A 57,671-nucleotide genomic window follows, 5' to 3' on the forward strand; every position below is an offset into this window, starting at 1 on the left:
GCGTTCATGGCTAATCCAATGCCCGTATTTCCACTTGTGGGTTCTATTATAGTAGCTCCGGGTTTCAACCTGCCTGACGCTTCCGCCTCAGAGATCATAAAGGAGGCAGCACGGTCTTTAACACTTCCGCTTGGATTGAAGTATTCGAGCTTGACGTAAACTTCCGCATCCTGTCCCCCAAGTAGACGATTTAACTTGACGACAGGTGTCTCACCGACTAGATCCGTGATGTTATTTACCACTTTGCAGTCCAAAGTAATCCCACCTTTCCCCGTTTTCTTATATATATTATCGGTTAAATGAGCCTCTTTCAAGCAAGGAGAGGGACGTGCTGATTCTCAATGAATCGAAAGTATGTTAAAATATCCCTAACTTACCATGAATAATTTGGTAATTGTCATCTTGAAGTCAGTAGTGAATTAATTCACATTATTCTTATTTTAAGAAGGGGGTTGTTACATAATGGCTGTTGCAGCAAAACGCACATTTGCAGGTTGGTTGTTAATTGTACTTCAGGCTCTACTTGGAGTAGGTGCCGTGGCTGGTGGTTCATTTCTGGTTATAGATCCAAGTGGAGGAATGATGGGGATGCCTTCGGACATGATGAAGGTAACGCTATTTCCTGATTATCTGATCCCAGGGATCATTTTACTGCTAGGTCTCGGTGTATTTCCGCTCATCGTTATGTCGGCTCTCATTAACAAGTGGGACTGGGGGTTGGGGGAGAAGCTGAACGTATTCAAGCATCTTCACTGGTCGTGGACCTTTTCGCTATACATCGGATTCATGCTCATTATTTGGATAACGGTTCAAGCTTATATTCTTGAAGTCATGGCGATCATTCATGTTGTTTATATAGCCCTCGGTTTGGCTATTCAAGTTGTAACGTTGTTGCCATCCGTTAGTAGTTATTACATGAGAGCGACTTCGGATTCCAACCGCGGAGGAGAGCGTATTGCAAGTTAAAAGAAACGGTTGGTTATAATGAGATAAATAGAGAAGTGCCTGAAATGTTGTCGTAACATTTACTCGGTACTTTTCTATTTTTTTGTTAAATAGTTGTGTCAGGTGTAAACGAATTTGTCAAGATGTGTACAAAGTTATCCACAGATTGTCGATAGAATTCATGAAAGAAAGATGAAAGCTTGCGTACCAAGAGGTTGAAGATTTTGATGGAAAACGGTCATTTTTTTCAGAAAACTGTGGATAGTGTGAATAAGTCAGTGGATAAGATTAGAAAATCATGGATAATCCCGGTTTGAAGGTAAAAAAAACGACCTAAGAGGTCGTTTTCATCAAGGATCATTATTTTACTGATGTGTATAACCATGTTAATAAAAGATGAGTTTGTTAAGATGGTGTAAAAAAATATTTTTTTAAGATTCAGCAGCAAGTGTCTCCCATTCGTCATAAGCAGCAGTTAATTGTTCTTTATTCTTATCAATAACGGCTTGACGTTCTTGAATTTTGACATAGTCCTGATAAATCTCTGGAAGTGTTAATTCGATCTCTATTGCGGTAATGTCGTTCTCCAGTTTTGCAATCAATTGTTCAAGTTGCTCTATGCGGCGCAGACGGTTTCGTTCTTCGCGTTTGGCCTGCTTGTCTGCTTCAAAAGAAGCGGCACCTGATTTGGCGACTGATGGATCAGGTTGAGTTGCTGCGCGAGAGGAGGATGCTTTTTTTGCGGCTTCTTCCGCTGCCCGCTCGGCAGCAAGCTCTGAAAGTTCCTGCTTTTTCGCTAAATAATCGTCATAATTCCCCAGGAAATGATCTGCTCCACCAGGATGAAGCTCAACTATACGCTCCGCCATTTTATTAAGGAAATATCGGTCATGAGAGATAAACAAGAGAGTTCCATCGTATTCGAGCAGTGCTGATTCCAACACTTCTTTACTGTACAAATCCAAATGGTTTGTAGGTTCATCGAGAATGAGAACATTGGCTTTCAGAAGCATTAATTTAGTCAGTGCAACTCGAGCTTTCTCGCCACCACTTAGTGCTGATACTTTCTTAAGTACATCATCGCCACTGAATAGGAAATTACCGAGCACACTGCGAATACGTGCTTCTTCTAAATGGGGAAATGTGCCCCAGACTTCTTCTAATACTGTATTTTGCAGATTTAGATGAGTTTGCTCTTGGTCATAATAACCTAGTTTTACTTTAGCTCCCCATGTAAGTGTCCCAGTGGAGGGTTCAAGGTCACCAATCAACATTTTCAGTAATGTTGATTTACCAATCCCATTAGGGCCAATTAGTGCAATGGTCTCTCCACGTTTCATGTCGAACGAGACATTCTTGAACAACGGGGCCATACCATGTTCAAAAGAGTAAGAAAGATTGCTAGCCTGTAGAACGTCCTTGCCCGTCATAATCTCAGCTTCAAAGGAAAAATTGGCTTTCTTAAGATCTCCAAGCGGACGATCCATGACATCCATCTTTTCAAGTGCTTTGCGTCTGCTTTGGGCACGTTTAGTAGTAGAAGCTCGAACGATATTGCGCTGAATGAAGGTTTCCATTCGCTCGATTTCATCTTGCTGCTTCTCGTACTGCTTCATTTGGCTCTCAAATTCAGCGGCCTTAAGCTCGATAAAACGACTGTAATTTCCCGTATATCTGCGGGACTGATTACGTTCGATTTCGACGATTGCGGTCACGAGTCGATCAAGGAAATAACGGTCATGTGAAACGACAAGAAGAGCACCCGAATAGTTCCGAAGATAGTCTTCCAACCAAGTTAAGGTTTCAATGTCCAAATGGTTTGTTGGCTCATCGAGCATAAGTAAATCCGGGGCTTGAAGCAATATTCGAGCTAACGCAAGTCGAGTCTTCTGACCGCCACTTAGTGTAGAAATTAGTGTGTCCGGAGCAAAGCTCCCGAAACCCATCCCGTGAAGAATGCTACGAATTCGTGTCTCTATCTCATATCCACCGTTATCTTTGAACCAGTCGGATTTCGTGGCATAGCGTTCTAGCAAGCTTTGGTAGGCTTTTTCGTTAGCGGCTTGGTCAGGATCAGCGATTTGTAACTCCATCTGCCGCAGTTCACGTTCGGTATCGAGTAATGGAGCAAATACGTTCAGCATTTCCTCCCAAATGGTACGTTCTGATTGTAAGCCACTATTTTGGGCGAGGTAGCCGATCGTTGTTTCCTTGGCTTTGAAAATTTGTCCTCCATCATAGGACATTTCATTAGCTAAAATTTGTAGCAATGTTGATTTACCCGCTCCGTTGACACCGACAAGACCGATACGGTCCCGTTCTAATATTTGCAGGCTGATTCCATTTAACACACTTGTGACACCATATAATTTAGTAATGTCCGTTGCTTGAAGCAGCATATCTATATTGATCCTCCATATCATTAGTAACCTTACTTCGTTTAGGTTAGCAGTTAAGATTTATCTTCTAATAGTGTACATGAAAAGAGATCGTAATGCACCGCCCATTGACAGCAAATAACATTGAAGTTATGCGGGCCCCGGGTTCAGTTTTCATTTTGTGCTAACAATGATACACTAAGGAAAGAAGTGAATGGTGGAAGGGTAATCATAACGAGGTAACTCTAATTTTCTAAGGCAGTAAGGTGAAGTGAATTGGATATCACAGATTTGAAAAGAACACTGCGTCTTCAGATGGAGGATATTCGGTCAAGTATAACTGAAAACTCCCGGAGGGAGCAATCAGAATCAGCCTGTCTGTGGGCGGAACAAGAGGTGTTAGGTCCTCTTCGCGCAGCTAAAAGTGGAAGTTTAACGGTGTTCAGTTACGTGTCGTTTCGGGATGAGCCTGATACGCGTTATCTCATTCAGAATTGTATGGCCCGAGGTGATCGGGTGCTGATACCGAAGATAGGGGCTAATTCCTCGTTACAACTGCATGAATTCATTGATGAAGAAAGTTTAGTCCCTGGAATATGGGGGATTTCCGAACCAAAGGAGGATGCAGCCATTTGGCCGGTTTCTCATTGGAATAAAATCGATCTTGTGCTTATCCCAGGGCTCGCATACGATGCCGAAGGTGGACGGATCGGTTTTGGAGGAGGATATTACGACCGTTTCATTGCGAAGCTTCATTCATTAAATAACGGACAGAGTCATGCCGTGCTCGCTGCCTTGGCACTGAAGGAACAGTTGATAGCAAGCAATATCCCGATGGAAGATCATGATTTTAGACTGGACATGCTGTTTACAGCGTCCGGCATCATATATATGTAGGGAAGTAGTGAGAAACTCTAGGAGCTACAGATTCTCATGTGTCATCCGCTTCCGCTAGCAGGCATAATATTGTTTTTACCGTTAATTGACTAGATGAACTTTACATAGAATCTTCGGTGAAGACGAAAGGTAAGACTGGCGTAGAAATGGAGGCGCTCACAGCGATATCCGCAGCAGCGCTTACTGTCTATGATATATGCAAAACTTTACAAAATGACATGGTGATTGGACCGAGATTACTTCGATCCAATACAGGTAGCAAGAGCGGAAACTATAGTCGCTCTTAACAGAGAGATGATGTATAAGTGGAATGGGAGATTCTAATTGGATGAGGGGGGTAACTTCTTGATTTGGAAGACTGCAATCCTTACAGCAAGCGACAAAGGTGCTAGAGGCGAACGTGAAGATACGAGCGCTCAAGTAATCCGTGAACTGGTCGAGGAAGAATTAGGCGGCGAAATCATCGAATATCGTATCGTTCCCGATGAACCGGACGAGATTATTGCCGCATTGATTGAAATGACTGATTATTTCCATGCTGATCTTGTGTTTACTACAGGCGGTACTGAACTAGCTATCCGTGATGTAACTCCGGAAGCTACAAGACGTGTCATTGAACGTGAGGTACCCGGCATGGCGGAAGCCATGCGGTTTACAGCGATGCAGAAGAATCCAGCAGCGATGCTGTTCCGCGGGATTGTTGGCATACGCGGACGCACGTTGATTGTTAACCTACCAGGAACACCAAAGGGTGTACACGAAAATCTAGCCGCAATTATGGACCAACTTCCTGAAGCATTATTAATGGTCACTGGGCAATTCCGTTTGTAATGACATTAGAGGTGCACTTACTATAACCATAAATCAATCTACCTCACCATCGTGAAAAATGCGATTTCCTTGTGGGTTTATTAGAAATGTCGAATAATCAGGCTATAACTGTGACATTAGTTATGGTATGATGTGGGCGTATGAGGAATTGTGATGATGAATTACCTTATCTATTATTGTTTCGGAAGGGGAAACTATCATGGGTGCTGGTGGATTTCTATTAATCGTTATTGCAGCATTGCTACTATTTGGACCTAATAAGCTACCGGAATTAGGGCGAGCTGTGGGCCGCACATATCGTGAATTTAAAGAGGCAACCCGGGATATTGTGGATGACCGTCCTGAGGTAAAGAAACCAGAAGCACCGGTGACTGCAGCGAGCGAAGCACCGAAACCGGATGATCGGCGTTTGCCCGAATAAATAGTTCGCATAGTGCAGCATTTTAGGAGGGCGAAGCATGGCTCACGACCAGGAACAATTGAGCATTGTCGATCATTTGTCGGAACTTCGCCGACGCTTATTTTTTACGTTACTCGTATTTACTGTCGTTCTCGTAGCAGCCTTTTTTGTTGTCGATCCGATTTATCATTACTTGACGATTAATGTGCTCTCTGGAGTACAGATTTCGCTCAATGCCTTCTCTTTCTGGGATGGCGTCGGTGTCTATATGAAAATTGCCATGATGGTCGCGCTTGGCATTACCTTACCGTTCACTTTATTTCAAATATGGGCGTTCGTCAGTCCAGGTCTGAAACCGAAGGAACGTAAAGCGACGCTTAAGTACATACCTTTCGTATTTATCTGTTTTCTTGTGGGTGTTGCATTTGGTTATTTTGTAGTTTTTCCGCTTGCTATGACCTTTACAGGTTCTTTAAACAAGGGATTAGGTTTAATTGAGACGTATGGCATGGCTGATTATTTCAAGTTTTTGACTAATATTGTATTGCCGATATCCTTACTATTTGAGCTTCCGGTTGTTATTCTATTCCTAACTCATTTACGAATTCTGAACCCACTCAGGTTACGGAAAATGAGACGGGTAGCCTATTTCGCATTGGTCGTTGTATCGGTCATGATTACTCCAGCCGACTTTTTCTCGGCATTTCTCGTTCTGATCCCACTAATTCTGCTATATGAGTTCAGTGTATTTCTGTCCACTCGGGTTCATCGTCGGCAACTTGCTGCTGATGAAGAACGTAAAGAGAAATATAAATAGATTCAAGACGCGCATCGTTGTGATTGTGCGTCTTTTTTTATAGGTATTATGCGAATGAGAGAAGTTAGTTAGATGACATGATGATTATTTTTCAAAAAGTAGGCAAAAAATATTCAAAGAAACTTGAAATTTTGGCTCAAGTTGAGTATCATAAAAATTGGTTGTTAGCACTGAGACATGTCGAGTGCTAACACAGGGATTACAATATTAAATTAACAACAACATATTCAAAGGAGGACATTATTCATGATCAAACCTTTAGGTGAACGCGTATTGGTAGAAGCAATTGAGCAAGAGCAAACAACAGCTTTCGGTATCGTGCTTCCGGACACAGCTAAGGAAAAGCCGCAAGAAGGCAAAATCGTTGCTGTTGGTAGCGGTGCGTTGAAGGACGGGGTTCGAGTTCCTCTGGAAGTTAAAGAAGGTGACCGCGTGTTGTTCTCTAAATACGCTGGAACAGAAGTGAAATACGAAGGTAAAGAATATCTGATTATGAAAGAAAGCGACATTCACGCGATCATCGGTTAAGACAAATTGACTTGAACATCGCTCAAACTATATAGGGAGGTAATTAATAATGGCAAAAGATATTAAATTCAGTGAAGACGCGCGCCGCGCGATGCTTCGTGGTGTAGATGCTTTGGCTAACGCTGTAAAAGTAACATTGGGACCAAAAGGTCGCAACGTAGTACTAGAGAAGAAATATGGTAGCCCGTTGATTACAAATGACGGTGTAACGATTGCCAAAGAAATCGAATTGGAAGATGCGTTTGAGAACATGGGCGCTCAACTGGTTAAAGAAGTAGCTACAAAAACTAACGATGTTGCCGGTGACGGTACAACTACTGCGACGGTTCTTGCTCAAGCATTGATTCGTGAAGGTTTGAAGAACGTAACTGCTGGTGCAAGCCCGATCGGTCTTCGTAAAGGTATCGATAAAGCGGTTAAAGCTGCGGTGACTGAATTGCAAAAGATCTCCAAAACGATTGAAGACAAGCAATCGATCGCACAAGTGGCTGCAATTTCCGCTGGTGACGAAGAAGTGGGCGAATTGATCGCTGAAGCAATGGAGAAAGTCGGTAAAGACGGCGTTATTACCGTTGAAGAATCCCGTGGATTCGCTACTGAGCTTGAAGTTGTAGAAGGTATGCAATTCGATCGTGGATACATTTCCCCATACATGATTACAGATACAGATAAAATGGAAGCTGTCCTAGATAATCCATATATCTTGATCACGGATAAGAAAATCAGCAGCACGCAAGAAATTTTGCCTTTGCTAGAAAAAATCGTTCAACAAGCTCGTCCGCTATTGATCATTGCTGAAGATATCGAAGGCGAAGCACAAGCGATGTTGATCGTAAACAAACTACGTGGTACGTTCAACGCTGTAGCTGTAAAAGCTCCAGGCTTCGGCGACCGTCGTGAAGCAATGCTGCAAGATATCGCAGCTCTAACTGGTGGTCAAGTGATCACTGAGAAACTCGGACTAGATCTGAAGAGCACAGATATCAGCCAATTGGGTACAACTCGTCAAGTGCGTGTAACCAAAGAAAACACAACAATCGTAGACGGCAGTGGCGACAAGGGCGACATTACAGCTCGCGTGAACCAAATCCGTGCTCAACTGGAAGAAACAACTTCCGAATTCGACAAGGAAAAACTGCAAGAGCGTTTGGCTAAATTGGCTGGCGGCGTAGCCGTAATCAAAGTCGGTGCTGCAACTGAAACAGAACTTAAAGAACGCAAACTTCGCATTGAAGATGCTCTGAACGCAACGCGCGCAGCGGTTGAAGAAGGTATCGTATCTGGTGGTGGTGTTGCACTAGTGAATGTATACAATGCTGTAGCAGCAATCGAACTTAGTGGGGATGAAAAGACAGGCGTAAGCATCGTGCTTCGCGCATTGGAAGAACCAATCCGCACTATCGCAGCAAATGCTGGTGAAGAAGGTTCCGTTATCGTGGATCGTCTGAAAAAAGAACAACCAGGTATCGGCTTCAACGCTGCTACTGGCGAATGGGTGAACATGATCGAAGCGGGTATCGTTGACCCAGCTAAGGTTACTCGTTCCGCATTGCAACACGCAGCTTCCGTAGCAGGTCTATTCTTGACTACTGAAGCAGTAATTGCTGACAAACCAGAACCAGAAAAAGCAGCTATGCCTGACATGGGCGGCATGGGTGGAATGGGCGGCATGATGTAATAAGGATGACGAATCCTTATGCATCAAGGGATTCCACGAGCGGAATCCCCGTTTGACCACATTGAAAATACAAGAGGCTTCTCACGAGTTCGAATATGAACTGAGTGAGAAGCCTTTTTCTATTGCGTAGTAAGGTTTTTTTATGCGTATATAAGGGCAGCGCTAGCGAGTGTACATACTTTGACAAATTTTTCGCGGTCTACTACTTTCGTATGATTCGTTTTTATCATAGAAGAACTATACTATAGGCTACGTTGGCGAGTCGGTTTAGGAGGGAATGTAAAATGAGATCAAACGATAGGAGAAGGTTGCGAATGAATCAGATATGGAATGGATATATCAGGAGGGGGATAATAGCAGTCCCCGTTATTGTATTGTTACTCAGTCTGTATCCGGTTGCTTGGGCTGATGAAGGGGACAGATTTAAGACGTTAATCCCGCAGAATCAAGTTTTTTCTGACACTCCTGCAGATATAGCAATGGATAGTAGCGGTAATGTCTATGTAGCTGATGTTGGGGGTGTCGTTAATTTATGAGAAAGAAAGTTAGTATTCATATTGGTTTAGCGCTTGTTCTAATTTTTTCTTTATTTTCAGTATATCCGCTGCGTGTAGCTGCTGCTCCTGTAGTGATAAGTCCGATTGATGGAAGAAATGATCTTGATGTTTCTTCTCCCGAGTATGGTCTTATTAACGGATTATATTCGAAATCGGTTTTTAAATTTGGAGGAATTGATACAAATAGTTGGATAAGTTCAGCATACTTAATTTTCGAAGGAATTACAGAAGAGTGGCAACTGGATATTAAGAACTTAAAAATTGCTGTTGCTGTTGATAACTGGCCAGCAACGCAAGTGCCAGCGGCAGTTACTCCAGAAAAATCGATTAATTCTAGTGTGCCGGGTATATTCTCTAGTATTCAGCCCTCGGGTACCGACACATCTACATATCGAATAAATGTAAGCAGCTTGTTGACACCTAGCAATATTGGTACTGATGGTGTTCTTTCGTTACTAATGTCTACGACTTCAGAATACGATGGAAACATTATAACCCCTAGACTTGAAATTAATTATGCTGCTGCGCCAGTAAACACAGCACCTAGTTTGAGTGGAATTGGTAATAAAGTGGTAATAGAAAAAGACGTGTTCACGTTTACAGCAACAGCATCAGACGCGGAGGGAGATCCACTAACGTACAGTTTGGATAGTGCTCCGACAGGAGCAAGTATTAATTCAATGACGGGTGTATTCACATGGACGCCAACAGAAGCGCAGGGTCCAGGAACCTATACGTTCATAGTCCGTGTAAGCGATGGGGCATTAACTGCTGAAGAACAAATCACGGTTACGGTTCTTGAGGTAAATGAGGCACCAGTACTAGCTGCCATTGGCGATAAAACGATAAATGAAGAAACACTGCTAACCTTTACAGTAATCGCAACAGATGCAGACCTGCCAGCGAATATGCTGACGTACAGCCTAGTAGGAGCGCCGGCAGGAGCCAGCATTAACCCAGTAACAGGTGTGTTTACATGGACACCAACGGAAGCGCAGGGTCCAGGAAGCTATACGTTTACAGTCCGCGTAAGTGATGGCATGCTAATTGACAGCGAGCAAATCACGGTTACGGTTAACGACGTAAATGCGGCTCCTGAGCTTGCTGCAATCGGCAATAAGACGATAAATGAAGGAGCGCTTTTAACCTTTACGGCAACAGCAACCGACTTGGATTCTGCTATCTTGACGTACAGCCTAGTTAATGCGCCGACGGGAGCAAGTATCAACGCTATGACGGGTGTGTTCACATGGACTCCAACAGAAGCGCAGGGTCCAGGTAGCTTTACATTTGAAGTAGTCGTTAGTGATGGAGCGTTAACGGACGAAGAGGAAATCACAGTTACGGTCAACGAGGTGAACATTGCACCTATACTTGCAGCGATTGGGGATAAAACAGTAGATGAAGAAACGCTGCTCACGTTTACGGTAGTAGGAACAGATACAGATCTGCCAGCTAATACATTGACGTACAGTCTAGTTAATGCACCGACAGGGGCAAGTATTAATGCTACAACTGGTGTGTTCACATGGACACCAACGGAAGCCCAAGGACCCGGAAGCTACACCTTTGAAGTAGGTGTTAGCGATGGAGTGCTTATTGATAGCGAGGAAATAACGGTTACGGTTAACGAAGTGAATGTGGCACCAGTGCTTGCTGTCATTGGTAATAAGACTGTGAACGAAGGAAGTCAGCTAAAGTTTACGGCAATAGCGACAGACTCGGATTCTGCTATCTTGACGTACAGCATAGATGGCGCGCCGACAGGAGCAAGCATCCATGCGACGACGGGTGTATTTACATGGACGCCAACGGGAGCACAGAGTCCCGGTAGCTATACGTTTACGGTTCGCGTAAGTGATGGTATGTTGACGGATGAGGAAGTAATTAAAGTCGATGTTAATGAGATATACACTGGTGGCGGTATATCCGCACCTCAGTCTTCAGCGAATAATACGCAAGGCGGCATATCTGTACCTAAGCCTCCAGCAAATACAGTTAAAGTGTTAGTTAATGGGAAGTTAGTGGATACAAGGACTGTTACAAATAACGAGATAAACGGACAAACGGTAATTATAGTTACAGTGGATGAACAGAAGTTGATGCAACAGTTAAAACAGGAAGGTAAGTATGCTGTCATTACGATTCCAGTAGATACAGATAGTAACGTTGTTATTGGTGAGTTTAATGGGCGTATACTTGAAAACTTGGAAAAGCAGCAAGCGATTATTGTTCTACAAACGAACAAGTCTACATACACGATACCAGCAGAACAAATTGATATTACAACAATTTCTTCTCAGCTTGGAGCAAATGTGGCATTAGAGGATGTGAAATTAAAAATCGAAATCGCTGAGCTGCTCAAGAATAGGTTGCAAATTGCCGAAGATGCAGTTAATCGTGAAGGATTAACACAAGTTGCTTCACCGCTTAATTTCAAGGTTAGCGTGGAGTATGACGGGCGTACAGTAGAGATATTGCGATTCAACGCCTATGTTGAGCGTAGGATAGCTATTCCAGAAGGGACCGATCCGAACCAAATAACTACGGGTGTAGTTGTAGAACCAGATGGCTCAGTTAGACATGTACCGACTCAAGTTACTAAAGTCGGTGACAGATATTATGCGGTCATTCATAGCTTGACCAATAGTACATACACTGTTGTCTGGAATCCGTTACAATTTATTGATGTCGAGAATCATTGGGCGAAGGCAGCAGTCAATAATATTGGATCTAAGATGGTTGTAAACGGAATAGAAAATGGAATGTATCATCCTGATCAGGACATTACTCGAGCTGAGTTCGCTGCTATTATTGTTCGTGGGTTAGGACTGAGTTTATCACAAGGAAATAGTTTATTCACAGACGTAGGTACAACAGCTTGGTACCGCAGTACAGTTCAGACTGCATATGAATATGGTCTAATTAATGGATTTGAAGATGGAACTTTCCGTCCGAATGATAAAATTACGCGTGAGCAAGCTATGTTAATTGTGTCTAAAGCGATGATAATTACAGGACTAAAAGAAAGTGCAACAAATCATTCCAATGTCGATGTAATTCGTGCATTTTCTGATGCTAGCACTGTATCTGAATGGGCCCTGGATGGCGTTGCAGACAGCGTAAGCTCAGGTATCATTTCAGGTAGAAATCATAACTTGTTAGTACCTAAAGCTAACATTACTAGAGCAGAAGTAGCAATGATTATTCAGAGGCTACTTCAAACTTCAGATCTGATTAACGAGTAAAGTCGATATTCTTGACTACAGAGGCCGTTTTCGCTGACAAACTAGTTATGTCTGATAAGGCGGCATGATGTAAGAGGCTGAAAAGCCTGTAGCATTGTGGGTTTCCTAAGTTGAAAATGCTAAATGCTCATAAATTGCTCATATGAAGGAGCCTCGCATAAGTTCATTGAACTTATGCGAGGCTCCTTTTTCATATTGATTTTATTATATCTATATTGCTGTTGTTCAAAGATGGCTTTCATCTGCTATTAAGCTGCGACTTTCTTTTGATGAGAGGAACTGACCTCATCATGCCCTATGCTTCTACTAATAAGGAATTGAGCGGTGTAATAGGTTAACATAATGATTGGACCTGAATAGGCGACATCTGAAACAAACATATTCCACGATAAAATGGAGTCTGAAGTGATAAACAATATGCTACCTAACATAGCCCATTTATTTCCTGTCATAATAGAGAACCAACCCATCAAGGAAATAGCAATGAGATAAATAAATACAGGAATGACTAATCCTCCATCACCTGTATCTATTAGAGCATGATATAGCTGGTATCCCATAAACCCACCAAATATAAGAACTGGAATGATCATCAGGAATCTTAACCAAGAGAATCGCCATCTTGTGATGAATGCTGCGGTATAGAATAGATGACCCATTAGAAATGCAGATAGTCCAATCATAAACCATTGAAGAAGACCGTCACCAAGCATACAGAAGAATAAACCGACAATTGTAATTAAAGAGTATCGATCTTTTACACTTGGTTTCTGTAAATAAGCATATATCAGAATTAGCCACATCGGAATTAATTTGAAAATAAGTGCAGAGCTCCCAAAAATATAAACAAGCCCCATTACCAGAATTGCTGCAGGTAGCCACCGTTTCATTATTCATACCCCCGTCCTACTCGATTTAAAATAAGAACTGTTAGTAAAACCTGTTTTTTCAGCGATATCAACAATGTTGTATTCAGAAGCCTTTAGCAACTCCTTAGCTGTATTCAACCGTATTTCGTTAATCATATCAGATAGTTCTTTTGTGGTTAATTATTTTTTAACGAAATCAACAATCCTAAGAAAATAACCCCAGAGAGAAGGGGGATCTGTTTGGTACATAAACAAAATGAAGAGGATCTCAATAATGGAATGAGGTCCTCTTCATTTTGTTATGCGTCCAGTATAAATGTTAAGTGCAAAATATAGTAAGTATTACCAGATTACCTTCCAATTCGGTACGCAAGTGGCTTGTATTACAGGGAATTCAGCGAAGTAATCAGCTATAATTTCTGTCATATCGGTCTGAATATCTTTTACGACGGGACAGTCTGCAAAATATGGGAAATTTCCAGCACCGGTGGCTCGATAATTATTCATAGCTACTTCGTATGTTCCATCCATATCTAAAGGTTTCCCTTGATAGTCGATGTTTATTATCCGATGACCAACGGGCTGCCTTACATCTATCGTATACTCGATTCCTTCCCACATATCGTAGTTATATGGCTGTGCTTTTGGATGAACGAACGAGGGATCAATCGTTAACTGACCATCTTCAATGGTGAAATAGGATGCACATTGTTCAAGGGCGTCACGGATATGCTGCCCCGTAACTTGCAATACTTTTAATGTGTTGGGATAGATATAATTCGTGACGATATCACGCATCGTTACTTGTTCATTAAATCCGCCTGGCTGGTCATGAAAGAGCGAGGTACAGGAAATAGGTGCATTCGTCACATGCATTTGTACTCGTTGTAGAAATTCGATATAAGGATGTTTGTGTACCCTTGCCTCAAAAGCATTGTCATATCGCAGGTTTCCGTGAATATGGCCAATCGGTTCATCTAACCATTGTTCGGTTAGATCATGCATCTCTTGAACTTCACGTACTACACGCTCATCAAGCGGTGTCTGATCATCTACATAATATAATTTAGGTTCATGCTGAATCGAAGATATGGTACCGTTGACCTTCTCCACATCGATGGTAATACCTGCTATGCAGACTGCTTTGGTTCCTGGTTGTATGATTGATTTTCCGAATGCTTGGGTGCAGATTTCGCGGTGTTGGTGTCCTGTAATCAGAATATCGAAATCTAGCTCTTTACACATTTGATAACCTTCATTTTCCCCTGTATCTGGTTCAATCAAGCTACCTGTTGTTAGGTCATGCGCAAAACCACCGTGATAGCATATTACAGTAATATCAACGTTTTCCTTTTCTTTCATGATACCCAACCACTTTTTAGCACTTTCGAAGCAATCCTCGAATACCAGGCCCTCAATATGGCTAGGATCCTCCCATAAGGTTACCAGTTGAGTAGTCAGGCCAATAATGCCAATTCGAATACCTCCAACCTCTTGAATAACATAGGGCTGCATCCAAGTTGATCCGTCTTTGGTATATATATTGGCGGATAGCCAAGGGAATTGTGAAGCTTGGATCGTGTTCTCTAATACAGGTAACCCATAATTAAATTCGTGATTGCCAAATATAGCCAAATCATAGCGCAGTGCATTCGCAGCATTAATGATAGGGCTGGGCAGTTCAGGATGGAATCTTTGATGGTAATAAGTTAATGGGCTTCCTTGAATAAGGTCTCCATTCTCAATCAATAGGGTCGGATGTTGTTGGCGTAAATTTTCAATCAGGCTTGCTGCTTTAGCAAGACCAACGGGTTCGGTTACGCCACGGTAAGTTGTAGGCATGAGATATCCATGGACATCGCTCGTTACAAGTATTTGAATTTGTTCTGTAGACACAAGTTACACCTCTTAATTTTTAATAGTAATTCATTATAAGGTCAATAGAGTATGTGATGTCAATTTATCAAATCGATAACAATATCTTAACAATAAATTATTTTAAGTTTGATATTATCTTTACAATTCTCCTATATACTTGTTAAGCTATAGATAATGTACAGGAGGGGAAAAAATGAAAAAAATAGGTTTGTTAAGTGTATCGTTAATGCTTTTATTTGCATTAGCAGCATGTGGTAATGGGGATTCCACCAATAATTCTAAAGGTGCGGAAAATGCCTCACAAGGAGAAACATCTAATAAAGAAATTAAGAAGCTTTCTGTAGGATTTGTACCTTCACGTGATCCAGCAGAAATTGTTACAGCAACGGAGCCTCTAAAAGCGTTGCTAACGAAGGAACTTGCAGGACTTGGTTATAATGTAGGAGAAGTTGATATTACGGTTGGTACAAGCTATGAAGCAGTTGGTGAAGGTTTATCTGCTGGTACAGTTGATGTTGGATTGATACCAGGCGGTACTTATGTTCTGTATGATGATGGAGCAGAGGTTATTCTAACTGCAACTCGTGATGGGTTGAGTAATGATTCTGATAACCCTGTGGATTGGAATAAGAACGAGCCAACAAAACCAACAACCGATCAAGCGACTTCTTATCGCGCAATCCTTGTTGCTGGTCCTTCTGAGAAGGGTAAAGCATTAGCTGCAAAAGTAAATAATGGTGAAGCTTTGACTTTCGAGGATTTGGATAATGTTTCTTGGAATGTTATGTCATCCTCATCTCCAGCTGGTTATATTTACCCGGCATTATGGCTGAAAGAGAATTTCGGTAAAACAATTACTGATCTATCTAAAGTCGTACAGGCGGATTCCTACGCAAGTGCGTTTGGTCGTCTTGCTGCAGGTCAAACAGATGTACTTGTTACCTATGCTGATGCACGTCGTGATTATGAAGAAAAATGGACAACTGAATTTAATCGCGAAGCTTCCATTTGGGATGAGACAGATCTACTTGGTGTAATGCCAGCCATCTTTAACGATACAGTAAGTGTAAGTAAAAACTCGAAAATTATGGATGATGGCTTAAAAGCAGCATTACAACAAGCCTTTATCAATATTGGTAATACAGAAGAAGGTAAACAGGTTATCGCTATTTATAGCCATGGTGGTTATAAAGTAGCTAACGATGCTGATTATGATAATGAGCGTAAAGCACAAGAGCTAGTACAACAATTAAAGTAATCCTTCTAACAAATTAATTTTACAAAAAATGAGAACATACTGCTATGTTCTCATTTTTCCTGATTGGAGTATGGATATGATTGAATTTAAACAGGTACAGAAAAAATATCCAAATGGATTAGTAGCATTAAAAGATATCAATCTGAACATCGAGCAAGGTGAGTATGTTGCGATTATTGGCCTATCAGGCGCTGGTAAGTCAACGTTATTACGTTGTATTAACCGGATGCATGATATCTCGGAAGGTACTTTGACGGTTGAAGGTGTTGAACTTAGTAAGCTCCATGGAAAAGGTATCCGTCAGTTACGTCGTAAGATTGGAATGATCTTTCAATCCTTTAACTTAGTGACAAGAATATCTGTTATTAAAAATGTACTCGTAGCCTTCGTGCCTGAGATGCCATTCTGGCGTAAAATATTAGGGATATTTACAGAAGATGAAAAGAAAAGAGCACTGATGTCGCTAGATAAAGTCGGTATTCTAGATAAGGCGTATGTACGTGTAGACCAATTGTCTGGAGGACAACAGCAACGTGTTGCTTTAGCAAGAACACTAGCACAGAACCCGGGGATTATTCTAGCGGATGAGCCAGTTGCTTCCTTAGATCCGGTTACTGCCAATCAAGTCATGGAAGATTTCAGACGGATTAATCAAGAGATGAATATGACCGTGATTATTAATATCCATCATGTTGAATTAGCTCTTACTTATGCTACTCGTGTCATCGGAATACGGGCTGGTGAAATTGTATATGATGGTCCTTCTAAGGATGTCAACGATCAAGTGCTACAACTTATTTACAATGGTCAAGTAGATAAAGGAGGCAGCGATAGCCATGCTAACGAAGCTGTTTCCACCTAAAACTATTGAACTACCGAATGGTAAAATAGTAATCCAAAAGCGATCGATGACGCCGCTCACCATATTAGTTACGATTGTACTGACCTATATTTCTGTTAGAATTACGGATTTTGATTTGCAGATATTAGTTGAACGAATCAAAGAGTTCTTTGTCATTTTAAATAAAATGGTTCCTCCAACATGGGACTATATGCCAAAACTTTGGGAACCACTAGTTGCAACCATAAAAATGTCTCTATTCGGCTCTGTGCTAGGTGCCATTTTTGCTTTACCGATAGCGATGTTAGCAGCAAGTAATATTAATCGCACTCGTTGGATTCCTGCTGTTACGAAATTTATTCTGAGTATACTGCGTACCTTGCCGACTTTAGTTGTAGCATTGATCGCTACCTTTATTTTTGGGTTAGGAACGATGGCGGGAACCGTTGCTATCTTCTTGTTCACGGTTGCTTATATAGGAAAATTGCTGTACGAGCAGATCGAAAATGCGAATATGGGTGCGTATGAAGCCATGAATGCCATGGGTTTAACGACGATTCAATCGTTCCGGTATGCGATATTTCCACAAGTGTTACCTAACTATTTATCGACATCACTGTTTTGTTTCGAGGGTAATGTTCGGTATGCTTCTATTCTAGGATACGTTGGTGCAGGTGGAATTGGCTTATTGTTAAATGAGAGTCTTGGATGGAGAAACTATGCGAACGTAGGCATGATTTTGTTGATGCTTGCTGTTACAGTTTACTTGATTGAGACGATCAGTGAATATTTCCGAAAGAAACTGATGTAGGTGAAGAAATGATGAATACAATAGAAGAACAATTAAAAAAGGCCACTACCAAACGCCTGCCTAAGTTTCTAATCACTGTAATAGTCCTGATTATTTTTTTGTGGTCAACATCAGCAGTGAATTTGGATAATGTAACGGAAAATGGGTTCTCCATCGCGAAAAATATTTTATTAGGTATAGTTCAACCTAATACGGACCTGCTGTTTAATTTGACTACAGGCGGTGTCCTATATTTATTGATTGAAACCATGGCTATCGCCTTTTTGGGAACAATTGTTGGAGCAGTGATAGCTATTCCGCTTGCTTTCCTATCCGCGTCCAATATTGTGCCGAAGCCAGTATCTGTTATTGTCCGCCTCCTATTAATCATTATCCGGACCATTCCGGCTATTGTGTACGGATTAATGTTTATTCGGGTAACAGGGCAAGGACCATTTGCAGGTGTACTTACGATGTCTTTAACAAGTGTCGGTATGTTATCTAAGCTATATGTTGATGTTATTGAAGAGTTAGACAAATCAGTGCTTGAATCTATGGAATCCATTGGTTGTACCATGACCGAGAAAATTCGCTATGGTATTCTGCCACAATTATCTGCTTTGTTCATGTCCATCGTGATTTATCGATTTGATATGAATCTGCGTGATGCTTCAATTCTCGGAATAGTTGGAGCAGGGGGGATAGGTGCCCCGCTTATTTTTGCAATGAATTCTTATCGCTGGTCGGAGGTAGGATCCATTCTAATTGGTCTTATCGTACTGATACTAATTGTGGAATATGTTTCGAATAAAGTTCGCAATAAATTAGTAAATGGATAATCATCTGAGCAAACATATATAAAACGCATTTCATGGGTTCTTAGAACTCCTTGGAAGGCGTTTTTTTGTTTAGCATAGTTGATTTGTTAAATGTTGATAATAAAGAGTACATAAAGATTTTACAAGTTGACATATAAATGGAGGGTTTATGAATGAAGTTTCCACATGATTTTTTATTTGGAGCTGCATCGGCTTCTTATCAAATAGAAGGAGCATGGAATGAAGACGGTAAAGGGTTAACGAATTGGGATGTATTTTCAAAGATTCCTGGTAAAACGTTTGAGGGCACAAATGGGGATGTAGCGATAGATCATTATCATCGATATAAAGAAGATATTCAATTCATGGCAGAGATGGGACTTGAATCGTACCGATTCTCGATTTCATGGGCCCGTATATTGCCAACGGGAGAAGGAGCAGTTAATGAACAAGGCTTGGAATTTTATAATGATGTAATTAATGAGTGTTTAAAATATGGAATTGTTCCATTTGTTACGCTATATCATTGGGATTTGCCTCTGGTACTTGAAGAAGATGGGGGATGGACGAATAAGCGAACAGCTGAAGCATTCGCCCAGTATGCGGAAATTTGTTTTCGGGCATTTGGTGATCGGGTTAAACATTGGATTACGTTTAATGAAACGGTGATGTTTTGCGGATTAGGTTATTTAAAAGGGGCACATCCGCCTGGGATTCAAAACGATGAGAATAAATACTTTCAAGCGACACATTACGTATTTTATGCACATGCCAAAGCTGTGGAGATCTATAAGGCACTGAATCATTATGGCGAGATTGGAATTACCCATGTGTTCTTACCGGCTTACAGTGTAGATGATACCGATGAGAATCTAATAGCCGCCAGACATGCAAATGAATATGAAACTTTTTGGTATTATGACCCTATTCTAAAAGGAGAATATCCACCGTATGTGGTTCGGCAACTACAGGAGAAAGGCTGGACGCCAAGTTGGACAGAAGAAGAACTAGAAACGTTAAAGAGGAATGCGGGTAAAAATGATTTTATTGGGCTTAATTATTACCAGCCCATTCGAGTAGCAAAAAATCACGAAGCTGTTTTATCTATGGAACATTCGAGAGAAACATCAACTCTAACTCCAGGCAATCCGTCTTTTGATGGCTTTTATCGGACTGTAAAAATGGAGGATAAAACATATACAAGATGGGGATGGGAAATCTCACCTCAAGGGTTCCTAGACGGATTGCATATGTTAAAAGATCGCTATGGAGATATAAAAATGTACGTAACAGAAAATGGACTTGGTGATGAGGATCCAATTATTGATGGTGAGGTAGTGGATGTTCCTCGCATTAAATATATTGAGCAACACTTACAAGTGATTAAGCGTGCAATCGAAGAAGGTATTCATTTGAAAGGGTATTACGCATGGTCCGTAATTGATCTATTAAGCTGGTTAAATGGGTATAAAAAGCAGTACGGATTTATCTACGTGGATCATAATAATAACTTAAACCGTAAGAAGAAGCTGTCGTTCCATTGGTATAAGCATATTATTGAGACGAGAGGCGAGGGGTTATAAGTAACCCAGAAAACTTCTTGCTACGAAAAATAGGATTGCTCAACACATTTAAAATGAGTAATATGAGTATTGCATGTTCTTTTAAATATAGAGATAAATAGGTAGGAGAGCACCATGAAAACAACACGACAGAACGCATTGATTTTCTCGTTTACGTTTATGGCTTTTATTCTGGGTACGACGGAGTATATTATTGTTGGCTTACTCTCGGAAATATCCGTGAGTCTTGGAGTTACGCTAGCTACAGCGGGAGGGCTGGTATCCGGCTTCGCGATCTCTTACGCGATTGGCACACCGCTTATGATGTCTTTGTGCGGCCGTATTCCGAAACGGATTACGATTCTTGTATCGCTTGCATTGATTTTACTGCTGAATTTGTGGAGTGCTGTAGCCGGATCCTACAGTATGCTAATGGTGACGAGAATAGTTACAGCCGTACTAAGTGGCTTCGTCCTGTCTGTAGCCATTACGGTAGCTAGTGAAGCAGTTGACCCAGAGAAGAGAGGCAAAGCGATTGCTACTATTCTGAGTGGCTTCGCTATTGCGAACGTGCTTGGTGTTCCGATCGGCACATTTGTAGGGCAGTTCTTCACTTGGCCGGCAGCATTTGTTCTAAATGGGATTTTAGCTGGAATTGCTATTATTCTAAATTATGTGTATATTCCACGAGGACTACCGAAGCCTGTGCCCAGCTCGCTCAAGGATCAGGTCGAACTGCTCACAAATGGACGCATCATTCTTGCTTTCTTCATTCCGGTTACGGCTGTGGGAGCCGTGTTTGTGATGTATACATACATTACACCGATACTAGAACAAGTGATGAATATTCCTAAGAGCTCGGTTAGCGGTATACTGCTTGTATATGGGGTTGCCACGATTATCAGTAACTGGCTTGGAGGTAAGATTGCGACGGGTAATGCAGTAAGCAAGCTGAGATTCGTATTTCTTATGCAAGCGTTGGTCTATATCGTCTTTAGTATGACCGCATCAATCTCGATTCTAGGGATGGTTGTACTCATTGTACTAGCCACGATGTCAAGTATTGTGAGCGCACCAGCACAGCTTTATTTGATCGATTTGGCCAAGCAGTTCTCACCAAGAACGAAGGACCTTGCTGCATCGTTGAATCCAGTAGCCTCTAACCTGGGAATCGCAGGCGGATCCGCGATTGGTGGAGTGGTTGTTCAGCAGGGAGGCTTAATTTCTCTTCCGGTAGCTGCTGCCTTTCTGGCGATATCGGCATGTATAATTGCGGTGATATGTAGTAGGTTGGATCATCCAAGCCAAGCGACGACGATGGCTCAGCATCACATTAATGGCTGATATTGGAACGGTAAATACCAAAGAAAATAGACAAAGGGTAATTATACATGCTCAAGTTGTACTTTGTTTTAGGCCTAATAGACTAACAAAAACAAACGCTTGGACTCTAATGAGCCCAAGCGTTTGTTAATTGCCGATTGGTTACCGCCGTTTAGCGTAAAGTTTTCAATGCGCCGCTCCAAGCAATGACTTGGTCAAGCATGCCATTCACATTGGTCAGGTGAAGATCAGCTGGTTTGAACACAGTTCCGTTCTCAAAATCAGTGAATAGTGACAATGCCGGATGCACACGAACGTCTGCTACGGATAGTTCTCCCAAGATTCCACGAAGATGTTCAGCTGCGCGAGCACCACCTACGGAGCCATAACTTACGATCCCTGCCGCCTTATTATTCCAAGCATCACGTGCATAATCAAGTGCGTTCTTCAATGATGCTGAAATACTGTGATTGTATTCTTGTACGATAAATACGAACCCATCTAAGCTAGCAAGTTTGGTATTCCAAGCAGTTGCTTGTTCTGTAGCATCTGCTTCCCCAAGAAGTGGTAGCTTGAAGTCAGCGATATCAACGATTTCATAATTCGCATCTCCGCGCCCATCAGCCACACTTTTTACCCATTCCCCAACTTGTGGGCTTAAACGACCTTGACGGGTGCTTCCTAAAATAATTCCGATGTTTAATTTTGACATTGTTTTGTCCTCCTCCATTTTTGTCCTGCCTAGTAATTTATCCAATAAGCCCAAATTTACACAACCTTCCGAAGTAAAGATTAACCGACTCCTTTGGGGTTAATGTTCAAACTTCAATGTAAGTTAGTTAACTCATATCAATTATCTTGATATCAAGTATTCTCAATGTAAGACAATAATAATCTAGTAAGTTCCTTTTGTCAAGTGACTTTATAAAAGTTAGTGTCGTTATATTTACTACAAGCTGAAAGAGGCCTTTACGGGAACCTCTGAAGTAGATTATTGATACTTAATCATGTACTTTGATACCTTAATAACCTTCTCTATTAAATTCATACTCTTTCCCTATTGGCATATATTTACTTTTATGTTAAAACTTTTATAAGACTATCAAAGATTTTAATTTACCTCGACTTGACCCAATATTAACTTTCGCCGCTAAGTTATAAAAAATCCATATTCGATCTGGTACCTCCGGCAAATACATCTAATCAATCAGATCAGAATCCTTCTCAATAAATCCACTGCACCCTTTAATCATAGCTCTCTTATGGCACGGCACAACTTCGGGTCACTAGTTCCTTTCTCCTAAGAAGGCGTTCTCTATATTTCGATGAAAACTATTTATCCATTAACCCTGGTGAAGAAATATAAGCAATTGTCGTTCCTGTTGTTTGTTATAACTTAGCCATATCCGCGCTCCACAATCTCGCATTGGCTTGTAATTTCGCATTCTATGCCACCCTGGTATCCATCTATCATTCTATGGAACTTTGAATGCGATTACATAGATTTGCTAGCGAAAGGAGAGATATGTCGTTTTTTCTCAGGTCTGACGAACCTATAAACCCAAATTGAACGGAGAGTGATTAGATTGAAAAAGGTCAAAAAGGTTAGTGTTATCATGCTTCTCGTCCTCATCATGGTATTCTCAGCTATACCATTAACTGCCTTCGGTGCTGCACCTTGGGCGCCTAATACAGCCTATAAAACAGGCGATCTCGTTACCTATGGAACTGACACCTATAGTTGTGTGCAAGGACATACCTCTCTCGTTGGATGGGAACCGCCAAACGTCCCTGCACTTTGGAGCAAACAAGCGGCACCTGCCGACCCGCAGCCACCGACTGCTCCAACGAATGTTATGGCTAGCAATATAACAACAGAATCCGTTACCCTTAGTTGGACGGCATCTACCGATAATGTCGGTGTTACAGGCTATGACGTCTATAACGGAACGACACTTGCAGGTTCAACTACAACCACAACGTTCACCGTTTCAAGCTTAACTCCAAGTACAACCTATTCCTTCACTGTTAAAGCGAAAGATGCTGCGGGTAACATTTCCACTGCAAGCTCATCTGTAAACGCTACAACATTGGCTATTGTTCCGGATACCCAGCCTCCGACAGCACCAACGAATATAACAACCAGCAACGTGACAAGTAATTCGGTTACATTAAACTGGACGGCTTCAACGGATAATGTGGGTGTTAAAGGTTATGATGTGTACAAGGATTCCGCGCTTGCCGGATCTTCGACAAGTACTTCCTATATAGTGACGGGTTTGAGTGCTAGTACCGCATACACGTTCACGATCACAGCGAAAGATGAGGCAGGTAATGTATCAGTAGCCAGCGCACCTGTCAGCGTAACGACAGGCGCAGCAGACACGGTGCCACCAACGGCACCGACAAACTTAGCGGCACCTACAATAACTGCAAGCTCTGTATCATTAAGCTGGACCGTTTCGACAGACAACGTCGGCGTCAAAGGCTACGATGTATATAATGGTACGACACTTGCTGGCTCTTCGAATACAACATCCTACACGGTTACAGGTTTAGCTCCGAATACCGCGTACACTTTTACTGTAAAAGCAAAGGATGATGCGGGTAATGTTTCCGCTGCCAGCAATGCACTCACCGTTACAACACTTCCTCAAAATCCATCGCAATATGAGATTATCGGCTACTTCCCAAGCTGGGCTGCTTACAATACACCGTCCTTTACGCCTGCTAATATTGATGCAACAAAAGTAACTGTCATCAACTATGCATTCCTTGATATCTGCTGGAACGGCAGACATGGCAATCCTTCTACAAGCTCGGATAATCCAAATCCAAATACTTGGACCTGTCAAAACGGCGATGGCACTCCAAATAATGCTCCGAACGGTTCTATCGTGCTTGGAGATCCAATGACTGACGGTACGGCAGATGGCGGATACAACCAATTGGTTAAGGCTAGACAGCTTAAGAACACGAATCCAAATCTTAAATTATTCGCTTCTGTCGGCGGTTGGACATGGTCCAATCAATTCTCCAACACGGCGAATGATCCTGTTACTAGAGGCAACTTTGCTACTTCTGCCGTGAATTTCTTGCGTCAATATCAATTCGATGGCATCGACATCGATTGGGAATACCCGAACAGCATCGGCGTACCTTGCGCGTCGGGTCAAACCTGCCAACGTACAGCTGACAAGGCGAACTACATCCTTCTACTCCAAACGCTTCGCCAAGCTCTTGATACGGCTGGACAACAGGATGGCAAACACTACTATATTACGATTGCTTCCAGCGCTAACTCCAGCTTCCTTGCTGATGCAGGCGGCACCAATAACTGGTTATCAAAAGCTGCACAGTATTTGGACTGGATCAACATCATGACCTACGACTACTATGGTCCATGGGATGCTACAAGCGGCATCGTATCACCACTGTATAACGACCCTGCCAACACAAATGGCAACAGCCAATTCAACATCAATTCCACAGTAACCAACTACTTGAATAAAGGCATCCCTGCCAATAAGATTACCGTAGGCGAACCATTCTATGGCTATGGCTGGACTGGATGTAACGCAGGTCCAAATAACAACGGATTGTATCAAAGCTGTACTGGTGCAGCCACGGGTGGTTCAGACGGCTCGACGTATGACTTTGCCTACCTGCAAAGTACCGGCATACTGTCTGCTGATTCCACAGGTAAATATACCGTTGCAGGGCAAGGTTATACCCGCTATTGGAACAGCGTGACGCAAACGCCATTCCTTTATAATCCAACTACGAAAATCTTTGTTACGTATGATGATGAGCAATCCATTCATTTGAAAAATGAGTTTATCAAAACCAAAGGTTTACGCGGTGCGATGTTCTGGGAATTAAACGCTGACAAAAACCGCTCATTGCAAACTGTCGTGTCTAATGACTTACCTCATTAATACGATTAGCTGTATTTTATATGGTTGAGTGCTATGAAGTGTCGAAGAGATGCTTAAAAGCAAAGTGAGTAACTAATTCCTAAGCATATTATTGAGACGAGAGGCGAGGGTTGTAAGCTCGATTGAGGATTTGAACATATTAAAGAAGAGGCATCCAATGAGTTCAAGAACTCTTTGGATGCCTTTTCTTTGTGTGCAGAACAATTTGATATTAACGCAAAGTTTTCAATGCACCGCTCCAAGCAATGACTTGGTCAAGCATGCCATTCACATTGGTCAGGTGAAGATCAGCTGGTTTGAACACAGTTCCGTTCTCAAAATCAGTGAATAGTGACAATGCCGGATGTACACGAACGTCTGCTACGGATAGTTCTCCCAAGATTCCACGAAGATGTTCAGCTGCGCGAGCGCCACCTACGGAGCCATAACTTACGATCCCTGCCGCCTTATTGTTCCAAGCATCACGTGCATAATCAAGTGCGTTCTTCAATGATGCTGAAATACTGTGGTTGTATTCTTGAACGATAAATACAAAGCCATCCAAGCTAGCAAGTTTGGTATTCCATGCAGTTGCTTGTTCCGTAGCATCTGCTTCCCCAAGAAGTGGTAGCTTGAAGTCAGCGATATCAACGATTTCATAATTTGCATCTCCGCGCCCATCAGCCACACTTTTTACCCATTCCCCAACTTGTGGGCTTAAGCGACCTTGGCGGGTGCTTCCTAAAATAATTCCGATGTTTAATTTTGACATTGTTTTGTCCTCCTCAATTTTTGTTCTACCTAGTAATTTATCCAATAAGCCCAAATTTACACAACCTTCCGAAGTAAAGATTAACCAACTCCTTTGGGGTCAATGTTCAAACTTCAATGTAAGTTAGTTAACTCATATCAATTATCTTGATATTAAGTATTCTCAATGTAAGACAATAATAATCTAGTAAGTTCCTTTTGTCAAGTGACTTTATATAAGTTAGTACAAACATAAAAAAATTCCTTTTTTGATGTTTGGACTTATAGTCATACGCTTGATAGAATGGAAAATAGTTGGAATGGAGGGTGCATGAGAAGAAATGAAACTAAAAGTTATTATTGTAGACGATGAACGTCTTGCCTTAAGAAGAATGGAGAAATTATTAGAAGAACAGATTGAAGTCGAAGTTAGTCTTGATTTGATCGGAACTTTTGTGAATTCATATGATGCTTTAGAAGCGGCTCGACGAGAACCGCTACACTTGGCTTTTTTAGATATTGAGATGCCGGAGATTGATGGGTTTGAATTGGCTAATCGATTGCTGGAAATTCAGCCGCAGCTTCAGATTGTGTTCACTACTGCGCATCAAGAATATGCTGTGAAAGCATTTGAGATGAATGCACTCGATTACTTGTTGAAGCCTGTAAATCAAAGTAGATTAGCTATCACTCTACAACGTGCTGCGGTATCAGCCGCGAGAACTACAGAAATCATTACAGAAACGGACAATATAAAACTATGTTTGTTGAAAAATATACATTATATAGATACGTATGGAGCGGTGCAGTCTTTTCCATGGAAGACGTTAAAAGCATGTGAGTTATTTGCTTACCTTGTATATCATCACGATAATACAGTGAATAAGCAAACGCTAATCGATTTATTATGGCCGGATCAAGATATTGAGAGATCGACTACGCAATTACATACTGCAATTTATCAGATTCGTAAAATTATAAAAGAAATTGATTTGATTTATCTTGAATTGAAATATAAAGATGGAGGATATAGTTTTGTATTGGGAGAATTAAAGTTGGATGTTGAAGAATGGGAGAGCCGTGTACGTCAGGCTCCTGATGTAACCTCGGATACGTTGGATCAACATTTGTCTATCATGTCGTTATACAGTGGAGATTTTCTGGAAGAACATCGATATATTTGGGCGGAGTATGAACAAGAACGGATTCGTTTGATCTGGTTGAATCATATGAAGCAAATCGCGGAGTGTTACTCGTCGCTTGAACAATATACAGAGGCTATGTTGTTGTACCAAAAGATTGTGGAAAGAATGCCTTATGTGGAAGACGGTTATTTTGGCTTAATGAAAATTTATTCGATATTAAATCATCAACTAGAAGTCAGAAAACAGTATCAGATCATTTCAAATAAGCTACAAGAGGAATTTGAAGTGACTCCTAGCAAGGAGTTAACAGAATGGTATCATGAATGGAGCAACAATATGTAAATCAATGTACTCATAGATAGGAATGATATATCATGAAAGTGAAAGTCGTATCTATAGCGCTAATTGTTATTGGAATTCTAGTACTGTGTTATCCCAAACTCTCTGAAGTATATTATGATTATCAGCAACAAAAGCTGGTTAAGGAGTGGGAGAACAGCCTGCAGAATATTCAGAGTATTGATGAACCAACTCCTACGGATCGTGAAGCAGAGAAGTCCAGTAACGAATTGACCAATGATGGAACGGATGACCACATTGAGGTGACAACAAAGCCTGATTTTAGTAGCTATAAGAATATGGAAGGCATTTTGGTGATCGACAAGATCGATTTGCTATTACCTATTCTTCATGGGGCAACGAACGAGAATATGAAGACTACTGTTGCTAGTATCGTTAATACGGGGAAGGCCGGCGAAGTTGGAAACTATGCGATAGCAGGACATCGCAATCGTACATTCGGAAGAAACTTTAATCGACTTGATGAATTAGAAATTGGAGATACGATTGAAGTTGATAACGGAGATACTCAATTTGCATATATGGTAACAGAGAAATTTCGCGTGAAGCCTGACGAAGTATGGGTATTGGAAGGTAATGACAAAGACAAAGAAATCACATTGGTCACCTGTGATCCCATGGTAAACCCAACGCATCGCCTTATTATACAAGGAAAAATAGTAGATTAGTCTTTATGTAGATCTCTTAAAAGGAGGTCTTTTTTTGCTACCATAAATTCAGAATAAATTCAGTGAGATAATTTATATTTATAAGATAAATAACGACGAAAATCGACTATAGGTGGGGAATTTTGGAGTTTATTGATTGGCTGCGATTATACTGCAATAACCTATGAGAATGGTTGTAAGGAAGGGGAATAGTTGTATTTAGAGTTCTGTACCACGGAGTACATAAGTGTTTAAATGGATTAACTTGTGAAGTTATGGTAAATACAAAATAGATATTTATTAGGAGGTAGTTAAGCATATGAAGAAGAGATCTATAGCGGTGCTGCTGGCATTTTTGCTCGTATTTCAGATTTTTAGCTCTGCGGGGACATTGGGGATTGTGAAGGCGGCAGAAAAAACAGATAGAATATCCTTTACGAAGGTCGAACTTAGTGAGGAGAAAGATAGTGATATAATTGCTGTGATTAAAGATGCAGTTGAAAATTACGACCCCAACTATCAGTTTTCGCTGGATAAACAAATCTATGTGAAGTATGCATGGAAGCTGGAAGGTGGGCATGATTTCTGGAAAGATGATACTTATACCTTTAATCTGCCAGAAGGTCTTAAGCTTGAAAAAGATATTACTGGTCCACTCAACGATTTTGGTACATTTACAGCATTTAAAGATACAGGTAAAGTTGTTCTAACCTTTAATGAGAATGTCCGGGACTCGGAGGAACTAGATTCAGATGGAAGTGAAGTATTCGGAGATCTTCAATTTTGGGCCTATATAGACGATGGGAAAATTCCAGCAGGCTCAAATACGGTAGATATTGTCTTCAACAACCATCCAATCACCGTAAACGTTAAGCCGTCTGGTAACCATAATTCAGTAAACAAGACAGGAAACGTTATTTCCGATCCTGTAGAAGGAAAGGTTATTGAATGGACAATCGATGTTAATAAGAATCTGGAGAAAATTGATAATGCACAAGTGGTTGATCCAATTCCTTCAGGGTTAGAGCTATTCGGAGCGGTTACAATTGATAAGCTAAATGTAGCTCTTTCTAATGGAAATGTATCAGTTGAACCTGGTTCCACGATAACCATTGCTAATCCAACGGTTAACTCTTCCAATGAACTTACTATAAACTTTGCAGATGTTCTAAATAATACTGGCAGCATTGATGGAGCCTACAGAATTACTTTTAAGACAAAGATTACACAAGAAATGGACGAAGCTGCTGTACCATTCGAAAACACAGCTAAATTGACAGGTAATAAGCCAAATAATCCTCCTATAGAGTATAAAGGTGAAGATACCGTTACAATTACCCCAGTAAAAGTATTGCAAAAAGCAGGCGGTAAATCTAATCCAGATCATAGTATAGATTGGGAGATCAAGTACAATTTTGGTGAGAGATCTTTGACCGATCCCGTTATTACAGATTTATTCGATAACAAACATGTACTTGATGGAACTGTCAAAGTGTATGAAGTAGACGCAAATGGAAATAAAACAGGTTCTCCTGTTAATATTTTTAGCCAGTCTACTGATGTAACAAATGTAACAGGCTCTGATGAAAAAAATGGTTTTATTCTTTCACATACCGGTACTATTACAAAACCATATATTATAGAATACAAAACAAAACCTGCGTCGGATGTAACTGAAGGCTACACTGTTAACAACAATGTATTTGACAACAATGGCAAGACTGCTACTTCCTCAGGTGGAGTCTCGCAAAACTTCTATAGTAAATCCCATAGCGAAGTAGACTACAATAATAAAACCATCAAATGGACAGTTCATATTAATAAAGATAAATACAATATGACGGGTGGTGTCTACACAGATACATTCCCACTTGGTAAGAATGGCAAGCCTGCTCTTAAATTAGTGGGCAATGTTAATGTAACGAAAGATGGAAACGGACTTGATGGAACCGTTACACCAGATCAGGATGGTAAAGGTTTTACAGTAACTGGTCTTAGCGGAGAAACACATTATACCATTACGTATGTAACGACGTTTGATTTTGAGGAGTCCTCATTGGATTCTCTCATCGCTAATTACAAAAACGTAGGTAACTTCAAGTGGGATCAAGATACAAGACCAAATAAACCAGGCACTACATTTGAAGATACTTTTACTCCAAATCCAGGGGATCACTGGCAATGGACTAACAATGGTAAAAAAGAAGGTAAGTACAGTGCTGCTACAAAAACCATCTCATGGAATATAGGTTTTAACTATGGTCAAAAGCTAATGACGGATGCTGTTATTACAGATAAATTGACTGATATTCAGAGCTTCAATAAAGATTCCTTGAAGATTTATGAAGTTATTGTTAACAGTAATGGATCAATAACAGAAAGTGCTATCCCTGTATATGAACATGGAGTAACAAATGGATTTGTAACAGTTCAGGAGCCTTCTGCAGCTAATGAAAATACACTTAAAATTTCATTTTCTCAACTTATTAATAAACAAGCTTATATCGTGAAATTTACAACTTCAGTTGACGATCAAAAATTCGATAACAGTCACCAAACGATTTCTAATACTGCTATTGTGTCTCATAATGATAGCAACAATGAGAAATATACATCTAGTTTGACTAACTCAGTCCAAGTGCCAAAAGCTGGAACGTATATTTCTAAAACAGGAATTTCAGAGCAAAATGATTCATCTGTCCCATCTAATAAAGATAAATATAAAATTAACTGGGAAATAAAAATTAATGAAGCACAATCAAAAATTAAAAATGTTAAGGTTTCTGATACACCAAGTGAAAACCAAATATTGCTGGGCAAAAATAACTTTAAGCTGTACAGTGCCACTTATAATAACAACAATGTATTAGAGCAGGGTTCTGAAATTGTTAATCCAGTGGAAGAAGAGAATCACATCTATAATCTGAAGATTGCAGAAGATGGTACTAGTTTTGAATTATCTTTTGTGAGAGAAATTGATTCAGCATATATTTTGAAATATTCCACTTACGTTGACGCTGAAGAAGGTACCACAGTCTCTGTATCCAATGCGGCAAAATTAACTGCAGATGACATTAAAAATTCTTCAACTACAAGTCAAGTCCCTTACAGCTTCGCACTATCAGGCGGTACTGGTAACGCTAATGCACTGACTGGTGACGTTGTAGTTAATAAAACGGGCGATGACGGTAAACCGCTGGCTAATGTTGAATTTAAGCTTCTTCGTACTAATGGATCTACTTTGCGTACTGAAACAACTGGTCCAGATGGAAAGCTAGAATTTAAACAAGTTAGATATGGTAATTATATCCTGAAAGAGGTTGCAGCCCCTAAATACTACAACTTAGATGGAACAGGTGAAACTAAAGTTAGTATTAATGCTATTACTACAAAAGATTCAACTGAAGCTATTGAAATGAATATTAAAAACATCAAGAAGAAATTCGGTAACTTGACCATTAAAAAGGTAGACAATGCTGATAATACCAAGTTACTTCCTGGTGCAACTTTTGAACTTTATGAGAAGGAAGGTTACCCTACAACTAAAAAGCTTGTAGTAAGTGGTACTACAGGCACAGACGGCACTTTAACGTTTAATGGTGAAGCACATGAAATTTACCAGGGTATTGATTATGTATTGGTAGAGAAGACGGCTCCTTATGGCTATTATGTGTTAAATAATGGTCTTAAAGAAGTTATTCTTACTCAAGCAGATACAGATTTAACGATTGAAAACTCTCAAAATCCGGTTGGTCATATCGCAATTACAAAGGTTGATCAAACGGATAACAGTATTGTTTTACCCGGAGCAGAGTTTGAGTTATACCACAAAGACTTCCCGACAGTTAAAGTTGACACACAAGTGACGGGTACTGACGGAATAGCAACTTTCAAGAATATTCCTTATGGTGAATACATCGTTAAAGAATCAAAAGCTCCTTATGGATATCAGGTAAATGCTACTATTGATAATATCACGCTAAATGCGACGATGATCGATGTCGCCAACACTGTAACTGCTACCGTTAAGGATGAAAAAGCACCAACAGGCGAGCTTGACGTAACAAAGGTTGCTAAACACGATAAAAACTTGCCACTTCCTAACGCTGAATTCGAGCTGCGTGATGCTGATGGCATATTACGTGCGACAGGCAAAACCAATGCTCAAGGTAAATTGGAGCTGTTTGAGGCAGGCACAACAACAGCTATTATTGAGCTCCCAATTGGAGAGTACTCATTGAAAGAAACTAAGGCACCAGTTGGTTATATATTGACTGGCAATGGCATTACTGATGTCAAAGTAGTTGATGGCAGCACTACTCCTGAACCATACAAAATCGAGAACCAAATTTATATTCCAACTCCTGGTGGCGGAGGAGGAGGTGGTGGTGGAGTTCCTCCAGTAAGTCCTACCCCAACACCAAGCCCATCACCTAGTCCAAGTCCAGATCCGGGTACGGAGCCAAGTCCGACTCCTACTCCAACACCGGTACCGACTGAACCGGGCAACACAGCTACACCTAAACCAGAAGGGCCTAAAGACAAGGTGACAACGCCGAAGGACAAGCCTGTAAAGGGTAAGGTTGATGTTCCGAAAGATACCACGCCGAAGGTGAAGGAGAAACCTAAGCATGGTAAAGTTACCGTAGATCCAAAGGGTAAATGGGTGTACACGCCGAAGGAAGGATATGTAGGCAAGGATTCATTTACGATTAAAGTAACTGATAAAGATGGTAATGAAGAGGAATATGTTATAGATGTTGATGTATTACCTAAAGGCGGGACTACTGGTGATCAGGGTTCGTCAACAAACACGGGGAAGACACTTCCAAAAACAGGAGAATCAAGTCATTTACCGCTTCAAGTAGCTGGCTTAGCTCTGATCGTTCTTGGTGGAAGCCTGCTAATCTTCCGGAAAAAAAGACTGCTTCAAAAATAAAAAAATGAATTGTATGTAATGAAGGGCTATACCTAAGGTCATGAAGATGACAGAGGGGGTAGTCCTTATTTTTAATCTAATTTTCAGGTCTCTGTAATATTAGGTTAAGGAATAGGCTTTATATTAATAGTACTCCCTCTTCTAATTTATATATGAAGAAACCATCCCTGACCGGGATGGTTTCTTAGGTTTTAAGTCTTAATTAAATTACTTCTTCAAATCTTCGATTGAGTCGATATCTACATAGGAAGGTACAACTAACCCTGTTCTGACACCTGTCATGTTCGCACCAAGGTCTTCCACCATATCTTGATATTTCGCCCAATAGTCGGCGAAGGTTAAAGGCAGCCAAACTGCAACAGTAGCATCGATATCACCACCAGCAACACCAGTCCACATTGGGCCAGCTTCTACTTGAAGCGCGGTTACTTTGTAGCCTAGCTTATTTTCAAGAATGTACTGGAGTAAGTGAGTGCTGGCAATCTCTGAATCCCAAGCCACGTAACCTAGAGTAAGCTTATCACCCGTGACAGGTTGTATGCCCTTTGTCCATTCCTCTATACGGTCTTTATGAGCCGCTGCCCACTCCGCAGCGGCTTTATTAGGTGCCTGTCCATTTTGCATTGAAGTCATGATTTCGCCCATTTCATCAGATGACCAATGGAATCGCTTCAGAAATTCATAGGCTGAAGGTTGATCATCAGCGAGTCCAAGGCGAGCGATCGTGTGTATTTCTTCTGCATCACCGTATGTTTTTAGAGGATCCTCTAAGTATTTAAGATCATATTTGTTAAACATCCAGTGTGGTGTCCAGCCAGTTAAGACAATCGGTTGTTCTTCACGAATGGCTTTGTCCAACGTAGCGGTCATAGCCGCACTAGAGCCTTCAATTAGATTCCAGCCTTCAAGGTCATAATCTTGAATAGCTTGTGCAGTAGATTTCATAATACCGGCACCAGGATCGATTCCAATAATTTTGTAATCGAAGAGGCGACCGACAGCTTGCTCGTTCTGGGTTCCAGAAGAGTTTGTTTCTTCATTCGGTTGTAGTATAGCTTGCATGATTCCGCCAAGTACAATGACGATCACCAATGCAGCAGGAATAATCCATTTTCGGCGTGAGCTTTTTACTGCAGCAGGGGCAACTTTTCTACGATTTGGTCTCAGCAGACTCTGTGTGAAACGGTCAAGAACGATTGCCAACACAACGACAGCGAGCCCTGCTTCGAAGCCTTGTCCTATTTTTAATTGTGTTACAGCACGATATACCTCAGCGCCTATACCTTGTGCACCAATCATGGAGGCTATAACAACCATTGACAGAGATAACATAATGGTCTGGTTAATTCCAGCCATTATCGTTGGCTTGGCAAGAGGCAATTCTACCTTGAATAACTTCTGCCATGAGGTTGAACCGAAGGCATCGGACGCTTCGCTCAACTCTTCTGGTACTTGCTTGATACCGAGATAGGTCATGCGAATCGTTGGTGGAATCGCAAAGATTACGGATGCGATAACGCCTGGTACAACGCCTAGGCTAAAGAAGGTAACAGCAGGCAACAGATAGACGAAAGCCGGCATCGTCTGCATGAAATCGAGTATCGGCGAGACGATACGGTGAACGGTTTTACTGTAAGCACTCCAGATTCCGATTGGAATCCCAAACAGGATGGAGATAAGCCCTGAAGTGATAACAAGACCCAACGTATTCATCGTATGAGGCCAGTAGCCAAAGTTATCTATGAGTAGAAAGCCAATGACGGTGAAGAACATCAATGGAAGACGACCGATAGCGTAGGCTATGATGCCGATAATCGCGATGAAGAGTAATGGGTGAGGTAGGAGGAATATCCATGAGAAGAAGGTTACAATGTTCTCAATAACTACGGATATAGCATCAAACATGCCACCTAGATGATTCTCCATCCAAGCAACAATCCAATCGATCCAGTCAGCGAGCGGAATTTTCGGGGTCATTTCGGCTCACCTCCTTCGGATTGATTGACGTTACCTGCTAGTGCTCCAAGTAGGGCTCCCCTAACAATTACACCAAGTAGCTTACCCTGATTATCAACAACGGACACCGGAACCTTGGCAGAACTTGTGAGTTCAAACATATCACCAAGAAGCATATCCGGTTCAACTCGTGGTACGTCCGTAATGAGAATATCTGATATCGACTTACCAGACTTGGCTGCTGCTGAAGCATCTTCAGCGGTTATTACTCCTAGTAATACTTTGGAACGATTAATAACAAACAGATTCGAAATTCCCAGTTCACGCATAAGTTCAAGTGCTACGCGAGGACCACGGTCGAGTGTGGTCGTCTCGGGACGCCGCATGACATGGGCCGCTGTAAGAACTTTAGAGAGATCCACATCCTCAATGAATCGTTCCACATAGCGATTGGCTGGTTGGGTAAGCATTTCTTCTGGTGTTCCAATTTGGACCAAAGAGCCGTCCTTCATTAAGGCAATCCGATCTCCGATCCGAAGCGCTTCATCAAGATCATGGGTGATGAAAATAATTGTCTTTTTCATCTTATCTTGCAATTCAAGTAACTCGTCCTGCATATCACGGCGAATCAGCGGATCGAGTGCGCTAAACGCTTCATCCATAAGTAGTACCTCAGGATCGTTAGCTAAAGCGCGGGCTAGTCCTACACGCTGTTGCATACCACCACTGAGTTCATCTGGCAATTTATCTCCCCAGCCTTTAAGGCCTACTAATTCCAGGGCTTGCAAGGCTTTTTCCCGGCGAGCTTCTGCTTCAACCTTCTGTATTTCCAATCCGTATTCTACATTCTCAAGTACGGTTCGATGAGGAAAGAGCGCGAACTTTTGGAATACCATACTGATACTTTTCTGCCGTACTTTCCTAAGCTGCGATTTGTTCATCTTCATTAGATCCTTCCCGTGAATCAAAACCTCACCTGAAGTCGGATCAATCAATCGATTGAGCATTCGAACTAATGTAGACTTACCGCTACCGGACAGTCCCATAATGACAAAAATCTCACCCTCACGGATATCGAGACTGACCTTATTCACACCAACCGTGATACCTTTACTGGCCAGTTTCTCTTTGTTATAGCCTTGTTCTAAAAGTTGAAGACCTGATTCCGTATTCGGGCCGAACAATTTGGTTACGTTTCGGACTTCTATAATAGTATTTGTCAAACCATCAACCCCTTTAATTCAATTTTAGCCAAAATACTACGGAGTCTATTCGTGCCTCCTAGTGTAACAAAAGTTCTTTGATAACTCAAACGAAAAAACTGTACGTAAAGAACGAACAGAAAAAACTGTACGCAGTGAATGCAACTTATCCTTCTATTTTCTTCACCATGCTATCCAAGTGTTCGCTTTACATTTTGGTGTGACTTTCTTAATATAGAAGAGACATTGCGATAGGAGGTGCAAGCATGGGCTTGGACCAGCTTACTCCGGAACAACATTCAACCTTATTAAAGATACGTAAGCGTGTTATAGAGGCAATAGGAAGAAACATGGATTTATATGGTGTTCCCATATCGACAGGTCATTTATATGGATTATTGTATTTTGCAGATAAGCCAATGACATTGGATGAGATGGGTATGGAAATGAGTATGAGTAAGACAAGCATGAGCACAGGAGTTAGAACCTTACTAGATCTGAAGATGGTCAATAAAGTCTGGGAAAAGGGCTCTCGTAAGGATTTGTACGAAGTTGAAAGTGACTGGTATCAGTCATTCACGGATTTCTTCTCCACTAAATGGAGGAAAGCTGTAGAGAATAATATTCTCGTGCTTCGCCGTTCCATCGAAGAGGTTAACGTGCATTTAGAATCACAGTCTGAGGGCGCTATTCATGAGGTTCTGCAGGAGGATCAGCGAAAGATGAAGGAGGCTGTCCAGTATTATGAATGGCTGGATAGACTGATCGATGCCATGGAAAGTGGCGAAATTTATAAATTAGTTCCTAAAAAATAATACAATGAGTTCCAAACGAGTCCCCCATTATTTCGTGATGGGGGACTTTTGAGTGCAAAAATGAATAAGAAAAGAACAAATATACGTTATTACAAACGCTTTCAAATATAATAGACTAGAATGAGATATAACTATCTATCGATAAATAGGGAAATTCAAATTATACGAGCGAGGAGGCATATCATGGCAAGTTTCAAACAATTTCCTCCAAGGCGAAGATGGAGAATCGCTCAAATATTGTACATATCGTTTTTTTTAATGATTACATTGCCATTATTTCTTGTAACTTTGTATTCTGTGAGATCCTTTAACTCCATATTAGTGAAGAATACGACATCGCAAGCGTTGCAGACACTGGAGCAGGTTTCCTACACATTTCAATCTGAAGCTCAGATGATTATGAATACGCTATCAACAATGGGCAATGATGACGAATTAATTACTACAGCGTCTGAGGTAAGCCGTGCTAAAGATTCACAGGAGCATTTAAAAATGAGTAAGAAGCTTGATATCCAGGTAGGAAGCTATTTTCATTATACCGGTGATGTGGCTAGCGTTATTTTTTTCTTTAAAGATCAGAAGATGTATGAATATAAGCGAGCGTTAGGCTATGATGCTTCATTTTATCTTAATCAGGAGTGGTATAAGGCGGTATCTGCCTCGAAGAACCGGGTAGAGCTGATGGGCATTGAACAAAGTGCGCCTTCAGTTCCAGAAGATGGAATGTACATTACGGCAGCAATATCCCCCAAATATAGTCCCATTTTTTATGATGTAGATGTGATCTATCTTGTATTTAGGGCCAGTAAATTCATTCAGTTGCTAGAGACGGAGAATTCGGATGCAGGTGATATTTATGTTATTGGAGAGAAGGGCGATTTAATTGCCTCCACGAATAATAAGGCGCTGAAGGAAGGGATACGAGGTGCAGAGTACTCTTTTCTTGATTCAGCTAAGGCAGGAAGCCATGGTAGTTATGTTCGTGAAGTAGATGGACAACAGTCGTATGTTGTGTATACAGAAGGTAATCTGGGGTGGAGATTTATACAAGTCGTTCCCTATGAGGGAATCATGGCCCAAGTTACCAGTGTATTTCATCGAACGATGTTGGTCTTTACAATAGGACTAGTTGTGTTCTTATTGATGTCGTATTTCTTTGTACGCAGTATGGTCAAGCCGATTGTCGCGTTGTTCCGGCAGATGGCGCAGGTGAAAGCAGGTAATCTCAGCGCGAATATTACACCATCCGGACCTCTTGAAATATACGTGCTTGGTAATGCATTTAATGAAATGATGTCCAATATGGAAGGGTTATTGCAGGAGGTAAAGGAGAAGGAACGTCAGAAGCGAATTGCCGAGATAACGGCATTACAGTCGCAGATCAATCCTCATTTTTTACTCAATACACTGAATACGATCAAACTGATGGCAACGATCTCCAAGGTAAGCAACATCCAGCGAATGACGGAGGCATTAACCAAACTGCTGTCTTCTGCCTTTAATCAAGGAGGAATGTATTCAACGATCGGCGAGGAAATGGTGTTATTAGATTACTATGTGCAGATCATGAAGATTCGTTACGGAGATTTATTCGATATGGAGTGTATCATTGACCCTACTTTGGAACAAGCGTTGATTCCTAAATTAATGCTGCAGCCGATTGTGGAAAATGCAATTATACATGGTATGCACGAGAAAGAGAGTCGCGGGAGAATCGTTGTTACCGGAGAAGTTGTAGATAAAGAAACATGCTTGTTTACGATTCATGATGATGGTGTCGGGATGTCCCCAGAGGCTCTTTCTGAGCTAAAAGAAGGTAGGCAAAGTAATCGTGAAAGATTTAATGGCATTGGACTGAGGAATGTACATGATCGTATTTCACTTAATTATGGCCCGGCTTACGGAATGCACATTGAAAGCAATCAGGATGAGGGAACAATAGTAAAGCTACGTATACCCTTGATGTATCAAACGGATGCGAAAACAACGGAGTTAAGTGTGTAAATGACTCATCTTCTAGAAAGGGGGAAGATTCGTGTTAAGAGTACTCATTGTGGACGATGAACCCATCGTAAGGATTGCACTTCGGGAGATTATTAGATGGGACAGCTACGGATGTGAGATAGCCGGGGAAGCCTCCAATGGTCGAGAAGCGCTTCGAATGATAGGGAACAATAATATAGATTTGGTATTGGTAGATATGCAGATGCCCATTATGACCGGGATTGAATTCATTAAAGAGCTTCGTGACACACCGGATGGTACCAAAATAGGGGTGATTGTACTCAGCGCCTACCGTAATTATGAATACGTGCGTGAATCCTTTTTGTACGGCGTTTACGATTACATTATCAAGGATGATTTAGAGGAAGAAAAAGTTGGGACTGTCATAGAGAAGGCAGTGACAATGTTGCTTGAAAGAATGAATGAAAGTGAACGTAAAGAGAGCGAAGCACGATCCGTGCTGCAACAATTAAAGGATCAACGGTTCATGGAAGGGGTAAGAAAAGAATCAGGTAACGTTAGGAATATACGGCGTTCGCCTCATGGTGAACAGGAACTGGAGATTTGGAACAAGGGGTTACCAAGCTATCGTCATATCGTCGGATCTCTATTGATTGATCGAAGCTATAAGGAGTCTTTTGAAGATCAAGGACAGAAGCAACGATTCGTCATGCACACCGTTAGACAAGTTATTGAGGGATATGGTTATGAAGCGGTAATGAATATGGCTGGCCCATTAGAGTATGCTTTGCTTATCTTAATTCCTAGGCATGTGAGCGGCTTAGCTGCTAGAGAGCTGCTACATGAGATCATAACTAAAGCGATGAGTCACTTGGAGCAATACGTAAATGTCCGTGGGTGTATTGGGGTTGCTGAGCCCTGCGAAGATAGCGGGTTATGGGGAGCAAGATATGAACAAGCATTTGTATTGGCTCAGTATCGTTTTTTCAACGGGGGTGGGAGGGCATATTTCCCCGAGGATGCTGCGGGACCTTCTCAGGAGTTGCGGAATCAGCACGGATCTAATTCTGGGAGTGTTTCGGCATTTATTCAAGCACTTGCTCGTGATGATGATCAATGGAGAAAAGAATTGAATATCCTACTGAGCCATTTCTCGCTTCATCGTAAAGCAACGATTGATCAGGTTCTAGAGCCTTACCGTTCGTTGATTCTGGAGATGAACACCCTGTTATATAGCAAAGGAATTCCTTGGTCCAATATAAAAGGAGTAGAATTCTCAGCCTCGCAGCTGTTAAGTAAGATCGATTCTTTGCAAGAAGTGAATAGGAATATGGTGGAGATTGCTGAAAAAGTGGCTGCTACAGTATTTGCTGCAAAGTATGAGTTAGATTCTGCCGAGCGTCCAGTTGAAAAGGTTAGGAGATGGATTCAGATTCATTATCATGAGCCTATTTCCCTAACATTAGCAAGCGAAGAAGCGGGGATTAGCGAGACTTATCTTAGTAAATTATTTTCCAAAGAAATGGGCGAGACTTTCGTTGAATATGTTACCCGTATCCGAATTGAGAAGGCGATCGGGATGATGTATAGCGGGATGAAGCTCTATGAGATTGGAGAAAAGGTGGGGTATCCCAATCAAGGGCATTTTACCAAAGTATTCAAAAAGGTAACAGGCCTTGCTCCTGCAGAATATCGGGAACAGCTACATCAAGAAGTTGAAGAGAGATGAAAAGTCATTGAAGCTGTGCAAAAAGAGAGAAGAAAAGAACAAGATCATACATATGAAAGCGTATTCAGTGACCGTAAAATTAACATATACCAAGCACATAGAGGAGGTCATTGTATGAGAAAAGGAAAGTTGGGAATATGGATTGCAGTAACAGCTTTACTGTTATCGGTTCTAAGCGGTTGCTCAGGTGGAGGCAGTAATAAAGGGGATAATGCACAGGGAAGTGGAAGCGAGAGTAAGACAGATAGCTCAGCTAAGGCTGTAACGCTCAAAATGGTGATGTGGGATTCAAATAATGACTTTATCACATTTTTGAATGATAAGGTGAAGGAATACACCCAGGTTAAACCCAATGTGACGATTGAGTTAGAGTCTTTCAAGAGTGATTCTGATTATTTGCAGGCGGTCAAAGTTCGTGCCGGTGGTAATGCGTTACCAGACATCATCGAACTGAAGCCGAACTGGCTGAGTGATTTCAAGGAACAATTAATGCCGCTAGATGGTCTAGGCTTTGTAAGTGGTAATAAATACGCTGATAAATACAAAGTGGATGGTAAAATATTAGCTGTCCCTTCCGTGTCCTTCCCGGAACTTGTCTATTATCATCCTAGTGTGTTCAAAGAGTTAAATCTTGAAGTGCCAACAACATGGCCACAATTCATTGATGTATTGAACAAAATCAAAGACAATGGCACTTATATACCGTACGCGATGGGCGGCAAAGACGCATGGCCAGATTATCCGTTCAACGAATTTTTGCCTCATATTCTATCGGATGACGAGAATTATTTAAGTGCTATGGCTGAACAAGACGCACCTTTTGCAAAGGGGACCGCTTTTTATGAAGGGTTTAGTCAGATTGCACAGCTGTATGATGCAAAAGTAATGGGGCCGGATCCACTTGGCGTGGGCTGGGATCAAGCGACGGATCTATTCGTATCCAAACAAGCAGCGGTTGTAGCCTCCGGACTGTGGTTTGTACCGACTTACGTATCGAAGACAGGAAGTAGTGATGATTTGGCGGCTTTCCCGATGCCATATCGTCAGAATGAAGATACGCCATTGAAGCTTATGACCTTTACGGATCATTTCTATGGCATTAGTTCTTCAACTAAATATGCCGATGAAGCAAAAGCATTCATGGAATGGTTCTATTCCCCTGAGGTATATCAAGATTATATCGATCATGCTCAATTGGGTTCTGCTTACGAGGGAATTGATGCTAATGTACCATTCCTGCAAGATTTTTATAATAACAACAAGAATGAACCATTCCTCTATATTCCAGGTAATGCAGCTTACACAGATTTGGCGAATGCCATTCAATTGGATGTAAAGGCGTTAGGTCAAGAAATGATGGCAGGTAAGACGGTGGATGAGATTAGTACCGATTTGAATGGAAAATGGTCCAAGGCAAAGAGCGGTAAGTAGTTCAACGTAGAAATAGGGTTAATAGGTCGTCCAGATTCAGATTTAGATCAGGGCGACCTAAATCAACCCATCCGGAGGAGGTTCGTGGATGAGATATACTGTCCAGAAGCGGCTTGTTATTTTCTCATTTCTTTGTATTCCAGTAGGTTTGCTTGTATTATTTCTACTCTATCCAACAGTTAAATTATTTCAATTTAGCTTCACCAATTGGAATGGTATTTCTGAAAGCTTCGAATATACAGGACTGAAAAATTATATTACAGCTTTTCAAACTCCAGAGGTATGGACAGCATTAGGCAATAACTTTCTATACTTTATTCTTCATGTGATCTTTATCCCTCTTGAAGTTATGGTAGCGGTATTTCTTAACAATAAAATCAAAGGTAGTAACTTTTTTCGATCGATCGTATTTATGCCTTACATTCTTAATGGTGTAGCTGTAGCTTATATTTTTAGCTATATGTACAATCCGATCAATGGTCCGTTAAATGCACTACTAGGAGATATGAATCTTGAATTTCTCATACGCAACTGGCTCAGCGATTCCAGTGTGGTTAACTATTCTTTGGTCGCTGTGTCATTATGGAGATTTAGTGGATTTCACGTTATTTTGTTCTTGGCAGGTCTGCAATCTGTCCCAGCTGATTTGTATGAAGCAGCAACCATTGATGGAGCAAGTGCATTTCAGAAGTTCCGATACATTACGGCACCAGGTATTAGCCGGGTGATCGAGATTGTCCTCTTCCTCAATGTAAGAGGGGCTTTGCAAGTCTTTGACATTCCATTCCTTATGACCCAAGGTGGACCAGGTACGGCGAGTACTACCTTTACGGTGTATACCATCCAGACTGCATTTAAATATAACAATTACGGATTGGCTTCGACATTAGCGGTCATTTTGATGACAATTATTATTGTGTTCAGTATGTTACAGAGTAAATTGTTTAAGGGGAGGGACGAATAACTATGAAAAACATCATGCCCAGCTCCCTAGTCAGCTATCGAACAAGTCAACGTTTGAATTCATTCCTGCTTTATCTACTATTTGCAATAATTAGTCTGATCGTATTGTTTCCAGTATTAATAAATATCTTTACGGCATTTAAGACCGGGCCGGAGTTGATGAAGAATTCTCCTCTAGCGCTTCCGGATGCGTGGCAGTTTACGAATATAAAGACAGCATTTAAGATGGGAAATATGTTAGTAGGTTTTAAAAATACAGCAATTCTTGTTATTGTCAGCGTCTTGCTGAACACGGTGTTAGGCTCCATGACGGCATATACGTTGAATCGGTTTCAATTTGGAGCCAAAAAAATCATTATGGCAATGTTCACCGTGGCAATGGTTATACCTTTCTATACAACCGAGGTATCCAGATTTCAGATTATCAAATCGCTGGGGTTATACGACAGTATGTCTGCTCCACTACTGATCTATGCAGGTACGGATTTACTTCAAATTTTCATCTACCTACAGTTTATTGAGAAAATATCGAATCAGCTTGACGAAAGTGCAATGATTGACGGAGCCTCTTATTTTAAAATATTCTTCCGGATTATCTTCCCATTGCTGATTCCTGCCTCGGCCACATTAGCTATTATTAAGGCAGTAGATATTATGAATGACATGTACATTCCATATTTATATATGCCGTCCAAGGAACTGCATACCCTCTCGACAGCATTAATGACCTTCGTTGGTCAGAGGGCTTCTGATTATGGTCTATTATCTGCAGCCATTCTGATCGTCTTACTCCCAACTATCATTATTTATCTGCTCTTGCAAAAGTTTATTTTCTCTGGGATTACTGAGGGAGCTATTAAAGGATAAGGTGCGAAATGAACAAGCAAAAAGGGAAGCCACTCGGCTTCCCTTTTTCTTAATAAACTCCAATATCATCGAGCATAATTTTACCGGGTCCTCCGCTCATATGAAAAGTTAACTGTTGAATATGAGCGAGGTCCAACTCGGGATTGAGCTCGCTATACTTCGAAAGAGGAAGTTGGAACGTTTGAAATACGACCTCCGTTGGATATTTGTATTTACCATTTGAAAGACGCTTACCTATCCATGGATGAACGGTATAATCGGTCACTGGAAGTGAAGGTACATCCCTGAATGAAGATAAGGGCAGACGCACGCTTACACCATTTGAATCCTGAATCTCAATTTCAATGTTGATGTCTTTAAATTGTTGATCATCAGACTCAGCATCCGCTAATTCGAAACTGCGATTACTAAGTGATAGAGAAAGTACAGAAGCGATTCCCGATGGTGGCATAGGAGCTCTTTGTTTCCAGGTTATACTGTATGAAGGATCTACTGATTCTTTATCTTCCCATTCTAGTACGATTCCCCGTGTACCTTTATTGCCTTTATGTCGGTTCTTGTACTCCTCTTCCAGCCATTTCAGGTCCTTACCAGCCGCGCTACCTTCACTAGGAATGCTTATCCGGTTCATATCTTCATCAAATGAAGACCAAAGCTTGAAATCTCCGCTCTCGAACCGATTATAATAAGCGGACTCCGGAAGCCAATGTAGCCCCGTTCGATAATCTTGAAATAGTGGCATGTACTGCTGATCCCCGTGGAGATTTGCTTCTAAAAAGGCGGAGATGTACACTTTGGCAATCTCCCTTTGATCAGGGGCATTTAACAACCCTTGTTTACTAAGCAAAAGCCCCAATGGATAAGCAACATCTCTGTCACCCCAGCCACTATTAAATTGACTATGGTTAGCACTCGAAATATATAAGGTTGATTTGAAGTGTGAAGACCCTGATGAGAAGGAGGTTCTGGCATATTGCCGTTCTCCGTCAAAGTCGCTGACATCACCATCATGAGCCCCTTGGAGAGTTAGGTAGCTGACATCTAACAATTTGGCATTGGTACCATCAACTTTAGTATCCGTAGGAGCGATAGCAGCAACCGCTTGAATATGGAACTTACTGAGATCACCTAAAGTATTATCGGCACTGAACCAACGATTGGCGTCTGCAGCCATGGCTACAGCCTGCCCTCCACGAGAATGTCCAATAAGTGCGATTTGTTCATAATCGACCTTTTCGTAGAATGGATTATCTGATGAACTAGCAAATTCATCAATTTGCTGTAAGTGCTTCAGCAGGATCCAAGCACGCATTTTCATATCATCGTTGGGTATCCCTGTTAGCATGGAGTAATTAAGAAAATTCTCATCAACCGAAATGGTAATGAATCCTCGGCTGGCCAGCAATTCTCCTAGATAGGCGTAACCTTCGTCTGAATAGTCTTCCATTAAATGATTACCATGAACCATCAATACGAGTGGAAAAGGACCTGAACCCTGTGGCATCCACACCCGACCGTTTAAAGGAAGGGATTCTTGGTTATATCCCCAGAATACCGTACGCAGTTTAGACCATTTAGTAATATATTGTGATGCATCCACAGTTTGTGAGACTAGATCGACATTGTGCCCGAATTCGGTCTGCCGTGTGTCTTTTCCACTCCCATAAGTAAAATAGTCAACCGGATAAGATCCCGGTTCCGCTGGACTAACCATGTTAATAGGTGTTACCGAGGAAGGGGAGGTATCTGAATGAACTAAAGGTAATTCTTTTGGCCATAGTACCGAACTTAGGCATAATAGAGCAAGTAGAGTGACTAGGCTTACCTTGATCGGAATACGGATTCTTCGGCTAGCTAGTAAACCGATAACAAGGCCTATGACTACGCCAGCTATTGTTCCAATAATAGAGATCACAGCTGAAATCTCGAATTCAACATCATCGATATAAAAGATAAGAAATATAGCGCTGAGATCGAATAATACACTACCTGTGAACAGTCTAGGTATCGGTATTCCAATCAGTGCTATTATAACCGCTATAAGATTTGCTAGGATAAACAGCAAGATAGTACCGATCGTGGTACACAGCAAAATATCCAAAAAGGTTCCAAGCCCTGTAGGTATACCGAGTGCGGTTAAGACAAATGCGAATAAGCCAACCCCCCAGGGGCCGGCAATTGCAATCCGCCAGAAGGCGGTATCATATTGATAGGTATGTCTGATACGACGTGCTAGTCTTGAAGCAAGTGGTGGTTTTCCATAGATGTATTCAGTTTGCATCTGAAGTTGCATAGTTTCCCCCACCCTAGTTATCATCAATTTATTGTATCATGGCTTACGGGATGGGGGAATGAGGAGATTATGGAATTTGCCGTGATTTGAACCGGATAACCGCCCATACAGAGAGAAAGATCATTACACCCACACACACGCCAATACTAATTCGATTTCCTGCGTCAAATAAGAAAGTTAACGCAATAACGGATAGACAAAAGGTCGTGATTATAGTGAGATAAGGATATCCCCATACCTTGAATCCTGGCTGTACAGGATAAGATTTGCGGAGTTTTAGCTGAGCTAGGCATATTGCAATCCAGACGACTACAACAACGAAGCCAGGTACCGCCATCAGCAGGGTAAACACTTTTTCTTGAGTAATGTAAGCAATCATCGAGCCAAGAAATAGTATAACTGCGCATAGCTTCAGACTATTCACAGGAACTCCCTTAGCGGAAATACGAGCGAGCGATTGCGGGGCTTCTCCGTCTTTGGCTAGAGAATGTAACATCCGCGTAGCACCGTAAATTCCTGAGTTTGCCGCTGATAACACGGCGGTAATCAGGATGAAGTTCATCAGATGGGCTGCACCTTGCATTCCGGACGAAGTCAGGACCTGTACAAATGGACTGGTATGTTCATCTAATTGATTCCATGGAATAAGTCCACAGATAATCAGAATAGGCAAGGAATAGAACAGAATAACCCGTAGAATGAAGCCCTTTACTACTTTAGGCAGCACCTTCTCCGCATCCTGCGCCTCCGTTAACGTCAGTCCAATGAGCTCGGAACCCCCATAGGAGAACATAACGATGAGCAGGGCTGAGAAGATGGAAGTCCAGCCATTCGGAATAAATCCACCGTACTCTGTATAATTGTGTAAGAAAGGAGCGTCCGATCCAGGCAATACGCCGAATAGGATGCATCCGCCGAGCACTATGAACACAACGATCATAGCTATTTTGATCCCTGCTAGCCAAAATTCAAACTCCCCGTAACCTCCAACACTCATGGAATTTATCCCAATAATGAAGGCTGCGCTTGCGAGGCTAAGCGCCCACAATGGAACATCGGGAATCCAAAATTGCAGGAAGCTTCCTGCGGCAATAACCTCAATGACGCAGACGGATAACCACATGAAGCAATATAGCCATCCAATAATAAATGAAATCCGTTCTCCGAAAGCTTTTCGGATGAAATCCTTCATATTCATGTTAGGGAAGACGGTGGCCATTTCCGCGATCGCTCCCATAACGACAAGTAGTAGAAGACCTGCGAATACGTAGGAAAAAATAACCCCTGGACCAGCAACACTTACGGTCTCAGCACTTCCTTTAAAAATACCGGTGCCAATAACTCCTCCCATCGCCATAAAACTGATATGCCGTGGTAGTAGCTTTTTTTGCAGCGGTGCTTGTTTTGATTGCACAGTAGAATGCCTCCTGATGAGTTGATTTCGTGAATTAAGAAATAACACTGCTCTATATAATACAATAAATTAATTAGTTAAGATATGTAGGAATATGCACATCAGTGATCTTAAATTCTGACAAATTTTTTCATGATGTGATAAGCTACTGATACTAAGTTACATAAAAAGAAGGCGACAGTTATATGAATACATACTTAAAGCAAATCCACCCCTTGTCATGGACCATTATCATTGGAACGATTTTTGGCCGGATGGCAACCACAATGAGTATTCCGTTTCTATCTATTTATTTAATTAAATCGCTAGGTGCTTCTCCCACACAGACGGGTATTGTCGTAGCGGTTAGTTCGCTTATCGGTGTGTTTGCTAGTTTCTATGGGGGATACATTTCTGACGTTATTGGGCGAAAAAAAGTGATGCTAATCTCTATCTTTGGTTGGAGTCTAGTGTTTGTTGGTTTTGCGCTGGCTGATCGCATTTGGATCTTCTTCCTCATGAACGCTTTGAATGGATTATGCCGGGCCATGTTCGAACCGACCTCTCGGGCCTTGCTAGCCGATATTACACCACAGGAGAGCAAACTTCTCATATTTAATCTGAGGTATGCGGCAATCAATGTTGGGGCTGTGGTGGGGCCTATATTGGGACTACAAATGGGAGTGGCGAATTCGAATGGAGTTTTCTATATTGCCGGGCTAGTCTATTTCTGTTATGGTGCCGTCCTGGTCGTACAGTTCTTGTTAAATAAAGAAATCGGAGCGGCGAATAAGGAACTGGGTAATCGAATTACGTTAACTGGCGCTTTGAAGGTTACTGGTAAGGATCGAGTGTTTATCTTTGTTCTGATCGGCATGATCTTCTGCGTATTTGGTTATGGACATTTTGGGTCTACATTAGGCCAGTTTATGGAGATGAATCCTAGAATCGAAGATGGAGTAAAATGGTTTAGTTATATGCTGACCATGAATGCACTCGTTGTATTGATTGTACAGTTTCCCGTTGTGAAAATCGCTAGTCGCTTTTCCCCGGTCACGCCATTGATTGTGGGTAGCGCATTTATATCATGCAGCCTATTGGTCTTTGGTATCTTTGAATCGATAGTAGCCTTCATGCTAAGTGTTGTATTGTTTACGATCGGTGAGGTCCTCATGTTCACCATGACGGATGTGTTAGTCGATCGAATTGCTAAGCCAGAATTACGTGGTACCTACTTCGGTATGTTTGGATTCAATAACTTAGGAAATGTGATGGCCCCATTATTAGGGGGATTCCTGCTGGATGTTATAGGTGTACAATCTGCTCTATTAATTTTTGCTATTATTGCCGGATGCTCTGCTTGTGGTATTCCATTCTTGCTGTTGGCACATCGGCGTCTGAAGCAAGGATAAAATTCAATTCGTGTCTGAGTTATTGACTAAATAGTTTTCTGAGGGGATAATACCCTCAATATGAAAATTATGGGTTGTGAGATAGGGGGGGATACTATGAATTGTGTAATAGATTTCGTATTAGATGTGCTCCATGCAAAGTCTGCAAGATCGACGCGGCGATTCTTTGCATGGAGCTAGTTAGTTTATAATCGCCTATAATCATCCTGAGGATGAGAAGTGGTTACGCAGGCTTTGCTACCTTAAAATGCTAAATGATTTTAAGGAGCGGAGAGCGAATGAAGTATATATCAGCAAATGTTATTTTTCCCGAAGAGTTATTGAAGGAAATACAGAAGTATGTGCAAGGTGAAATGATTTATATTCCTAATTCCGAAGGTGTACGCAAAAAGTGGGGCGAGAATTCCGGTCATCGGAAACAACTGGATATTCGTAATAAGAAAATCAATGAACAGTTTCGTGAAGGTGCAACGATAGATCAACTATCAGATACCTTCTGCCTGTCTTATGATAGCATTAGGAAGATCGTCTATTGCAAAAAATAATTAATGTATAAATCGAACCCGTGAGAGAATTTACTCTGACGGGTTTTTATTTTGTGTAAAGAACGAATCAGAAGCATTCTGTATCTATGTTTGGTTGAACCCAGGTCGATATAATTTGATTATAAGCTAAAGTAGAAAAGGGATCTGAATAAGGTGAATACACTAAGGTTAAATCACTTGTTGGAGAAATATCAGCGAAAAATAAAAAGAATTGGTCCACAAAATGAAATGATGACGGACATCAAATCATTACTTAATAACGCCATTCCCACTACGGATAGGCGGTTTGTAACGGAAGGGATTTGGGCGCACCAAAAGCTGCAAATGACTGATATTCCTATTGAATATTGTCTGTTTTGTCTTGAAATGATTTATAGTAACGAAGCAGTGGAGCTTGTTGAAGAGTTTATGAACAGAACGGAACATATTTACATCATAGCCCCTAAAATCTTTCAAAAGCTAAGTGATCGAGATGATCCAGATGGATTCATGTCCGTTGGTATTTTGCCTATTCATGATCCAGCAGAACTTGTAGTTCGAGATGATGCCGTGGTTGTAGTATTAGATGGATTGGAAAGCCCGGGCAATATCGGAACGATTCTCAGATCCTGTGACGGAGCTGGGGTAGACGCGGTTATGATCTGTAACCCAAGAGCCCGCTATAACAATCCGAAAATGATCAAAGCGAGTATGGGAGCGGTTTTCACGGTTCCTATCGTGCAGTTCGAACAACCCTTACAATGTATAAATTGGTTGAAGGGACACAACTTTCGCATTTATTTGGCTGATGCGGAGGCGAAATCTTGTTACGAAGGTAATGACTATAGCGGAAATACGGCGATAGTTCTTGGGAGCGAACGCTATGGGATATCGCGAGAATGGTACAACCATTCGGTACAAACGTTAACGATTCCGATGCTTGGTTCCTGTGACTCGCTAAACGTAGGAGTTGCGGCTTCTATTCTTGCATATGAGATTTGCTTACACAAAAGGACTCAGGAAGGGGATTGTTATGAAAATAACATTTAGGTCTTATGCGGAGTCAGACTTTTTGAAGGTCAGGGACTTTCTAATAGACACGCAAACGAAGCTGGGGCGGCCCAATTGCTGGGCAATTGATCGATGGGAGTTCCTTGATTTTTTTCAGGAAGTGGGACAGGCAAGTTCTAAGCAGCGATGGCAGGATCGCATAGGACTATGGGAATACAGTAATGGCGATATAGCTGCTGTTGCATGTGATGACGGTAACGCCTTCTTCTTGTTGGATACGCTAGAACCCGCTACTGAACTGATAAATGAAATGTTTCAATATGCTGAGGAATATCTGTTGAAGTTCGATAGTGGTGTAAGCTCAAATCATCTTGAAATTGTAACGGGTATGACGACAGTGGAACAAGTTGCAATGAGTAGAGGATATGTTCGGGAAGAATGGAGTAATCCCACGTTATCCATTTCAATGGATCGAGAGTTCAAGGTAACATTACCTGACGGATTTGCACTTCAATGTGGATCTAAGGTTGATGATCTATGTAAAGCTATGGGACATATTATGGCTTTTGATTATGCCGATTCTCCCTCTGCCGAACTAACTTTAAAGAACTATGGCAATATAAAGAACGCTCCTGATTACAACCCAGAGCTGGATTTGTGCATAATTAATGAATCAGGTGAGGTCGTCTCTTTCTGCGGGATATGGTTGGATGAAGTTAATCAAGTTGCCATTCTGGAGCCTGTAGGGACACATAAAGATTACAGAAGAAGAGGGTTAGGGAAGACAGTTATCTATGAGGGATTCAATCGACTTAAAGGCTTGGGAGTAGTTAAGGTTTACGTAGGTTCCGATCAGCCATTTTATCGGCGTATTGGTTTTGAGCCAGAGTTCACAACACATTCATGGAGAAAGCACATGGAATAATAATAGTCTCATATATATCTCAACTGCCCACACCTCCTGCGAAGACACTGCGTATATTGTGGCATAATGATCAGGAGGTGGACTATTTGGCAACTACATCACGCTATAAACAGGCTAAAAGCTATCTGAATAAACCCGTTAAAATCAAAACCAAGACAGGTGCAGTTTTGTACGGTACCATCGTAAAAGTTAGTGATAAAAAGCTGTATCTTAAAGTATCGGCTGCCCATGACAAAGGTAGCGGAGCCCATGCAACATTTGCACCGTTCATAATCCCGCTTGTTCTGTTTGATCTTCTGGCTATCCTTTTGATACAAAGAAGACGGAGAATTCGCAGAAGAGTGTTCTAATTGATTCTCAAATCGTTGGATCAAAGAACGTTGACGTTAGTCAGCGGTCTTTGTATTGTAATGATATACTTTATTGGACTCAATTTTATTAAAGGGGAGAGCTTGTATCATGCTAGAATTGCATGTTGATCAATTTCCTATTGTAGAATCATTTTTTATCAATAAGAAGAACTACATACCAGCCTTATCGGTAATTCATGGTAACTACCCAGGTAGAGTATTTGTCGATAATGCCCAAATACCTAACATTGCTATTGTTTGGGCAATCGGTAGGTGGATGTATTTGGAGGGAAGTCTCTCATCGCTGAAAAATGAATTTGTAGTGAATAGTTTTATAGAAAATGTAGTTATACCTGATTGCAGAGAACGACATACAAATTGGTTTGAGATCTATACTTCCGATGATGAACAATGGGATAAGCTTTTTTTAGCGGAAATAGACTACATAAAGGTAGATAAGCATTATGAATCAGTGTACACACTAAATCTGAGTAAATTTAATCAAGTCAAACATAAAATTGCTTCAGCAGAAGATGAAATAGAGGTACGTTTGCTGGATTTTGATATATTGCCTGAATCATTCTATCATGTATCTTACATAAGTGAGAAGTTTAAGTCTAAACAAAGCCAAGGGGTACAAATTAAAAAGGACAACCAAGTCGTAACCATTTGTAAAAATAATGGGTTTATATTTCGGAATGAATATTTTATTGATATCGATACGTTGGCACAAGCAGAGCGAGGGAAAGGGTATGCAACCATTGCTGCGATCCAGTTAATTGATCACTTATTAGAAGGTGAGATGTATCCTTTGTGGGAAACAACGCATGAGAATATTCCTTCTCATAAACTAGCACTGAAGCTCGGATTTGAGGTACGAGAGAATTATCCAGTTTATGCGTTTATGATAGAAGAATGAACAGAATAGCACCAATGTCTAGACATAGGGGAGGATTAGAAGTGGACATATCTCTTAAAGAAGTGGATTTCCGCAATCCTGACTTATTACATCTGATAACCAAGCTGGATCAATACTTATATGAGATATATCCTGCGGATGAGGTGTTTGGTGTTGACTTCTCTGACCCAAGGATCGCGGAGATCATTTTTGTGATAGCTTATGATTCAGACGTACCTGTTGGATGCGGAGCAATACGCAGGGTAGATCATGACGTGGTAGAACTAAAGAGATTTTTTGTGGAAGTGGATTATAGAAAACGAGGAATAGCTGGGAAGATCTTGCGATATCTCGAGGAGAGAGCGATCAACTTAAATTATGGGGTTATACGGCTGGAAACGGGGGCACCACAATCTGAATCGATATATTTTTATAAGAAGCATGGTTATACTGAGATCGAAAGATACGGTGAGTATGTAGCTTGTGAGTCCAGTCTATGTTATGAAAAGCAATTGAGTTCTTCAGAAGATCTGTAAAAAGATCACTTGGGGAGCTCTTTTTATTATGCATAATCCGCCTAGGAAAAGGGTTTGTTGCGGTTATAGCTTGACCTGAATCCTATCCAAGCATAAGCTTGTCAAACCAGTCCGCATAAATGGCCAAGTTCCCTCATAGATATGTATCAGTTTAGGAAAACAAACTGCAGAGGGGATGATCTCATGCGTCGACGGATCACATGGGTGTTAACCATCGTGATAGTTGTAAGCGTCATGTTGGCTGGTTGCGGGAAGAAAGACGCTTCCGGTGTTGTCAAAGATTTGGACAAAGTCGTTACAAAAATGGAGAGTTACCAGGGTTCAGGGATAATGACACTTTATACTGGGGACAATCCACAAGAGTACAGGGTGGAAGTGTGGTATCAGAATCCGTCATATTACCGGATCGCGCTCACTAACGCACAGAAGAACGTAACGCAGATTGTACTGCGTAATGACCAAGGTGTGTATGTTCTAACACCTAGCCTGAACAAGAGCTTCCGTTTCCAAAGTGATTGGCCAGAGAATCAAGGTCAGGTGTACCTGTACCAGACGCTCGTTAAAAGTATAGTGAGCGATAATACACGGCAATTCGTTAGTGACAAGGACAGCTATGTATTTGATGTAGCAGCAAACTATAACACGCATTCGCTCGTCCGCCAAAAAATTTGGCTTGATAAAAAAGACTATGCTCCAAAACAAGTGCAGGTGTCGGATTCCGAGGCTAAGGTTATTGTGGAAGTGAAGTTTGATAAATTTGATTTTGGCACCAAGTTTGATAAAAATTCGTTTGATATGCAGCACAATCTTGATGCAGCGGCTCAAAATTCTAAGGGAACATTGCTTGAAGTTGACGAATCTGGAATGCTCATTGAAAAGCAGCCAGTTACATCGGATGCTGGGACTGAAGGTAATAATAGCGCAACTACAAGCAGTAACGAGGAAACAGGTTCAGAAATAGCTACTCCGGCTTTATCAGAGCCGTTTGGCATGATTATTCCAACGTACTTGCCGCAGGGCGTAGAATATAGAGATGATAAGGTTGTGGACGATAGTGAACGAAGTACAGTACTTCTGCGATATGATGGTACATATCAGTTCACTTTGACGGAGTCCAGATCACCAGACCGAACGGCTTCGCTTGTACCTGGTGAAGTAGTAGATCTAGGCTTCACAGCAGGTCTGTTAACAGGTGATGCACTCCAAACATTGACATGGACGGTTGATGGTCTAGAGTTTAAAATAACAAGTGGTGACTTACCAGTGAATGAAATGGTAAAAATAGCCGCTTCTATGCAGGACCAAACGGGTAAATAATACAGAACAGGCGGATTGCGGCTGTTCCGATTGGATACAATATCCAGACGGAACCACTCTGTCCGCCTTTTCTTATTTAGGCCCTTTATCCAGTAGAATTGACAGTCGCCTTCAGGAACATTACCATTAGTGTATCGTAGAAGGAAAGACTTACAATCATTGGAGAAGGTGACTTAGAAGTGCAAGTGAAGTATCGGCCTACTCAAGCGGAAATTGATATCGATGCGTTACAGTCCAATTATTTGGCGTTTCGCAATAGACTGCCAAGAGAAATGAAACTTCTAGCATGCGTGAAAGCTAATGCTTACGGACACGGTGCAGTACCTATAGCAAGAGAATTGGAACGGTTTGGAGCGGATTATCTGAGCGTAGCTTTTTTGGAAGAAGCGTTGGAACTCCGGCAGGCTGGCATTACCATGCCAATTCTTGTTTTGGGATATACACCGGCTCATGGCATTCGTACTGCATGGGAACACAACATTACGTTGAATGTGTTCAGCAAGGAGATTTTGGAGGCGATTCAGGCCCTCGATCCTTCGGAATTCCCTTATAAGTTGAAGGTTCACATCAAGATCGACTCCGGTATGGGACGTATCGGTTTATTGCCAGGAGAAGAGGCAGTTGATTTCGTTCGCGATGCATTACAACTTCCGCATGTGGAAGTGGAAGGATTGTTTACCCACTTTGCAACAGCGGATGAAGAGAACAAAAGCTATACATTGGAGCAGTACCGACGTTTTCAGGAAGTGGTGAACGCGCTACGGGAGGAAGGAATTCATATCCCGATTATACATACGGGTAATAGCGCCATCGCCATTGATTTACCGGAGATATCTTGTCAAATGGTACGGATCGGCATTGCAATATACGGTCTATATCCATCTAATGAAGTCTTATTCGATAAGGTAAAGTTAACTCCGGTCCTGTCCCTTAAAACGGAAGTGGTATTTGTTAAAAAACTTCCACCTCATTCCTCCATCAGTTATGGTGCGAGATATGTAACAGACCAGGAAGAAATAATCGCCACACTACCCATCGGGTATGCGGACGGATATTCCCGGTTACTTGGTGGTAAGGCGCAAGTACTGATACGCGGTCGCCGCGTTCCTGTCGTTGGAACAATCTGCATGGACCAATGTATGGTTTCGCTACAAGCTTTGGCTGAAGAAGCTGAAGACATTAAAGCCGGCGAGGAGGTTGTACTCATCGGCCAGCAGTCTGGCGGGGAAATTACTGCAGACGAACTGGCATCCGCTATGGGAACTATCCACTATGAATTGATTTGCATGTTGGCTCATCGTGTAGTCCGAGTATATAAACGTACCGGTACACCTGATGTCCTAGTAAGCCCACTTTTGTCTTAAATACAGTAGCTGACAAAAAACTACAAATCTTTTCACTCTGTATGAAGGAATTCCTGTCTGGGTATCGAATGATAATACATGGAAATGTTCAGGTATATACTGCAATGTCATTTTTGTTTATAATGAAATGCAGCATACTTGATATACTGGCAGCATATATTTCTTTGTATAAATTTCCTTGAATAATGATATACTGGATCACAAGGGACAGGGTTCGACAAGGTTTTGGGGGTGGAAGTTAGGATGGCCAATTTGCATAACACCAAAAGGATTATGATCAGTTTGCCAGATCATCTTTTGCAGGAAGTGGATGGAATTGTTGCGATGGAGAATTCCAATCGTAGTGAGCTGATCAGGCAGGCCATGAAACTGTATCTGAATGAACGGAAGAAACGTTTCATCCGTGATTCAATGCAGCGTGGCTATATGGAGATGGCTAAGATTAACTTAACCATGGCTTCGGAGGCATTCCATGCGGAGGAAGATGCAGACATCACTCTAGACCGCCTAGTGAGCGGGGTGTAAACATTGATTGTCAAGCGCGGTGACGTATTTTTTGCAGACCTTTCCCCTGTTGTGGGTTCAGAGCAGGGTGGGGTAAGACCAGTTCTTATCATCCAGAATGATATTGGTAATCGATTTAGCCCTACTGTTATAGTAGCTGCAATTACGGCTCAAATTCAAAAAGCAAAGCTTCCGACTCACGTCGAGATCGAAGCAGCGACGCACGGTTTTGATCGTGATTCCGTTATTTTATTGGAGCAGATTCGTACTATTGATAAACAAAGGCTAACTGATAAAATAACGCATTTGGATGATGAGACGATGAGAAAAGTAAACGACTCGCTGCTTATCAGTCTAGGTTTGATAGACTTTTAGTTAACGATAACCGGACTTCAAGGTCCGTTCTTTAGACACTCTGGATTTTTCGGAGTGTCTTTCTTTTCTTTTTATAGAAAATATGATTACAGTTATATGAATACAGTTAGGAGACCCCTCCCTAAAGTCTAAGACGTTGTGAGGGGCCTCTTTTTTTGAAATTGAGAGCTTGTGTTAATAGATGACATAGCTTGATCAGTCAGTTCGTAGGGCATAAATAGGTCTAAGTTTAGCTGCCTTATTCGCAGGAATCATTCCAAAAACGATACCGATGAATAAGGAAAAACCAAAGGAGATAAGTACAATCGATGAAGATACAGACGTCGTCATCGTACTGAAGTGACCAATCAAAGCGCTAAACCCATACCCGAGACCGACTCCGATCAGACCGCCAATTCCACTCAGGGCAGTGGATTCCACCAAAAATTGCAGGAGGATATCTCTTTTTCTAGCTCCGATAGCTTT

47 protein-coding genes and 1 pseudogene (2 of these 48 only partly in view) are annotated in these 57,671 nt (G+C 41.4%); 37 read left to right on the forward strand and 11 right to left on the reverse strand.

The annotated features are described in order from the left end of the window. Window positions 1-254, reverse strand: partial view of a cysteine synthase A gene (gene cysK / locus IEW05_RS02680; RefSeq protein ID WP_188535574.1) — the start only. The gene continues 667 nt to the left of window position 1, outside the view; 254 of the gene's 921 nt are visible here — the first part of the coding sequence; its start codon is at window positions 252-254; the stop codon falls past the left edge of the window. Between the two features lie 208 nt (window positions 255-462). On the opposite strand from cysK, the gene IEW05_RS02685 reads away from it, so the two are divergent. Beyond that, window positions 463-966, forward strand: a complete 504-nt coding sequence (locus tag IEW05_RS02685; RefSeq protein ID WP_229753233.1) for a hypothetical protein — start codon at window positions 463-465, stop codon at window positions 964-966. Between the two features lie 410 nt (window positions 967-1,376). Here IEW05_RS02685 and IEW05_RS02690 read toward each other — a convergent pair whose 3' ends face one another. Next, complete coding sequence (locus tag IEW05_RS02690; RefSeq protein WP_188535576.1) at window positions 1,377-3,344, reverse strand: ABC-F family ATP-binding cassette domain-containing protein; 1,968 nt, start codon at window positions 3,342-3,344, stop codon at window positions 1,377-1,379. 270 nt (window positions 3,345-3,614) lie between these two features. On the opposite strand from IEW05_RS02690, the gene IEW05_RS02695 reads away from it, so the two are divergent. The 9 genes and pseudogenes from IEW05_RS02695 to IEW05_RS02735 all read left to right on the forward strand — a co-directional run bounded on the left by IEW05_RS02695 (window position 3,615) and on the right by IEW05_RS02735 (window position 12,279). Next, the gene (locus tag IEW05_RS02695) at window positions 3,615-4,220 is read left to right on the forward strand and encodes a 5-formyltetrahydrofolate cyclo-ligase (protein WP_229753234.1); all 606 of its coding nucleotides are present in this window, start codon (window positions 3,615-3,617) and stop codon (window positions 4,218-4,220) included. A 30-nt stretch (window positions 4,221-4,250) separates the two neighbouring features. Next, a pseudogene (locus IEW05_RS02700) lies at window positions 4,251-4,507 on the forward strand (cyclic pyranopterin monophosphate synthase MoaC); the annotation flags it as partial. 58 nt (window positions 4,508-4,565) lie between these two features. Continuing rightward, complete coding sequence (locus tag IEW05_RS02705; protein ID WP_188535580.1) at window positions 4,566-5,051, forward strand: MogA/MoaB family molybdenum cofactor biosynthesis protein; 486 nt, start codon at window positions 4,566-4,568, stop codon at window positions 5,049-5,051. 199 nt (window positions 5,052-5,250) lie between these two features. After that, complete coding sequence (locus tag IEW05_RS02710) at window positions 5,251-5,472, forward strand: twin-arginine translocase TatA/TatE family subunit (protein ID WP_188535582.1); 222 nt, start codon at window positions 5,251-5,253, stop codon at window positions 5,470-5,472. 37 nt (window positions 5,473-5,509) lie between these two features. Further along, complete coding sequence (gene tatC / locus IEW05_RS02715; RefSeq protein ID WP_188535584.1) at window positions 5,510-6,268, forward strand: twin-arginine translocase subunit TatC; 759 nt, start codon at window positions 5,510-5,512, stop codon at window positions 6,266-6,268. A gap of 246 nt (window positions 6,269-6,514) precedes the next feature. Continuing rightward, window positions 6,515-6,796 carry a co-chaperone GroES gene (gene groES / locus IEW05_RS02720; protein ID WP_188535586.1) on the forward strand — a complete coding sequence of 94 codons (282 nt, stop codon included), beginning with the start codon at window positions 6,515-6,517 and terminating at the stop codon, window positions 6,794-6,796. A gap of 49 nt (window positions 6,797-6,845) precedes the next feature. After that, window positions 6,846-8,474, forward strand: a complete 1,629-nt coding sequence (gene groL / locus IEW05_RS02725; RefSeq protein WP_188535588.1) for a chaperonin GroEL — start codon at window positions 6,846-6,848, stop codon at window positions 8,472-8,474. 314 nt (window positions 8,475-8,788) lie between these two features. Beyond that, a complete protein-coding gene (locus IEW05_RS02730) occupies window positions 8,789-9,010 on the forward strand; it encodes a hypothetical protein (protein ID WP_188535590.1) in 222 nt (73 codons plus the stop codon). Next, window positions 9,007-12,279 (forward strand): putative Ig domain-containing protein, encoded by a 3,273-nt coding sequence (locus tag IEW05_RS02735; RefSeq protein ID WP_188535592.1) that lies wholly within the window; start codon window positions 9,007-9,009, stop codon window positions 12,277-12,279. The genes IEW05_RS02730 and IEW05_RS02735 overlap by 4 nt, the downstream gene beginning before the upstream one ends. A 248-nt stretch (window positions 12,280-12,527) precedes the next feature. On the opposite strand, the gene IEW05_RS02740 is transcribed toward IEW05_RS02735, so the two are convergent. Together IEW05_RS02740 and IEW05_RS02745 are read right to left on the reverse strand one after the other, a co-directional pair. Continuing rightward, window positions 12,528-13,169 (reverse strand): lysoplasmalogenase, encoded by a 642-nt coding sequence (locus IEW05_RS02740; protein ID WP_188535594.1) that lies wholly within the window; start codon window positions 13,167-13,169, stop codon window positions 12,528-12,530. 321 nt (window positions 13,170-13,490) lie between these two features. Further along, a complete protein-coding gene (locus IEW05_RS02745) occupies window positions 13,491-15,044 on the reverse strand; it encodes a bifunctional metallophosphatase/5'-nucleotidase (RefSeq protein ID WP_229753235.1) in 1,554 nt (517 codons plus the stop codon). 175 nt (window positions 15,045-15,219) lie between these two features. On the opposite strand from IEW05_RS02745, the gene IEW05_RS02750 reads away from it, so the two are divergent. The 6 genes from IEW05_RS02750 (at window position 15,220) to IEW05_RS02775 (ending at window position 21,639) form a co-directional block, all read left to right on the forward strand. Beyond that, window positions 15,220-16,284 carry a phosphate/phosphite/phosphonate ABC transporter substrate-binding protein gene (locus IEW05_RS02750; protein ID WP_229753236.1) on the forward strand — a complete coding sequence of 355 codons (1,065 nt, stop codon included), beginning with the start codon at window positions 15,220-15,222 and terminating at the stop codon, window positions 16,282-16,284. Between the two features lie 76 nt (window positions 16,285-16,360). Continuing rightward, a complete protein-coding gene (gene phnC / locus IEW05_RS02755) occupies window positions 16,361-17,146 on the forward strand; it encodes a phosphonate ABC transporter ATP-binding protein (RefSeq protein WP_188535596.1) in 786 nt (261 codons plus the stop codon). After that, the gene (gene phnE, locus IEW05_RS02760; protein WP_188535598.1) at window positions 17,121-17,936 is read left to right on the forward strand and encodes a phosphonate ABC transporter, permease protein PhnE; all 816 of its coding nucleotides are present in this window, start codon (window positions 17,121-17,123) and stop codon (window positions 17,934-17,936) included. The genes phnC and phnE (IEW05_RS02760) overlap by 26 nt, the downstream gene beginning before the upstream one ends. A gap of 11 nt (window positions 17,937-17,947) precedes the next feature. Continuing rightward, the gene (gene phnE, locus IEW05_RS02765) at window positions 17,948-18,754 is read left to right on the forward strand and encodes a phosphonate ABC transporter, permease protein PhnE (protein WP_188535600.1); all 807 of its coding nucleotides are present in this window, start codon (window positions 17,948-17,950) and stop codon (window positions 18,752-18,754) included. Window positions 18,755-18,906: 152 nt separating this feature from the next. Continuing rightward, window positions 18,907-20,316, forward strand: coding sequence for a GH1 family beta-glucosidase (locus tag IEW05_RS02770; protein ID WP_188535602.1), 1,410 nt, complete (start codon window positions 18,907-18,909; stop codon window positions 20,314-20,316). A 114-nt stretch (window positions 20,317-20,430) separates the two neighbouring features. Then, entirely contained in the window at window positions 20,431-21,639 is a 1,209-nt protein-coding gene (locus IEW05_RS02775; RefSeq protein ID WP_188535604.1) for an MFS transporter, read from the forward strand. A 151-nt stretch (window positions 21,640-21,790) separates the two neighbouring features. Here IEW05_RS02775 and IEW05_RS02780 read toward each other — a convergent pair whose 3' ends face one another. Then, window positions 21,791-22,330: an NADPH-dependent FMN reductase gene (locus tag IEW05_RS02780; protein ID WP_188535606.1), complete on the reverse strand. Its 540-nt coding sequence runs from the start codon at window positions 22,328-22,330 to the stop codon at window positions 21,791-21,793. A gap of 868 nt (window positions 22,331-23,198) precedes the next feature. On the opposite strand from IEW05_RS02780, the gene IEW05_RS02785 reads away from it, so the two are divergent. Further along, window positions 23,199-25,556, forward strand: coding sequence for a glycosyl hydrolase family 18 protein (locus IEW05_RS02785; RefSeq protein ID WP_444543949.1), 2,358 nt, complete (start codon window positions 23,199-23,201; stop codon window positions 25,554-25,556). Between the two features lie 211 nt (window positions 25,557-25,767). Here IEW05_RS02785 and IEW05_RS02790 read toward each other — a convergent pair whose 3' ends face one another. Then, window positions 25,768-26,307: an NADPH-dependent FMN reductase gene (locus IEW05_RS02790; protein ID WP_188535606.1), complete on the reverse strand. Its 540-nt coding sequence runs from the start codon at window positions 26,305-26,307 to the stop codon at window positions 25,768-25,770. Between the two features lie 319 nt (window positions 26,308-26,626). Between IEW05_RS02790 and IEW05_RS02795 the strand changes: the two genes are divergently transcribed. The 3 genes from IEW05_RS02795 to IEW05_RS02805 all read left to right on the forward strand — a co-directional run bounded on the left by IEW05_RS02795 (window position 26,627) and on the right by IEW05_RS02805 (window position 33,376). Continuing rightward, window positions 26,627-27,772: a response regulator gene (locus IEW05_RS02795; RefSeq protein WP_188535610.1), complete on the forward strand. Its 1,146-nt coding sequence runs from the start codon at window positions 26,627-26,629 to the stop codon at window positions 27,770-27,772. A 32-nt stretch (window positions 27,773-27,804) separates the two neighbouring features. Next, complete coding sequence (locus tag IEW05_RS02800; protein ID WP_188535612.1) at window positions 27,805-28,458, forward strand: class D sortase; 654 nt, start codon at window positions 27,805-27,807, stop codon at window positions 28,456-28,458. Window positions 28,459-28,756: 298 nt separating this feature from the next. Then, the gene (locus tag IEW05_RS02805; protein ID WP_188535614.1) at window positions 28,757-33,376 is read left to right on the forward strand and encodes a collagen binding domain-containing protein; all 4,620 of its coding nucleotides are present in this window, start codon (window positions 28,757-28,759) and stop codon (window positions 33,374-33,376) included. Window positions 33,377-33,583: 207 nt separating this feature from the next. On the opposite strand, the gene IEW05_RS02810 is transcribed toward IEW05_RS02805, so the two are convergent. Together IEW05_RS02810 and IEW05_RS02815 are read right to left on the reverse strand one after the other, a co-directional pair. Then, a complete protein-coding gene (locus tag IEW05_RS02810; protein ID WP_188535617.1) occupies window positions 33,584-35,353 on the reverse strand; it encodes a glycine betaine ABC transporter substrate-binding protein in 1,770 nt (589 codons plus the stop codon). Beyond that, the gene (locus tag IEW05_RS02815) at window positions 35,350-36,555 is read right to left on the reverse strand and encodes a quaternary amine ABC transporter ATP-binding protein (RefSeq protein WP_188535619.1); all 1,206 of its coding nucleotides are present in this window, start codon (window positions 36,553-36,555) and stop codon (window positions 35,350-35,352) included. The genes IEW05_RS02810 and IEW05_RS02815 overlap by 4 nt, the downstream gene beginning before the upstream one ends. Window positions 36,556-36,800: 245 nt before the next feature. Between IEW05_RS02815 and IEW05_RS02820 the strand changes: the two genes are divergently transcribed. The 6 genes from IEW05_RS02820 to IEW05_RS02845 all read left to right on the forward strand — a co-directional run bounded on the left by IEW05_RS02820 (window position 36,801) and on the right by IEW05_RS02845 (window position 44,304). After that, the gene (locus IEW05_RS02820; RefSeq protein ID WP_188535621.1) at window positions 36,801-37,349 is read left to right on the forward strand and encodes a GbsR/MarR family transcriptional regulator; all 549 of its coding nucleotides are present in this window, start codon (window positions 36,801-36,803) and stop codon (window positions 37,347-37,349) included. Window positions 37,350-37,532: 183 nt separating this feature from the next. Then, the gene (locus tag IEW05_RS02825) at window positions 37,533-39,353 is read left to right on the forward strand and encodes a cache domain-containing sensor histidine kinase (protein ID WP_188535623.1); all 1,821 of its coding nucleotides are present in this window, start codon (window positions 37,533-37,535) and stop codon (window positions 39,351-39,353) included. Between the two features lie 31 nt (window positions 39,354-39,384). After that, window positions 39,385-41,043, forward strand: coding sequence for a response regulator (locus IEW05_RS02830; RefSeq protein ID WP_188535625.1), 1,659 nt, complete (start codon window positions 39,385-39,387; stop codon window positions 41,041-41,043). Window positions 41,044-41,157: 114 nt separating this feature from the next. Then, a complete protein-coding gene (locus IEW05_RS02835; protein ID WP_188535627.1) occupies window positions 41,158-42,474 on the forward strand; it encodes an ABC transporter substrate-binding protein in 1,317 nt (438 codons plus the stop codon). 88 nt (window positions 42,475-42,562) lie between these two features. Beyond that, on the forward strand, window positions 42,563-43,438 hold the full coding sequence (locus IEW05_RS02840) for a carbohydrate ABC transporter permease (protein WP_188535629.1): 876 nt from the start codon (window positions 42,563-42,565) through the stop codon (window positions 43,436-43,438). Window positions 43,439-43,440: 2 nt separating this feature from the next. Then, on the forward strand, window positions 43,441-44,304 hold the full coding sequence (locus tag IEW05_RS02845) for a carbohydrate ABC transporter permease (RefSeq protein ID WP_229753237.1): 864 nt from the start codon (window positions 43,441-43,443) through the stop codon (window positions 44,302-44,304). Window positions 44,305-44,353: 49 nt separating this feature from the next. Here IEW05_RS02845 and IEW05_RS02850 read toward each other — a convergent pair whose 3' ends face one another. Continuing rightward, window positions 44,354-46,597: a poly(ethylene terephthalate) hydrolase family protein gene (locus tag IEW05_RS02850; protein WP_188535631.1), complete on the reverse strand. Its 2,244-nt coding sequence runs from the start codon at window positions 46,595-46,597 to the stop codon at window positions 44,354-44,356. 67 nt (window positions 46,598-46,664) lie between these two features. Then, window positions 46,665-48,011, reverse strand: coding sequence for an amino acid permease (locus IEW05_RS02855; RefSeq protein WP_188535633.1), 1,347 nt, complete (start codon window positions 48,009-48,011; stop codon window positions 46,665-46,667). 185 nt (window positions 48,012-48,196) lie between these two features. On the opposite strand from IEW05_RS02855, the gene IEW05_RS02860 reads away from it, so the two are divergent. The 11 genes from IEW05_RS02860 to IEW05_RS02910 all read left to right on the forward strand — a co-directional run bounded on the left by IEW05_RS02860 (window position 48,197) and on the right by IEW05_RS02910 (window position 57,206). Then, window positions 48,197-49,402: an MDR family MFS transporter gene (locus IEW05_RS02860; protein WP_188535635.1), complete on the forward strand. Its 1,206-nt coding sequence runs from the start codon at window positions 48,197-48,199 to the stop codon at window positions 49,400-49,402. A gap of 278 nt (window positions 49,403-49,680) precedes the next feature. Next, on the forward strand, window positions 49,681-49,947 hold the full coding sequence (locus tag IEW05_RS02865; protein ID WP_188535637.1) for a CD3324 family protein: 267 nt from the start codon (window positions 49,681-49,683) through the stop codon (window positions 49,945-49,947). A 228-nt stretch (window positions 49,948-50,175) separates the two neighbouring features. Next, window positions 50,176-50,976, forward strand: a complete 801-nt coding sequence (locus tag IEW05_RS02870; RefSeq protein ID WP_194434085.1) for a TrmH family RNA methyltransferase — start codon at window positions 50,176-50,178, stop codon at window positions 50,974-50,976. Next, window positions 50,960-51,862, forward strand: coding sequence for a GNAT family N-acetyltransferase (locus IEW05_RS02875; RefSeq protein ID WP_188535641.1), 903 nt, complete (start codon window positions 50,960-50,962; stop codon window positions 51,860-51,862). Before IEW05_RS02870 ends, IEW05_RS02875 begins: the two co-directional genes overlap by 17 nt. Window positions 51,863-51,948: 86 nt before the next feature. Further along, complete coding sequence (locus tag IEW05_RS02880) at window positions 51,949-52,212, forward strand: hypothetical protein (protein WP_188535643.1); 264 nt, start codon at window positions 51,949-51,951, stop codon at window positions 52,210-52,212. Window positions 52,213-52,321: 109 nt separating this feature from the next. Further along, the gene (locus IEW05_RS02885) at window positions 52,322-53,131 is read left to right on the forward strand and encodes a GNAT family N-acetyltransferase (protein ID WP_188535645.1); all 810 of its coding nucleotides are present in this window, start codon (window positions 52,322-52,324) and stop codon (window positions 53,129-53,131) included. A 41-nt stretch (window positions 53,132-53,172) separates the two neighbouring features. Next, window positions 53,173-53,646, forward strand: a complete 474-nt coding sequence (locus tag IEW05_RS02890) for a GNAT family N-acetyltransferase (protein WP_229753239.1) — start codon at window positions 53,173-53,175, stop codon at window positions 53,644-53,646. A 183-nt stretch (window positions 53,647-53,829) separates the two neighbouring features. Next, on the forward strand, window positions 53,830-54,963 hold the full coding sequence (locus IEW05_RS02895) for an outer membrane lipoprotein-sorting protein (RefSeq protein WP_229753240.1): 1,134 nt from the start codon (window positions 53,830-53,832) through the stop codon (window positions 54,961-54,963). A gap of 179 nt (window positions 54,964-55,142) precedes the next feature. After that, window positions 55,143-56,327 carry an alanine racemase gene (gene alr / locus IEW05_RS02900; protein ID WP_188535651.1) on the forward strand — a complete coding sequence of 395 codons (1,185 nt, stop codon included), beginning with the start codon at window positions 55,143-55,145 and terminating at the stop codon, window positions 56,325-56,327. Window positions 56,328-56,570: 243 nt separating this feature from the next. Beyond that, a complete protein-coding gene (locus tag IEW05_RS02905; protein ID WP_188535654.1) occupies window positions 56,571-56,852 on the forward strand; it encodes a CopG family ribbon-helix-helix protein in 282 nt (93 codons plus the stop codon). Window positions 56,853-56,855: 3 nt separating this feature from the next. Next, window positions 56,856-57,206 carry a type II toxin-antitoxin system PemK/MazF family toxin gene (locus IEW05_RS02910; protein ID WP_188535655.1) on the forward strand — a complete coding sequence of 117 codons (351 nt, stop codon included), beginning with the start codon at window positions 56,856-56,858 and terminating at the stop codon, window positions 57,204-57,206. 195 nt (window positions 57,207-57,401) lie between these two features. On the opposite strand, the gene IEW05_RS02915 is transcribed toward IEW05_RS02910, so the two are convergent. Then, a protein-coding gene (locus IEW05_RS02915) for an ABC transporter permease (protein WP_188535658.1) crosses the window boundary here: on the reverse strand, window positions 57,402-57,671 show its end. The gene runs 903 nt beyond the window's last position; 270 of the gene's 1,173 nt are visible here — the last part of the coding sequence; its start codon lies beyond the right edge, outside the window — the gene reads right to left on this strand; the stop codon is at window positions 57,402-57,404.

This window comes from Paenibacillus segetis (genome assembly GCF_014639155.1).
Lineage (GTDB): Bacteria > Bacillota > Bacilli > Paenibacillales > Paenibacillaceae > Fontibacillus > Fontibacillus segetis.

What these genes read in the sequence shown, in the direction of transcription:
- IEW05_RS02685 (WP_229753233.1), top strand. Translation starts at nt 463, where the DNA reads ATGGCTGTTGCAGCAAAACGCACATTTGCAGGTTGGTTGTTAATTGTA.
- IEW05_RS02690 (WP_188535576.1), bottom strand. Translation starts at nt 3,344, where the DNA reads ATGCTGCTTCAAGCAACGGACATTACTAAATTATATGGTGTCACAAGT.
- IEW05_RS02710 (WP_188535582.1), top strand. Translation starts at nt 5,251, where the DNA reads ATGGGTGCTGGTGGATTTCTATTAATCGTTATTGCAGCATTGCTACTA.
- tatC (WP_188535584.1), top strand. Translation starts at nt 5,510, where the DNA reads ATGGCTCACGACCAGGAACAATTGAGCATTGTCGATCATTTGTCGGAA.
- groES (WP_188535586.1), top strand. Translation starts at nt 6,515, where the DNA reads ATGATCAAACCTTTAGGTGAACGCGTATTGGTAGAAGCAATTGAGCAA.
- groL (WP_188535588.1), top strand. Translation starts at nt 6,846, where the DNA reads ATGGCAAAAGATATTAAATTCAGTGAAGACGCGCGCCGCGCGATGCTT.
- IEW05_RS02730 (WP_188535590.1), top strand. Translation starts at nt 8,789, where the DNA reads ATGAATCAGATATGGAATGGATATATCAGGAGGGGGATAATAGCAGTC.
- IEW05_RS02735 (WP_188535592.1), top strand. Translation starts at nt 9,007, where the DNA reads ATGAGAAAGAAAGTTAGTATTCATATTGGTTTAGCGCTTGTTCTAATT.
- IEW05_RS02740 (WP_188535594.1), bottom strand. Translation starts at nt 13,169, where the DNA reads ATGAAACGGTGGCTACCTGCAGCAATTCTGGTAATGGGGCTTGTTTAT.
- IEW05_RS02750 (WP_229753236.1), top strand. Translation starts at nt 15,220, where the DNA reads ATGAAAAAAATAGGTTTGTTAAGTGTATCGTTAATGCTTTTATTTGCA.
- phnC (WP_188535596.1), top strand. Translation starts at nt 16,361, where the DNA reads ATGATTGAATTTAAACAGGTACAGAAAAAATATCCAAATGGATTAGTA.
- phnE (WP_188535598.1), top strand. Translation starts at nt 17,121, where the DNA reads ATGCTAACGAAGCTGTTTCCACCTAAAACTATTGAACTACCGAATGGT.
- phnE (WP_188535600.1), top strand. Translation starts at nt 17,948, where the DNA reads ATGAATACAATAGAAGAACAATTAAAAAAGGCCACTACCAAACGCCTG.
- IEW05_RS02770 (WP_188535602.1), top strand. Translation starts at nt 18,907, where the DNA reads ATGAAGTTTCCACATGATTTTTTATTTGGAGCTGCATCGGCTTCTTAT.
- IEW05_RS02775 (WP_188535604.1), top strand. Translation starts at nt 20,431, where the DNA reads ATGAAAACAACACGACAGAACGCATTGATTTTCTCGTTTACGTTTATG.
- IEW05_RS02780 (WP_188535606.1), bottom strand. Translation starts at nt 22,330, where the DNA reads ATGTCAAAATTAAACATCGGAATTATTTTAGGAAGCACCCGTCAAGGT.
- IEW05_RS02790 (WP_188535606.1), bottom strand. Translation starts at nt 26,307, where the DNA reads ATGTCAAAATTAAACATCGGAATTATTTTAGGAAGCACCCGCCAAGGT.
- IEW05_RS02795 (WP_188535610.1), top strand. Translation starts at nt 26,627, where the DNA reads ATGAAACTAAAAGTTATTATTGTAGACGATGAACGTCTTGCCTTAAGA.
- IEW05_RS02800 (WP_188535612.1), top strand. Translation starts at nt 27,805, where the DNA reads ATGAAAGTGAAAGTCGTATCTATAGCGCTAATTGTTATTGGAATTCTA.
- IEW05_RS02805 (WP_188535614.1), top strand. Translation starts at nt 28,757, where the DNA reads ATGAAGAAGAGATCTATAGCGGTGCTGCTGGCATTTTTGCTCGTATTT.
- IEW05_RS02810 (WP_188535617.1), bottom strand. Translation starts at nt 35,353, where the DNA reads ATGACCCCGAAAATTCCGCTCGCTGACTGGATCGATTGGATTGTTGCT.
- IEW05_RS02820 (WP_188535621.1), top strand. Translation starts at nt 36,801, where the DNA reads ATGGGCTTGGACCAGCTTACTCCGGAACAACATTCAACCTTATTAAAG.
- IEW05_RS02825 (WP_188535623.1), top strand. Translation starts at nt 37,533, where the DNA reads ATGGCAAGTTTCAAACAATTTCCTCCAAGGCGAAGATGGAGAATCGCT.
- IEW05_RS02835 (WP_188535627.1), top strand. Translation starts at nt 41,158, where the DNA reads ATGAGAAAAGGAAAGTTGGGAATATGGATTGCAGTAACAGCTTTACTG.
- IEW05_RS02840 (WP_188535629.1), top strand. Translation starts at nt 42,563, where the DNA reads ATGAGATATACTGTCCAGAAGCGGCTTGTTATTTTCTCATTTCTTTGT.
- IEW05_RS02845 (WP_229753237.1), top strand. Translation starts at nt 43,441, where the DNA reads ATGAAAAACATCATGCCCAGCTCCCTAGTCAGCTATCGAACAAGTCAA.
- IEW05_RS02850 (WP_188535631.1), bottom strand. Translation starts at nt 46,597, where the DNA reads ATGCAACTTCAGATGCAAACTGAATACATCTATGGAAAACCACCACTT.
- IEW05_RS02860 (WP_188535635.1), top strand. Translation starts at nt 48,197, where the DNA reads ATGAATACATACTTAAAGCAAATCCACCCCTTGTCATGGACCATTATC.
- IEW05_RS02865 (WP_188535637.1), top strand. Translation starts at nt 49,681, where the DNA reads ATGAAGTATATATCAGCAAATGTTATTTTTCCCGAAGAGTTATTGAAG.
- IEW05_RS02870 (WP_194434085.1), top strand. Translation starts at nt 50,176, where the DNA reads ATGATGACGGACATCAAATCATTACTTAATAACGCCATTCCCACTACG.
- IEW05_RS02875 (WP_188535641.1), top strand. Translation starts at nt 50,960, where the DNA reads ATGAAAATAACATTTAGGTCTTATGCGGAGTCAGACTTTTTGAAGGTC.
- IEW05_RS02885 (WP_188535645.1), top strand. Translation starts at nt 52,322, where the DNA reads ATGCTAGAATTGCATGTTGATCAATTTCCTATTGTAGAATCATTTTTT.
- IEW05_RS02895 (WP_229753240.1), top strand. Translation starts at nt 53,830, where the DNA reads ATGCGTCGACGGATCACATGGGTGTTAACCATCGTGATAGTTGTAAGC.
- IEW05_RS02905 (WP_188535654.1), top strand. Translation starts at nt 56,571, where the DNA reads ATGGCCAATTTGCATAACACCAAAAGGATTATGATCAGTTTGCCAGAT.